The sequence below is a fragment of the Roseobacter sinensis genome (assembly GCF_025755255.1).
GTDB lineage: Bacteria > Pseudomonadota > Alphaproteobacteria > Rhodobacterales > Rhodobacteraceae > Roseobacter > Roseobacter sinensis.
Genome location: NZ_JALIEB010000013.1, coordinates 1 through 56,458 on the forward strand (window position 1 = coordinate 1; position 56,458 = coordinate 56,458).

The 56,458-nt window shown below is 58.6% G+C and carries 62 protein-coding genes and 1 pseudogene (1 of these 63 cut by a window edge); 48 read left to right on the top strand and 15 right to left on the bottom strand.

The annotated features are described in order from the left end of the window. Positions 1-174: 174 nt before the first annotated feature. The 15 genes from MUB52_RS17300 to MUB52_RS17370 all read left to right on the top strand — a co-directional run bounded on the left by MUB52_RS17300 (position 175) and on the right by MUB52_RS17370 (position 14,767). Entirely contained in the window at positions 175-888 is a 714-nt protein-coding gene (locus MUB52_RS17300) for a copper-binding protein (protein ID WP_013959903.1), read from the top strand. Then, positions 885-1,529: a cupredoxin domain-containing protein gene (locus MUB52_RS17305; RefSeq protein ID WP_220800855.1), complete on the top strand. Its 645-nt coding sequence runs from the start codon at positions 885-887 to the stop codon at positions 1,527-1,529. The genes MUB52_RS17300 and MUB52_RS17305 overlap by 4 nt, the downstream gene beginning before the upstream one ends. A 17-nt stretch (positions 1,530-1,546) precedes the next feature. Continuing rightward, positions 1,547-2,785: an ABC transporter transmembrane domain-containing protein gene (locus MUB52_RS17310; RefSeq protein ID WP_220800856.1), complete on the top strand. Its 1,239-nt coding sequence runs from the start codon at positions 1,547-1,549 to the stop codon at positions 2,783-2,785. Positions 2,786-3,089: 304 nt separating this feature from the next. Further along, on the top strand, positions 3,090-3,986 hold the full coding sequence (locus MUB52_RS17315; protein WP_220800857.1) for a DMT family transporter: 897 nt from the start codon (positions 3,090-3,092) through the stop codon (positions 3,984-3,986). 226 nt (positions 3,987-4,212) lie between these two features. After that, positions 4,213-4,839, top strand: coding sequence for an RNA polymerase sigma factor (locus MUB52_RS17320; RefSeq protein ID WP_220800858.1), 627 nt, complete (start codon positions 4,213-4,215; stop codon positions 4,837-4,839). A gap of 221 nt (positions 4,840-5,060) precedes the next feature. Beyond that, complete coding sequence (locus MUB52_RS17325; protein WP_259650580.1) at positions 5,061-5,264, top strand: hypothetical protein; 204 nt, start codon at positions 5,061-5,063, stop codon at positions 5,262-5,264. Next, positions 5,254-7,020, top strand: a complete 1,767-nt coding sequence (locus tag MUB52_RS17330) for a DUF3141 domain-containing protein (protein ID WP_263845500.1) — start codon at positions 5,254-5,256, stop codon at positions 7,018-7,020. Before MUB52_RS17325 ends, MUB52_RS17330 begins: the two co-directional genes overlap by 11 nt. Before the next feature lie 6 nt (positions 7,021-7,026). Beyond that, on the top strand, positions 7,027-7,206 hold the full coding sequence (locus MUB52_RS17335; RefSeq protein WP_013959896.1) for a hypothetical protein: 180 nt from the start codon (positions 7,027-7,029) through the stop codon (positions 7,204-7,206). Between the two features lie 112 nt (positions 7,207-7,318). After that, positions 7,319-8,014, top strand: coding sequence for a CBS domain-containing protein (locus MUB52_RS17340; protein ID WP_013959895.1), 696 nt, complete (start codon positions 7,319-7,321; stop codon positions 8,012-8,014). 606 nt (positions 8,015-8,620) lie between these two features. Next, a complete protein-coding gene (locus tag MUB52_RS17345) occupies positions 8,621-9,172 on the top strand; it encodes an EF-hand domain-containing protein (RefSeq protein WP_245538197.1) in 552 nt (183 codons plus the stop codon). An 84-nt stretch (positions 9,173-9,256) separates the two neighbouring features. Further along, positions 9,257-9,622: a hypothetical protein gene (locus MUB52_RS17350; RefSeq protein WP_220800860.1), complete on the top strand. Its 366-nt coding sequence runs from the start codon at positions 9,257-9,259 to the stop codon at positions 9,620-9,622. Positions 9,623-9,971: 349 nt separating this feature from the next. Continuing rightward, a complete protein-coding gene (locus tag MUB52_RS17355; RefSeq protein ID WP_374758661.1) occupies positions 9,972-12,299 on the top strand; it encodes a copper-transporting P-type ATPase in 2,328 nt (775 codons plus the stop codon). Positions 12,300-12,314: 15 nt separating this feature from the next. Beyond that, positions 12,315-12,578 carry a DUF2933 domain-containing protein gene (locus tag MUB52_RS17360; protein WP_220800862.1) on the top strand — a complete coding sequence of 88 codons (264 nt, stop codon included), beginning with the start codon at positions 12,315-12,317 and terminating at the stop codon, positions 12,576-12,578. Further along, the gene (locus MUB52_RS17365; RefSeq protein ID WP_259650582.1) at positions 12,575-13,243 is read left to right on the top strand and encodes a methyltransferase family protein; all 669 of its coding nucleotides are present in this window, start codon (positions 12,575-12,577) and stop codon (positions 13,241-13,243) included. The genes MUB52_RS17360 and MUB52_RS17365 overlap by 4 nt, the downstream gene beginning before the upstream one ends. 198 nt (positions 13,244-13,441) lie before the next feature. Next, positions 13,442-14,767: an APC family permease gene (locus MUB52_RS17370; protein ID WP_220800863.1), complete on the top strand. Its 1,326-nt coding sequence runs from the start codon at positions 13,442-13,444 to the stop codon at positions 14,765-14,767. A gap of 110 nt (positions 14,768-14,877) precedes the next feature. On the opposite strand, the gene MUB52_RS17375 is transcribed toward MUB52_RS17370, so the two are convergent. The 3 genes from MUB52_RS17375 to MUB52_RS17385 are packed head-to-tail and all read right to left on the bottom strand — an operon-like array spanning position 14,878 to position 18,306. Beyond that, on the bottom strand, positions 14,878-16,992 hold the full coding sequence (locus tag MUB52_RS17375; RefSeq protein ID WP_220800864.1) for a protein-disulfide reductase DsbD family protein: 2,115 nt from the start codon (positions 16,990-16,992) through the stop codon (positions 14,878-14,880). A gap of 16 nt (positions 16,993-17,008) precedes the next feature. Continuing rightward, positions 17,009-17,464 carry a rhodanese-like domain-containing protein gene (locus MUB52_RS17380; protein WP_013959886.1) on the bottom strand — a complete coding sequence of 152 codons (456 nt, stop codon included), beginning with the start codon at positions 17,462-17,464 and terminating at the stop codon, positions 17,009-17,011. 59 nt (positions 17,465-17,523) lie between these two features. Beyond that, complete coding sequence (locus MUB52_RS17385) at positions 17,524-18,306, bottom strand: DsbA family protein (protein ID WP_013959885.1); 783 nt, start codon at positions 18,304-18,306, stop codon at positions 17,524-17,526. A gap of 745 nt (positions 18,307-19,051) precedes the next feature. Here MUB52_RS17385 and MUB52_RS17390 point away from each other — a divergent pair. The 5 genes from MUB52_RS17390 to MUB52_RS17410 all read left to right on the top strand — a co-directional run bounded on the left by MUB52_RS17390 (position 19,052) and on the right by MUB52_RS17410 (position 26,354). Continuing rightward, a complete protein-coding gene (locus MUB52_RS17390) occupies positions 19,052-21,334 on the top strand; it encodes an efflux RND transporter periplasmic adaptor subunit (protein ID WP_263845501.1) in 2,283 nt (760 codons plus the stop codon). Beyond that, positions 21,331-24,513, top strand: coding sequence for an efflux RND transporter permease subunit (locus tag MUB52_RS17395; protein ID WP_013959882.1), 3,183 nt, complete (start codon positions 21,331-21,333; stop codon positions 24,511-24,513). The genes MUB52_RS17390 and MUB52_RS17395 overlap by 4 nt, the downstream gene beginning before the upstream one ends. A gap of 33 nt (positions 24,514-24,546) precedes the next feature. Next, entirely contained in the window at positions 24,547-24,888 is a 342-nt protein-coding gene (locus tag MUB52_RS17400) for a copper-binding protein (RefSeq protein ID WP_013959881.1), read from the top strand. A 101-nt stretch (positions 24,889-24,989) separates the two neighbouring features. Beyond that, the gene (locus MUB52_RS17405; RefSeq protein WP_013959880.1) at positions 24,990-25,505 is read left to right on the top strand and encodes a disulfide bond formation protein B; all 516 of its coding nucleotides are present in this window, start codon (positions 24,990-24,992) and stop codon (positions 25,503-25,505) included. A 207-nt stretch (positions 25,506-25,712) separates the two neighbouring features. Continuing rightward, positions 25,713-26,354, top strand: coding sequence for a L,D-transpeptidase (locus MUB52_RS17410; RefSeq protein WP_013959879.1), 642 nt, complete (start codon positions 25,713-25,715; stop codon positions 26,352-26,354). A gap of 19 nt (positions 26,355-26,373) precedes the next feature. Here the strand turns inward: MUB52_RS17410 and MUB52_RS17415 are convergent, their stop codons facing one another. Beyond that, positions 26,374-26,604 (bottom strand): hypothetical protein, encoded by a 231-nt coding sequence (locus tag MUB52_RS17415; protein WP_245538201.1) that lies wholly within the window; start codon positions 26,602-26,604, stop codon positions 26,374-26,376. Between the two features lie 219 nt (positions 26,605-26,823). Between MUB52_RS17415 and MUB52_RS17420 the strand changes: the two genes are divergently transcribed. Then, positions 26,824-29,190 carry a heavy metal translocating P-type ATPase gene (locus MUB52_RS17420; RefSeq protein ID WP_259650583.1) on the top strand — a complete coding sequence of 789 codons (2,367 nt, stop codon included), beginning with the start codon at positions 26,824-26,826 and terminating at the stop codon, positions 29,188-29,190. A 63-nt stretch (positions 29,191-29,253) separates the two neighbouring features. Further along, positions 29,254-29,766 carry a L,D-transpeptidase family protein gene (locus tag MUB52_RS17425; protein WP_220800866.1) on the top strand — a complete coding sequence of 171 codons (513 nt, stop codon included), beginning with the start codon at positions 29,254-29,256 and terminating at the stop codon, positions 29,764-29,766. On the opposite strand, the gene lnt is transcribed toward MUB52_RS17425, so the two are convergent. From lnt to MUB52_RS17475, 10 genes are read right to left on the bottom strand one after another with little or no spacing between them, the layout of a single operon-like run. Then, entirely contained in the window at positions 29,747-31,354 is a 1,608-nt protein-coding gene (gene lnt / locus MUB52_RS17430; RefSeq protein WP_263845502.1) for an apolipoprotein N-acyltransferase, read from the bottom strand. The genes MUB52_RS17425 and lnt overlap by 20 nt on opposite strands. Beyond that, on the bottom strand, positions 31,321-31,803 hold the full coding sequence (gene lspA, locus MUB52_RS17435) for a signal peptidase II (RefSeq protein WP_259650584.1): 483 nt from the start codon (positions 31,801-31,803) through the stop codon (positions 31,321-31,323). Before lspA ends, lnt begins: the two co-directional genes overlap by 34 nt. A gap of 4 nt (positions 31,804-31,807) precedes the next feature. Then, a complete protein-coding gene (locus MUB52_RS17440) occupies positions 31,808-32,590 on the bottom strand; it encodes a ZIP family metal transporter (RefSeq protein ID WP_220800869.1) in 783 nt (260 codons plus the stop codon). A gap of 12 nt (positions 32,591-32,602) precedes the next feature. After that, entirely contained in the window at positions 32,603-33,058 is a 456-nt protein-coding gene (locus MUB52_RS17445) for a DUF411 domain-containing protein (protein WP_013959872.1), read from the bottom strand. Between the two features lie 3 nt (positions 33,059-33,061). After that, positions 33,062-34,435, bottom strand: a complete 1,374-nt coding sequence (locus MUB52_RS17450; RefSeq protein WP_013959871.1) for a M23 family metallopeptidase — start codon at positions 34,433-34,435, stop codon at positions 33,062-33,064. Beyond that, positions 34,432-35,058 carry an SCO family protein gene (locus tag MUB52_RS17455; RefSeq protein ID WP_013959870.1) on the bottom strand — a complete coding sequence of 209 codons (627 nt, stop codon included), beginning with the start codon at positions 35,056-35,058 and terminating at the stop codon, positions 34,432-34,434. The genes MUB52_RS17450 and MUB52_RS17455 overlap by 4 nt, the downstream gene beginning before the upstream one ends. Beyond that, positions 35,058-35,525: a copper chaperone PCu(A)C gene (locus tag MUB52_RS17460; protein WP_013959869.1), complete on the bottom strand. Its 468-nt coding sequence runs from the start codon at positions 35,523-35,525 to the stop codon at positions 35,058-35,060. The genes MUB52_RS17455 and MUB52_RS17460 overlap by 1 nt, the downstream gene beginning before the upstream one ends. Before the next feature lie 23 nt (positions 35,526-35,548). Next, a complete protein-coding gene (locus MUB52_RS17465) occupies positions 35,549-36,208 on the bottom strand; it encodes a DsbA family protein (protein ID WP_263845503.1) in 660 nt (219 codons plus the stop codon). After that, the gene (locus MUB52_RS17470; protein ID WP_013959867.1) at positions 36,205-36,627 is read right to left on the bottom strand and encodes a disulfide bond formation protein B; all 423 of its coding nucleotides are present in this window, start codon (positions 36,625-36,627) and stop codon (positions 36,205-36,207) included. The genes MUB52_RS17465 and MUB52_RS17470 overlap by 4 nt, the downstream gene beginning before the upstream one ends. 5 nt (positions 36,628-36,632) lie before the next feature. Then, a complete protein-coding gene (locus MUB52_RS17475) occupies positions 36,633-37,199 on the bottom strand; it encodes an SCO family protein (RefSeq protein ID WP_220800908.1) in 567 nt (188 codons plus the stop codon). A 207-nt stretch (positions 37,200-37,406) separates the two neighbouring features. Here MUB52_RS17475 and MUB52_RS17480 point away from each other — a divergent pair, with 207 nt between their 5' ends. The 11 genes and pseudogenes from MUB52_RS17480 (at position 37,407) to MUB52_RS17525 (ending at position 44,298) form a co-directional block, all read left to right on the top strand. Further along, a complete protein-coding gene (locus MUB52_RS17480) occupies positions 37,407-37,835 on the top strand; it encodes a MerR family transcriptional regulator (protein WP_013959865.1) in 429 nt (142 codons plus the stop codon). A 103-nt stretch (positions 37,836-37,938) separates the two neighbouring features. Further along, on the top strand, positions 37,939-38,517 hold the full coding sequence (locus MUB52_RS17485) for a cation transporter (protein WP_220800909.1): 579 nt from the start codon (positions 37,939-37,941) through the stop codon (positions 38,515-38,517). A 95-nt stretch (positions 38,518-38,612) separates the two neighbouring features. Then, positions 38,613-39,368 carry a transglutaminase-like domain-containing protein gene (locus MUB52_RS17490; RefSeq protein ID WP_220800871.1) on the top strand — a complete coding sequence of 252 codons (756 nt, stop codon included), beginning with the start codon at positions 38,613-38,615 and terminating at the stop codon, positions 39,366-39,368. Then, positions 39,358-40,275 carry a cation diffusion facilitator family transporter gene (locus tag MUB52_RS17495; RefSeq protein ID WP_220800872.1) on the top strand — a complete coding sequence of 306 codons (918 nt, stop codon included), beginning with the start codon at positions 39,358-39,360 and terminating at the stop codon, positions 40,273-40,275. Before MUB52_RS17490 ends, MUB52_RS17495 begins: the two co-directional genes overlap by 11 nt. Further along, on the top strand, positions 40,272-40,829 hold the full coding sequence (locus tag MUB52_RS17500) for a methyltransferase family protein (RefSeq protein ID WP_263845504.1): 558 nt from the start codon (positions 40,272-40,274) through the stop codon (positions 40,827-40,829). Before MUB52_RS17495 ends, MUB52_RS17500 begins: the two co-directional genes overlap by 4 nt. Before the next feature lie 140 nt (positions 40,830-40,969). Next, positions 40,970-41,494 carry a L,D-transpeptidase gene (locus MUB52_RS17505; RefSeq protein WP_374758662.1) on the top strand — a complete coding sequence of 175 codons (525 nt, stop codon included), beginning with the start codon at positions 40,970-40,972 and terminating at the stop codon, positions 41,492-41,494. A gap of 134 nt (positions 41,495-41,628) precedes the next feature. Next, positions 41,629-41,835: pseudogene (locus MUB52_RS24105) on the top strand (helix-turn-helix domain-containing protein); the annotation flags it as partial. A gap of 214 nt (positions 41,836-42,049) precedes the next feature. Continuing rightward, the gene (locus MUB52_RS17510; RefSeq protein ID WP_263845505.1) at positions 42,050-42,265 is read left to right on the top strand and encodes a hypothetical protein; all 216 of its coding nucleotides are present in this window, start codon (positions 42,050-42,052) and stop codon (positions 42,263-42,265) included. 81 nt (positions 42,266-42,346) lie between these two features. After that, complete coding sequence (locus tag MUB52_RS17515; RefSeq protein WP_263845506.1) at positions 42,347-42,799, top strand: hypothetical protein; 453 nt, start codon at positions 42,347-42,349, stop codon at positions 42,797-42,799. A gap of 139 nt (positions 42,800-42,938) precedes the next feature. After that, entirely contained in the window at positions 42,939-43,253 is a 315-nt protein-coding gene (locus tag MUB52_RS17520; RefSeq protein WP_220800879.1) for a hypothetical protein, read from the top strand. A 220-nt stretch (positions 43,254-43,473) separates the two neighbouring features. After that, on the top strand, positions 43,474-44,298 hold the full coding sequence (locus MUB52_RS17525; protein ID WP_263845507.1) for a hypothetical protein: 825 nt from the start codon (positions 43,474-43,476) through the stop codon (positions 44,296-44,298). Positions 44,299-44,446: 148 nt separating this feature from the next. Here the strand turns inward: MUB52_RS17525 and MUB52_RS17530 are convergent, their stop codons facing one another. Next, positions 44,447-44,665 carry a hypothetical protein gene (locus tag MUB52_RS17530; RefSeq protein ID WP_263845519.1) on the bottom strand — a complete coding sequence of 73 codons (219 nt, stop codon included), beginning with the start codon at positions 44,663-44,665 and terminating at the stop codon, positions 44,447-44,449. A 239-nt stretch (positions 44,666-44,904) separates the two neighbouring features. Here MUB52_RS17530 and MUB52_RS17535 point away from each other — a divergent pair, with 239 nt between their 5' ends. The 15 genes in view from MUB52_RS17535 to MUB52_RS17605 are tightly spaced (at most 58 nt apart) and all read left to right on the top strand, a layout consistent with a single transcriptional unit that may run on beyond the window. After that, the gene (locus MUB52_RS17535; RefSeq protein WP_263845508.1) at positions 44,905-45,267 is read left to right on the top strand and encodes a hypothetical protein; all 363 of its coding nucleotides are present in this window, start codon (positions 44,905-44,907) and stop codon (positions 45,265-45,267) included. Positions 45,268-45,310: 43 nt separating this feature from the next. Then, complete coding sequence (locus MUB52_RS17540; protein WP_263845509.1) at positions 45,311-45,940, top strand: lytic transglycosylase domain-containing protein; 630 nt, start codon at positions 45,311-45,313, stop codon at positions 45,938-45,940. Beyond that, a complete protein-coding gene (locus MUB52_RS17545; RefSeq protein ID WP_220800881.1) occupies positions 45,937-46,221 on the top strand; it encodes a TrbC/VirB2 family protein in 285 nt (94 codons plus the stop codon). The genes MUB52_RS17540 and MUB52_RS17545 overlap by 4 nt, the downstream gene beginning before the upstream one ends. 11 nt (positions 46,222-46,232) lie before the next feature. Further along, the gene (locus tag MUB52_RS17550; protein WP_220800882.1) at positions 46,233-46,511 is read left to right on the top strand and encodes a type IV secretion system protein VirB3; all 279 of its coding nucleotides are present in this window, start codon (positions 46,233-46,235) and stop codon (positions 46,509-46,511) included. 40 nt (positions 46,512-46,551) lie between these two features. Further along, positions 46,552-48,882 carry a VirB4 family type IV secretion/conjugal transfer ATPase gene (locus tag MUB52_RS17555; protein WP_374758663.1) on the top strand — a complete coding sequence of 777 codons (2,331 nt, stop codon included), beginning with the start codon at positions 46,552-46,554 and terminating at the stop codon, positions 48,880-48,882. Next, entirely contained in the window at positions 48,879-49,046 is a 168-nt protein-coding gene (locus MUB52_RS17560) for a hypothetical protein (RefSeq protein ID WP_220800884.1), read from the top strand. The genes MUB52_RS17555 and MUB52_RS17560 overlap by 4 nt, the downstream gene beginning before the upstream one ends. Positions 49,047-49,104: 58 nt before the next feature. After that, on the top strand, positions 49,105-50,193 hold the full coding sequence (locus tag MUB52_RS17565) for a lytic transglycosylase domain-containing protein (protein ID WP_308443353.1): 1,089 nt from the start codon (positions 49,105-49,107) through the stop codon (positions 50,191-50,193). Next, positions 50,193-51,026, top strand: a complete 834-nt coding sequence (locus MUB52_RS17570; protein WP_259650588.1) for a type IV secretion system protein — start codon at positions 50,193-50,195, stop codon at positions 51,024-51,026. The genes MUB52_RS17565 and MUB52_RS17570 overlap by 1 nt, the downstream gene beginning before the upstream one ends. An 18-nt stretch (positions 51,027-51,044) precedes the next feature. Then, positions 51,045-51,698 (top strand): virB8 family protein, encoded by a 654-nt coding sequence (locus MUB52_RS17575; protein WP_220800886.1) that lies wholly within the window; start codon positions 51,045-51,047, stop codon positions 51,696-51,698. Position 51,699: 1 nt separating this feature from the next. Continuing rightward, entirely contained in the window at positions 51,700-52,392 is a 693-nt protein-coding gene (locus tag MUB52_RS17580; protein ID WP_220800887.1) for a TrbG/VirB9 family P-type conjugative transfer protein, read from the top strand. Next, positions 52,392-53,786, top strand: coding sequence for a TrbI/VirB10 family protein (locus MUB52_RS17585; protein WP_263845510.1), 1,395 nt, complete (start codon positions 52,392-52,394; stop codon positions 53,784-53,786). Before MUB52_RS17580 ends, MUB52_RS17585 begins: the two co-directional genes overlap by 1 nt. A 2-nt stretch (positions 53,787-53,788) precedes the next feature. Then, positions 53,789-54,778 (top strand): ATPase, T2SS/T4P/T4SS family, encoded by a 990-nt coding sequence (locus tag MUB52_RS17590; protein ID WP_263845511.1) that lies wholly within the window; start codon positions 53,789-53,791, stop codon positions 54,776-54,778. After that, the gene (locus MUB52_RS17595) at positions 54,775-54,987 is read left to right on the top strand and encodes a hypothetical protein (protein ID WP_220800890.1); all 213 of its coding nucleotides are present in this window, start codon (positions 54,775-54,777) and stop codon (positions 54,985-54,987) included. The genes MUB52_RS17590 and MUB52_RS17595 overlap by 4 nt, the downstream gene beginning before the upstream one ends. Further along, complete coding sequence (locus MUB52_RS17600) at positions 54,984-55,385, top strand: hypothetical protein (protein ID WP_220800891.1); 402 nt, start codon at positions 54,984-54,986, stop codon at positions 55,383-55,385. Before MUB52_RS17595 ends, MUB52_RS17600 begins: the two co-directional genes overlap by 4 nt. Positions 55,386-55,399: 14 nt before the next feature. Beyond that, positions 55,400-56,458, top strand: the 5' portion of a protein-coding gene (locus tag MUB52_RS17605; protein WP_220800892.1) for a type IV secretion system protein. The gene runs 27 nt beyond the window's last position; the window shows 1,059 of its 1,086 coding nt (coding positions 1-1,059); the start codon lies at positions 55,400-55,402; its stop codon lies beyond the right edge, outside the window.

Sequence of the window (56,458 nt, forward strand, 5' to 3'; positions counted from 1 at the left end):
CTCCGACCCCGGCTGGTACGAAAATCCTCCGGGCGAGATGGCCTACGAATGGACCGGCGAGTTGCCCGAGTTCGCCTCGAACAACAGCCCCAAGACCATTCTCACACCAAAACCAAACTCGAAGGGCTGACTAGCCTCTTCAAGTTCGACCCACCCAAAACCATAGGAAATCAAATGAAAAAACTACTTCTGAGCACAGCTATCACCATTATGTTCGCATCAGGCGCTTTCGCGGATGTCGGCCATGCAAAAAAAGAAACAACGGATGCATCGGAAATGATTGTCGGCATGCCGGGCCATTCGGAAAAAGTTGATCGCACCATTGATGTCATTCTGCTTGAGAACGATGACGGCGAAATGCTGATCCAGAGCGAAGAGATGAACATCAAACAGGGTGAGACCATACGCTTCAAGATCACGAACGAGGGTGAATTGGAGCACGAATTTGTCCTCGACACGGTTGAGCGCAATGCCGAGCACAAGATTGAAATGGCCAAGATGGACATGGAACACGACGACCCGAACCGCATCCGCCTCGATGCGGGCGCATCTGGTGAGGTCGTCTGGACTTTCGCAAATGCCGGTACGTTCGAGGCCGCGTGCCTGATCCCCGGCCACTACGAGTCTGGCATGCACCGTAAGGTTGCAGTTGGGGACCAGATGGCGCAAGCGGATGTGGACTACACGACCGGCAAGATCAAGAAGATCGACGCTAAGGCTGGCAAGGTGACGATCATCCACGGCCCTCTAGTCAATCTCGACATGCCCGCGATGACAATGGTGTTTCGCGCCGACGAGGCGATGATTGCCAAGATGTCCGAAGGTCAAGACATCGAATTCGTTGCCGACCGCGTAAAAGGCAAGTTGACTGTCACTCAACTCAAATGACCATAAAGGAGGCGATATTCTTTATCGTCTCCTTTCACCTCGCCTCGGATTTGATTGGAGTGAAAATGCTGAACTGTCTCGCGCTTCTGAAGCTTGGCCGTTGGATTAAGAAACCGAAGCAGTTGTTTATGGCAATCGCTATTGGTATTGTAGCCAGCCTGCCGCCAATGATAGCTGGCGCAGGTTCCGGGGTTGGCGCTCGACCTCATGAGAATGCATATGAACAACCTGGGCATACCTCAATCGGAAGACCGGCCGCCGGCGCGGATATCACCCGAACAATTGAAGTGAACATAAAGGAAACTGAGAGCGGCTATATGCTGTTTGAACCGGATGTGATCAATATCGAGCACGGATCGGTGGTGCGGTTCGTAGTAGATAACTCAGGTTCAATCGACCATGAGTTCTTTTTGGGTTCCTTTGATGAGATAGCCAAACATCAACAATGGATGCAGAAGCACCCTGATATGGAGCATAGTGAAAAGAACTCAGTTAAAATTCCAAGCGCAAAGACTGCGACGTTGGATTGGGAGTTTTCGAACATAACCAATCTGGAGTTTGTGTGTCTGATCCCGGGTCACCGTGAGGCAGGCATGTTCGGTGTGATCATTGTGCATGATCATTTCCGCTCAAGACCATAAGCTCGAGAATCAAACGCATGTCTCTGTTGGATCGTTATCACGACGTCTTTCACAAAATATCCGCCACATTTGGATATCACTATCACGAGTCAACTCCAGATTGGGTTCACCCATTTTTACACCTGATCTTGGTGCTTGCGCCAGCACTTCTCACTGCTGTTACTGGTTTTCTCACAATTCGATTTATCCTCAAACAGTGGCGTCGCCCAAGAGTTGTAACGCCGCAGCGAGATTGGATTCGCGGGTTGGACCCTCGCCTATTCAACGCTGTCCTGCGGCATTCGCGAAAACAACAGGCTTTGATGATCATGTTAAGCCTTATCGCCATGCCCATCTTATATCTGACACTCGAGTTGCCGAAGCAAATCGTGAACAATGCATTGGACTCTGATCGGTTCCCAGTCCGTTTTTGGGACTATGAATTTGACCAGGTGGCGTTCCTCCTTGTTTTGTGTGGCCTCTACTTGTTTGCCATCATACTTAGCGGACTGAACAAATACATCCTGAACGTCTTCAAGGGCTATGTTGCCGAGAGGTTCCTGCGTCGCTTCAGATTATTGGTTTTCCGTCAGTGGCGCAGTGATCCGGATTCCAAGAACCAGAGTGAGATTGTTCCCATACTCGCACAGGAGGTTGAGCCAATCGGTGGCTTCGCGGCCGACGTGCTTACGCTACCCATCATGCAGGGGGGAACCCTTGCGACCATTCTCTTGTTCATGTTCATGCAAGACCCGGTTTTGGGTGCCGCTGCGCTGACTGTCTTGCCGATACAACTTATCCTGCTTCCAAAACTGCAAAGACGGGTGAATATCCTTTCTAGAAAGCGAATTTCCGAGGTTCGCCAACTGGGCAGGCTTCTGAGCGACCAATTACGAGGAGAGGCAGCCGGGTCCCAGCCTCTTTTACGGACAAGCACCAGCTTTCGTGAGCTTGAGCAAGTAAGACGTCGCATTTTCCATTTGAAATTCTTTATCAAGTCCCTGAACAACTTTTTGACCGCGCTGACGCCATTCCTGTTCTACTCCCTAGGAGGGTACTTCGTTATCGAAGGACGCATCAGCCTTGGTGCGCTAGTTGCTGTGCTGGCGGCACACAAAGATTTTTCAGCGCCTCTGAAAGAACTGTTTCGCTATTATCAGACTCTGGAAGACACCCGGATTAGATATCACGAGATAACCACATTCTTCTCAAAGGTTGAGGCAAACCGAAAGGAAGTGCCAAGGCATGATTTTGCTTTGGAGGTAGTACATGCGTGACTTTTGTTCTTCTTCCGGCGGGTGATTATGAGAAGTCTGCCGAAGTGTGTCGGCGATACCTAAACCGACCAAACATCGAAGGAATAACAATAATGAGATTGGCGGCCCTATTCTTTGCCTTAGTCGCGTTGGCGGCAGGTGTTTGGTATGTTTGGTAGGCGTCTTGTATGATCAATTGGATTGTCGCCAGGGCTGCGTTTTGAATCCATTACGTGTGCAATTTTGGTATTGCCCTCGATCGACAAGTACCAACCGGATGATTTCCGGAAATTTCCGCTGCTGTTGACATGAAAAAGGAAATCCAGTGTCGCTGACGACAACAACCAAGATCGTTATGGCCATGCTTTTGTGGGCCCTGTGCTTTCCGCTGATCACGGCGGGACTGCAGTATTCGCCACATCTGACGTTTGCGACACTGCGTGCGGTTCTGGCCGGTGTCGCATTGGTGCTTATTGCAATATTTTTGCGTCGGCCGATTCCGCATGGCCGTCGCACATGGCTGACGCTCTGTGTTGTTGGCGTTGGCGCGACAAGTCTGGGTTTCGTGGGAATGTTTCATGCGGCAGAATTCGTATCTCCCGGGCTCGCTACAGTTGTCGCCAATGCTCAGCCGCTACTTGCCGCGATGCTCGGTGTCGCATGGCTTGGCGAGCGACTGGCGAAGGTCGGGTGGGGCGGGCTCTTGATAGGTTTCGCTGGGATACTTGTGATCGCACTGCCGCAATTGGCAAACGAAGTGCAGGATGGAACGGCCATCGGCTTTGCGTACATCGTTCTAGCAGCCGTTGGAGTGACCATCAGCAACGTGGCTATCAAATCTATCGCAGGTGAGGTTGATGGTCTGTTTGCAATGGGATTTCAGATGCTGATCGGTAGCGTGCCTCTTGCCGTGGCGGCACTACTCCTTGAAGATCAATCTGCCATCCAATGGACATCGGTTTTCGTAGTGTCACTGTTGGGTCTGGCCTTGTTTGGCTCTGCATTGGTTTACTGGCTCTGGTTTTCTGTGCTGGAGGTCGTGGAACTAAACCGGGCGATCGTGTTCAGCTTCTTAGTGCCGATTTTCGGCCTCACAATTGGTGCACTGTTCTTTGGCGAGCGTCTTTCAGCTGTCCAACTCTTCGGCATCTTATTGGTCATTGTGGGCATTTCGTTCGTCAATCTTAAGGGTAGGCTGCAGGATCAGCTTAGCAAAATCTAGAAAGGAAAAAATCAATTCAATGAGTTAAGGCGCTCCGGTTATCGTGGTTGTCGTCGTCGAATGACTTCTCAGCAAAACGGAAGAGTCTTCATGGAATTCGGCGCGGTGAAACGAAAGGAGGATGGATAGTTCATGTTAGCGTCTCCAAGCATTGAATGTGAAAAAAGGCGATGATCTCGTTGTTGATCGCTTAAATCTCTGAAAACTTGGAAAGGACAGGAACGTTATGGCACTGCAAGATACCGGAAAAGCGAAGGTGCCGGACACGTCGCCGGAACGTGCGTTGCTGGATGGACGGACCGCGTTTCTGGGGTTTCTGATCAAACGGCTTGGAAATCGGGCGGATGCAGAGGATGTCCTGCAAGACTTCTGCATTCGCGTGCTGGGACGCAAGGATCAGCTCAGAGACGTCGAACGGATGGATGCCTGGCTCTATGCGATCCTGAGGTCCACTTTGAATGACTTCTACCGCAAGGGCATGCGGCGTGGTCGATTGGATGCGGCAGTGGCGCGCGAACCGGAGGAATGGATCGCCGATGCGCCGACTCAGATGGCGCGGTTGTGCACCTGTCATCGTGGACTAATCTCCGAACTGCGCCCGGCGGATTCGGAACTACTCCGGCGCATCGACTTCGGCGAAGAGGACCGCGAGCACGTGGCGCGCGACCTTGGACTGACCCGCAACGCCCTTGGCGTTCGGCTACACCGGGCGCGCACGGCTCTGCGCGAGGCGCTGACAAATCATTGCGGCGCTTGCTGCCAGGATGACCGTGACGATTGCTATTGTCGGCCTGAGGGTTGCAAGAACGCCGAGTACGAAACTGATTGCGAAGCAGAGCAGCAGAGTTCCTGATCGAAACGCGGTCGGTTCTGTAACGTTTTCCGTCCACCGACGTCTTCTTCTGTGACTGCGCCTTATAGCAGCACAGCAGGAGGAACCGGAACATGCCACGGGCCAGGACGAATTGTCCTTCCGACGTAACGGAGTCGTGGTCACGCGATTCCGACGTTCCGGTCTTCTTGTCTGGGATGATCTGTGCCTGTGCAGAGTCTCCCGCGCATTCAGACGCTCCGATGGCTCTGGCGTTGTTCCAGCGCGTGGAAATCTCAAAGCACCCCCCGGAACTAGCGGCGCGCGCACTGGGCCTAAATCCCGGTGATGCGGCCTACCTGCTGACCGGTCTGCGCAAGGAGGTCGCCAAGGAACTCGCACTTGCGCTTCTTGCAGGTCGGCCATCCAGAGAAATCAATGATCAGAAGGGAACTGATGATGAATAAAAGCTTGCGCCTTGCAACTGTGACAACGGAGCAAACTACGGAACCCGAGTCTCAACAGCCCTCGGCTGACGCCCATGTCCCCTACGCCCAGGACGCCTTCGAACGCTGGCTGCTGTTCCTCGATACCTTGCGGGAACGCGCCGACAACATGATAGCGCATGAACGGCAGGGCATGCCGCCGCTTCTGGATTTCGATTACGAGCTCTTGATGGATGCCCGCACTTTCGACCGGCCCGCCAATTATGCGCTGCTCAGGATCACGCGAGTCGGAGACGATTGCTGGGAGGATTGCGTGGACGAGGCGAAACCGCCAGTCATCGTCATTGATCCGCGCGCGGGTCATGGGCCGGGCATCGGCGGCTTCAAGCACGACAGCGAGGTCGGCATGGCTATGCACGAGGGCCATCCGGTCTATTTCGTGATCTTCTTTCTAGAGCCGGTGCCAGGACAGACGCTGGCCGACGTACACTATGCCCTGCGTAACTTCGTCACCGAAGTTGCCCGCCGTCACCCGGACAAAGCACCTGTACTCTACGGAAATTGCCAGGCTGGTTGGGCCGCCGCGCTGCTGGCTGCCGATTGCGACGGTCTAACCGGACCCATCGTCCTGAATGGCTCGCCGCTCAGCTACTGGTCGGGCGAGGCGGCCAGCAGCCCGATGCGGATGCTCGGCGCGCTCTCGGGCGGGTCGTGGGCGGCGCACATGATTGCCGATCTGGGCGACGGGCGGTTCGACGGCGCGTGGCTGGCGCAAAACTTCGAAACACTGCAACCCGAAAAGGCGATCTGGGAGAAATACGTCAACCTCTTTTCCCATGCCGATACCGAACGTGAACGGTTCCTCGACTTCGAACGCTTGTGGAATGGCTACTATACGCTGAGCCGCGAGGAAATTCTCGGCATCACGCAGAACCTTTTTATCGGCAATCGGCTGGAGCAGGGCGAAATGCAACTGGACGCGCATTGCACCATCGATCTGAAACGGATCCGCAACCCGATCATCGTCTTTGCCTCGGAGGGCGACAACATCACCCCACCGCAGCAGGCGTTGGGCTGGATTGCCAAGTTGTATCCTGACACCGAAGCGCTCAAGGCCGCAGGACAGCGCATCGTCTACATGACGCACGAGACTGTCGGGCATCTGGGTATCTTCGTCTCCGGGTCTGTCGCGCGGCTTCAGCATCGGACGATCCTGGAAAGCCTGGAGGCGGTCGAGGCGCTGGCGCCCGGGCTTTATGAGATGGTATTCGATATTCCTTCGGGCGGCGCAAAGCGCAAAACCAGCGACTACGACGTGCGTTTTGTGAAGCGCGACGTCGAAGATCTCGGTTTTGGGTCAGACCATGGAGCGCTGGCGCAGGTCGCGCAGATATCACGGATCAACGAGGCGGCTTATTCGACATTCGTCAGCCCTTGGATCAAGGCCGCGACGTCCCCGGCCAGTGCCGAGATGCTGCGCGCCCTGCATCCGATGCGATGGACCAGAACGATGTTTTCCGAACGTGTGAACCCATGGATGGCGCTGGTGAAATCCACAGCCGACTCCGTGCGCGAGACGCGCGATCCCCTGCCGAAAGACCATCCTGCCATCCTTGCCGAACGCGCGCTGTTGGCGCGTACCGGCGAAAGCCTGGCGTCATTGCGCAAAGCGCGCGACGCATGGCTCACACATGTCTTCGGCGCGATGTACGGCAGTTTTCCTTTCGCCACCACCACGCAAACGGGCCAGCCGCCCGACACATCAAACAAGGAGTGAACAACCATGGAATGGATTATCGAAAACTGGATTCTGGTCCTCGTGATCGGCGGAATGGCTGTGATGCATCTCTTCGGGCATGGACACGGCGGGCATAAGCACGGCAAGACCGCGAAGCGTCAAACTGCACAGAAGAAGGTGCTAGACGCACCCGCCGATACCCGGGTTCAACCGGAAGATGCCTGACTTCCCCGAATGCTGCGATCCCATGGAACTCTTGGACCTGTCCGGTCGCAAGGGCCTGGTCATCGGCAACTGATCGACGCGTCAACACAGTATTTGAGAAGGAGACAACGACATGCAAGCCAAGGATATCATGACGACGTCCGTGATCTCCGTCCCGCAGGACGGAAAAATCGAGGACGCCGTGCGCCTGATGCTCGACCATCACGTCAGCGCGCTACCCGTCGTAGACGTGGACGGCGCCCTGAAGGGACTGGTCAGCGAAGGAGACCTGATGCGGCGCGTCCGCGACACCGACGGCCCGCGCCGATCCTGGTGGCTCGAACTGCTGAGCGGGTCGGGCAATTCTGCCCAGGAATTCGTCAAGCTCAACAGCCACCATATCGCGGACGTGATGACCCGCGATGTCGTTTCGGTCGAGGAAGACGCACCGGTTGCCGAGATCGCGCGCCTTCTGGAAAAGCACCGGATCAAACGGGTGCCGGTGCTGCGAGAGGGGCCCGTCGTTGGAATTGTCAGTCGTGCGAACCTGCTCCATGCTTTGTCGGCACTCCCGGACGGGGCACTGGGGGAACCATCGGAAGATGATAGGGTGCTGCGCTCGAAGATAGATGAAGCCCTGAAAGAGGTTCCCGGTGCGACAGTCAATTTGATCAACTACACCGTGGACAAGGGCAATGTCGCGATCTGGGGCGTTGCAGACAGCGATTTCGAAGAGAACGCCATTCGGGTCGCCGTGGAAAACGTGTCCGGTGTCCATAGTGTTGACATCCACATGGGCCGACTGGCGGCATGGGCCTACGGCATTTGAGAGCGCATGCCCAAACAGATACCGGCGATTGGAAGTCGGCACAGCATTTGCGTGGGGATGATCGACCATCGCGGGAGCGGAGACAGAGCTCCAAAAAATATCGACGGACACGATTTGTCGGGTCCAATTCGAACTGACCAACGAGTGAGAGGACAAGCAGGACCACTTTCAAGGGGGTCTATGGACCCGTGTGTCGCTATTCCAGAAAACGATTGCCAAGGCATTAATATCCGGTCGTTTTTTATCAACGCGGCTGCCGGATCTCATCCCCAAAATCATGATACTTTTCTTTTTCTGTAACGTTTTTCGACGGTGAGCGTCTACTGAATGAACGCAAAAACCCGAGGAGGTTCAGATGGACAATCGTTCCGATACCCCGGCCCAAGACATTAACACTGGGTCGTCGAAAGAATGCTGCGGAAGCGTGACTCAAACCGAGGCCGTTGCCGAGACAGAATCGCGACCAACGGAAGACAGCAAGCCGGAAAAGGCGGGCAAAGGGGGCTGCTGTTGCAGCAGCAACTGACGCACTGGCGTCTCTGATTCAGACGGTCGCAAGGCCGTTTCTGCTAAACATGATCAACTGAAACAAGAAAGAAATACATAATGCAAACTCTTAAGATACTCGCGACCTCCGCCACGCTGTTGCTGGCTGCTACGGGTGTGGTTTTTGCCCAGGCCGGTCACGGTCATGGTGCTCAGCAGCCTGGTGTGGCCACGGGAACAAGCGATAGCGAGTCTGGTCCCATGACTGGTGATCAGACCGACATGATGCAAAAGATGATGCCCATGATGATGGGCATGCACGCCCGGATGATGGATCATGGCGACAGACCGGGCATGGCTATGATGGATCGGGGCATGATGCAGATGATGATGGGCCCTGGAATGATGGGAGTACCCTCGGTCGAGGAGGCTACCGCGGCGATGCAAGCGCGGTTGAGCGAGTTTGACGCGGATGGCGATGGCAGCCTGTCCCTGAGCGAATTTGAAACCCTGCACAGCGCAATGATCCGCGAGTCCATGGTTGACCGGTTCCAGCATCTGGATGCCGACGGAGATGGCACAGTGAGCCCCTCGGAGATGGTTGCTCCGGCCGGTCGGATGAGCATGCGCGAGAGGATGGGCGCTATGTCGACGGATAATTCCGACAACTAGGATATAATGCCGGGTAAGCCGGCTTGCCCGGCATTTTGCGGGGTCTCTTCGTTCTCAATCTGACCGACAAAAAAGGAGCGAACCATGCTGCCAATTATCTATTTCACTGCGATAGCGGCGATCCTTTTTCTGGCCTTGCGCATGACCTGCGGGGCCTGTGTCATGGGCGCAAATACTGGGGCAGGGCGTGCAGGTTTGCCGCTTATTCCGCTGGGCTGGGCACTAAGCCTGTTTTTGGCAGTGACATTCGTTGTCTTCGTCGCGTTCGACATGATTTTCCCCGACTACGCGATGTATGAAACCTGGGCTGGCCTGCTGCCTGGGTTCGTCTGGCTGACCCCGATGAGCTTCATTATCGGTCTGGCCGAAAGCTTTCTTTATGGCTGGTATGCAGCGCTGATCTTCGGCGGGCTCTTCAACGCCATGGCCAATAAGGGGGTAAAGTTATGACGCCAACTCCCCAACCGATCAGTGGCACGCGTGTCGAATGATATCGACACATCACCCGTCGTCGCCGAAATCTGCCCCATGGTGATAAGAGGTGTTGACCTTCCAGCTACTGGACGAAGTACAGCAATATGTATCGAAACATCGGGATTTTGCCGATGAGCAAGGAATCGAACGCGGTGTCTAGCGACCCATGCGGTGCGGACCCTGCGTAGTCGGCCGCCGACCTAGGCTCGACACGCTGTCCTGACACCCACAACGACTTGAGAAACCCGAATACGTTTGAGGCGGACACATGAACCAAAGACCCAATCCTGACCCGACGCAAGAGAGTGTGATCTATACTTGTCCGATGCATCACGAAGTGCGCAAGACCGAACCTGGAGATTGCCCGAAATGCGGCATGCATCTTGTGCCTGAAGGCGAGGTTGCGGCTCCACAACATGATCACGCCGGACACGGTGCCGCGGACGGGCACGGCCACCACGCCCATGGGCATTCCGCCACCACGACTGGTGAAAAGGGAGGCAGATACGACACCGTGCCCGCCGGTTATCAAGGCGCAGTCTACACCTGTCCAATGCATGCCGAAGTCCGCAAGACCGATCCGGGATCCTGTCCAATCTGCGGCATGGGGCTGGAGCTCGAAAGCGCCACGATGGTCGAGGACGGACCGAACCACGAGCTGGTGGATTTTACGCGCCGGTTTTGGGTCGGCGCAGTGCTGACCCTGCCGCTACTGGTTCTGACGATGGGCCCTTATCTAGGTTTTGGGGGCGTCCGCGACATATTCGGCGAACGCACGACCTTGTGGATCGAACTTGTACTGGGCACACCCGTCGTCCTCTGGAGCGGCTGGCCGTTCATGGTGCGCGGCTGGAATTCATTCCGGACGATGAACCTCAATATGTTTTCGCTCATAAGCATGGGCGTGATGGCGGCCTGGCTTTTCAGCATCGTGGCCGTTCTTGCACCTGACATCTTTCCCGATGGCTTCCGCGATCCCGAAGGCCATGTTGGCGTCTATTTTGAAGCTGCGGCGGTGATCGTTACCCTTGTCCTGCTAGGGCAGGTGATGGAATTGCGCGCCCGTGAAGGCACCGGCAAAGCGATCCGCGCGCTGCTGGACATGGCAGCCAAGACTGCGCGCGTGATCCGCGAAGACGGGAGCGAAGAGGAAATTCCGCTGGAAGAGGTGGAAGTCGGTGACCATCTACGTGTTCGTCCCGGTGATAAGGTACCGGTCGATGGCACCGTGGTCGATGGACGCTCTTCGGTGGATGAAAGCATGATTTCGGGGGAGCCGGTTCCGGTCGAGAAAACCGAAGGTGACGTGCTGACGGGGGCTACGATCAACGGCACCGGCAGCCTGGTGATGGAGGCGACGAGAGTAGGAGCCGACACGATGCTGGCGCAGATTGTCGAAATGGTGGCGAATGCCCAGCGGTCGCGCGCGCCGATCCAGAAATACGCCGACAAAGTCGCGGGGTTCTTCGTGCCTGTAGTGATTGTGGTCGCCATCTTGTCGTTCATCGCGTGGGCGATCTGGGGACCAGCGCCCGCCCTTTCTTATGCCCTCATCTCTGCAGTGGCGGTCCTCATCATCGCCTGTCCCTGCGCGCTGGGTCTGGCGACGCCAATGTCGATCATGACGGCCACAGGGCGCGGTGCCCAGGCGGGCGTTCTGATCAAGAACGCCGAAGCGCTGGAGCGGTTCGAGAAGGTAGACACTCTAATCGTAGACAAGACCGGCACTCTCACAGAAGGCAAGCCCCGGCTGATCGCAGTCCTGCCCGAACCGGGGCATGACGAGGCCGAGGTGCTGCGACTGGCCGCTTCGCTGGAACGCGGATCGGAACATCCGCTGGCCGAAGCCATCGTGCGTGGTGCTGAAGACCGCGGCGTGGATATGGCGAACGCCAGCGATTTCGAGGCGGTGACCGGCAAGGGCGTCAAGGGTGTGGTCGACGGCCACGCGGTGGCTCTGGGAAATCTCGCATTGATTTCGGATATGGGTCTAGAGGCCGGTGCGCTGACCGCAAAGGCTAACGCGCGGCGTGACGAAGGCGAAACGGTGATGTTTGTCGTACTGGAAGGCACGATTGCCGGGCTGGTCAGCGTCGCCGACCCGGTGAAGGAAACGACGCCAGCTGCGCTAAAGGCGCTGCATGATCTGGGCTTTCGGATCATCATGGCCACAGGTGACAACGAACGCACCGCAAAGGCCATTGGCGCACGGCTGGGAATCGACGAGATCCGCGCCGATGTTCTGCCTGAGGACAAGGCACGGATCATCCGCGAGTTGCAGGAAGCCGGTCGCAAGGTCGCCATGGCGGGCGACGGCGTCAACGATGCGCCCGCGTTAGCGCAGGCGGATGTCGGCATCGCCATGGGCACCGGTGCGGATGTCGCTATCGAAAGCGCGGGCTTCACGCTGATCAAAGGCAACCTTGACGGGATCGTGCGCGCTCGGCGTCTATCGCGCGCTACGATGCGCAACATCCGACAGAACCTGTTCTTTGCACTGATCTACAATGCTTCGGGCGTGCCAGTAGCCGCGGGTGTGCTGTATCCGTTCCTGGGCGTCCTGATCAGCCCGATGTTCGCCGCCTTTGCGATGAGCGCTTCGTCCATCTCAGTTGTTTTAAACGCGTTGCGACTGCGCGGCGCGAAAATCTGACAAAGGAAAAGTGACATGGAAAAACCTTCGACACACGGCGATTATCACCCGCAGGACAATCCGCCGAGGCCGCCCTCGTTCTGGAAATCACGCGCGGGCATCTACCTGATCTTCGCGCTTGTCCTTGGCGGACTTCTGCTGGGTTACGAGCATCGGGTGCACATTCTGGGCAGCGGGTTGCTGATCTGGCTGCCGTTGCTGCTCTGTGTTGGCATGCACTTCTTCATGCATGGCGGGCATGGAGGCCACGGCGGACATGGCAAGGGAGATGATCAATGATGACTGATGCAGGTGCATCGTATGGCCTTTGGCTTCTGGTCTTCATCAACTCGGCTGTCTTCATCATTTTTGCCTTCAGCTTTTTCAAGCCGCAAACGTCCCGAGACTGGCGGAGCTTCGGTGCATTCAGCACCTTTGTCTTGGCGCTGTTCACCGAAATGTACGGGTTCCCGTTGACGATCTTTGTGTTGTCCGGCTGGTTGCAATCCACTTGGCCGGACATCGACTGGCTCGCCCACGATAGCGGACATCTGCCCGAAATGATGTTCGGCTGGAAGTCGAACCCGCATTTCGGACCGTTCCACCTGTTGAGCTTCGCCCTGATCGGAGGAGGGTTCTGGCTGATCTCGGTGGCATGGCACCATCTGTGGAATGCACAGCGGCAGGGCCGGTTGGCCGTCACCGGGCCCTATGCGAGGATCAGACATCCCCAATACGTGGGGTTCATTCTGGTCATGCTCGGATTTCTCGTTCAATGGCCGACCATTCTGACACTGGCGATGTTCCCGGTACTGGTCTGGATGTACGTCCGATTGGCACGCAGCGAGGAGGCCGACACCAGCGCCCGTTTCGGACAGGGCTATGAGCAATACGCGCAATCAGTGCCAGCGTTTATTCCAAGGTTTGCGGGGGCGGGCAATAAACACGACAGCCGCGAAGTCTGAGAATATGTGGAAATGAGGCCCGTACCTAGCATTGCTAGTTGTCCCCATCGTTGACTGCATTTTCGGGCCTTTTGCCAGCGAGAGCTGAAGGCCAGTAGGGTTCGTTCGGGTGCGATAATGGAACTGCAGAAATAGGCTCTGGCCAGAACAGCGATGCGCCAAATGAAACGAGAAATCTGAAAGCAGGCAAGAACCAGTATGCAGCATAACCAGAAGAGCAGCGACTATAACGAAGGATCAATAAGCCTTGGCGGTGCCGTAGCCATGGGCACGGGCGTTATGATCGGGGCGGGAATTTTTGCGCTGACCGGGCAGATCGCCCAACTGGCCGGACCACTTTTCCCGCTGGCCTTCATCGCCGGTGCCATCGTCACCAGCTTCAGCGCTTACAGCTATATCAAGATGTCGAACGCCTGGCCCTCGGCGGGCGGGATCGCGATGATCCTGCAGAAATGCTATGGATCAGGCGCAGTCGCGGCGGGAGCAGCGCTTCTGATGGCGCTGAGCATGGTGATTGCAGAAAGCCTCGTGGCAAGGACATTTGCCACCTACGTCCTGCGCCCCTTCGACATCACCGGCGGGCCCCTCGTCCCCATTCTGGCGGTTGCAGTGATCGTTTTCGCGTTTCTCGTCAATATCGCAGGCAACCGCTCCGTCGGGCTGTTTTCGCTGATCATGGCGGCAATCAAGATCGGCGGCATCGCTCTCTTCGGTATTGCCGCTCTGTGGTCGAGCGGATTTCAGTTCGCCGCCGCATCGCCGACGGCCGAGCCATCGGGGATCGTGGGGTTCATTGCCTCCGTTGCGCTGGCCATCCTTGCGTTCAAGGGTTTCACAACCATTACCAACAGCGGCGGAGAGATCACTGATCCCCATCGCAACGTGGGCCGCACGATCATGATCTCCATCGCGATCTGCGTGGTTGTCTACCTGCTTGTGGCGTTCGGCGTGGGCGCCAGCCTGACACTCGACGAGATCATTGCCGCACGTGATTATTCTCTGGCAGAAGCGGCAGCCCCCGCGCTAGGGAAGGTCGGGTTCTATCTTACTATCTTGCTGGCGGCCGTGGCTACCGCATCAGGCGTTCTTGCCAGTGTGTTCGCCGTGTCTCGGATGCTCGCAATGCTGACCGACATGAAGATGATCCCCCACAGTCACTTTGGCATGTCTGGCACGATCCAGCGCCACATGCTGATCTACACGGTGGTGATTGCCTCGACACTGGCTGTGTTCTTCGATCTGGGCCGGATCGCCTCATTGGGCGCGTTTTTTTATCTCATCATGGATATGGTCGTGCATTGGGGCGTCTTCCGCTTCCGCCGGAAGGAGATCGGAGCGGCGGCTTCTGTGTTGCTCCTGACACTCGCATTAGATGCGGTTGTGCTGGCAGCCTTCACTGCGATGAAACTGCAAAGTGACCCGGCCATCGTGCTTTATGCCGCCGTCGGAATTGCCGCGGTCTTTATACTTGAACGACTGTATCTATCGCGCTGGCTCGCACCGCAGGGTGCTCACGAAAACTGATGCTAGAGTTTATTCGGACTTTCGCATGGGATACGACGCAAAGGTATCAGACAACGGGGAAATCATATGTGGAAGTAGTCAACTCGATCAAACACGCGCAAGTTGGCGTATCACTCTGACACGAGACTGCGCACAGAAGCGGTGTCGAGCGCGTCGAGCACTGCCTGTGGCGTTAGAATCTCCGGGAGAGCGATGCCGGAAGGCGACCCTGGCCCAAAGACAATATTGAACGGAATGCCGTAGCGGTCATATCGCTCGAGAAACCGCGCGATGTTATCATCCGGGCGGGTCCAATCCGCTTGCATTGCGATTACGGAACCGCCGCGCAACCGCGCACGCACTGGATCCCTGTCGAGCACGAGAGACTTGTTGGCTTTGCAGGTCAGACACCAATCCGCAGTCACATCGACGAACACCGTCTCGCCTTCAGAGACGCGGCGCGCGATGCCGAGGGGTTCGAAATCCTGCCAATGGGACGTCGCATCAACCCCCGGAGTGGTGCGGTCAGGGGTTGAGGTGAGACCTGCCCCGAAAATCGCCAGAAAAACACAGGCGCTGAGAACCGCACGCCGTACCCATTGGTTTGCCTGTGGGATTGATGCGGCGACGATGAACACAGCTGTGAGTGACGTGATAAAGGCAGCTGCCCGCCCACCCGCCACGCCGACAAGAACGAACAAGAGCCATGCGGCCGTTGCCAGCAACAGACCGCCAAGAAGGATCCTGACCAGAAGCATCCATCGCCCGGGCCGGGGCAGTCGCGTGACCAACTCGGGACGTGCGGCAATGACGAGGTAGGGGAGGGCCAGTCCAAGACCGAGTGCCGTGAATATCACTATCACGTCCAGTGATGTACCAGCGAGCGCAAAGGTGATCGCGGTGCCGAGGAACGGGGCGGAACACGGTGTAGCGAGGATGGCCGCAAGCAATCCGGTGCCAAAGTCTGAGATGTACCCGGCTCTGGCATTGCTGGCACCCAGGCGGTCTTGAAGGGCCGCGGGCAGGGTTATCTCGAATGCCCCAAAGAGATTGGCCGCAAAGACAGTGATGACCATGAACATCAGCGTCACGAAGACCGGGTTTTGGAACTGCATGCCCCAGCCGACGGATACACCGATCCATTGGAGAAACAGCAAAACAGCCGCAAGCGCCCAGACAAAAGCCAGTACCCCCAAAGCTGAAAACAGGAATCCGTTGCGCGTCATCTGCCGGGTTTGACCGGTTGCCTTCAAAACAGATGTGAGCTTGATCGATAGAACGGGTAACACGCAGGGCATGACATTGAGGATCAGACCACCGAGAAAGGCGATGGCGGCCACCGCCACGACCTTCAGCAGACTCGTTCGAGGGTTTGCGCTTGAAAACGGTGGGGCAGGGGGATCTGAGGTAAGCGTGATCGGCGCCGTGATTGCACGTGCGGTGTCTGCGATCGTCACCGAAGGCTCTGCGTGCTCTTCGGTCCAGGCGTTGATCGGTATTTGTGCCCAGAGTTCCGTTTTATCCCGATCCAATCGGATATCTGGTTTGCCAAAGGTCACAAGGGGTCCGAATTCCGGGAACACGTCGACCTCATCGAACGGTGTGTCGCTCGTTGCCACAACGATGAGAGCCGAGTCGCGCGCATCGAGGGCCGTGACCGATATTCTGATGTCGCTGTTCTCGGGTACCGCGGGAACGCGATCGGCATAAGTGGCAATCTGGCGAGCCGAGTTTGTATCGATCCCGACGCCTTGTGGCAGGGCGAGTGAAAGTTCGAAGTCATGGGGCACACAGACAGTCGAACATGTCAGCAAGGACACGCGGGCACGCAGTTCCAGAGGCTGGCCGGCGTCCTCAAGTCTCGCGCGGATCGGCAAGACAACCTGACCTGAATAGCCGAAGTTCTCGATCCCGAAGGCCTCGAACCGTTCCGGCGCGGGCCAGAGGAGCTCGGCGGATTTCAGATTGGTTGAACCCGACCAGTTGATCTCGGGTGCCAAGCCAACCTCGCCGGGCGTACGCCAGTATCCTTTCCAGCCCTCGCCGTACTCCAAGGCCAATCCAAGGGAAACGGAGGCGGCATCCGGCGCAATCCCGTTTTCGGCCGAGATCAGACGTGCCGTGACCGCAGGATTTGAAACAGACTCGGATTCCGCGGCATCGGCGCCAGCGGCGGCAAGGATGATTACGCAACCCAAAACAATCGACAGCAACCCAGCCCAGATTTGAGAAACCGCTCCCTTCATGGACGCGGACCCACGATCAACGGAGAACGTCCGGCAGATTGGCCAAGGCCGCCTCCAGATCCATCACAGGCAAACCGTGTGCGATCCAGCCTGGCCCTTTCAGTGATCCCAACATGCCTTCTGAGACATCGATGAAGCCCGGGTATCCCGCTCGATTTAGAGCGCTCAAGAGACGGCCACTCCGCCCTCCGGTGGCACAGATCAAGGCGATTGGTTTTTCGCCAGACAGATCGCGTGCAGCGAACAACCTCTGCTCAAACCTCGGTTCATGCATACTGATCGGCCAGGCGTCTTTCGCCACGGCTGTGTCCCTCCACTCAACGCGTGAACGAATATCAATCAGAGAAATCTCGCCCTGCGCCAACGCGGCCGAGGCTTCGACGGCTGACCAGACTTTGCGCGTGGCGGCCGTCACAGAATAGGGGACCATGACCAACGCAGAAGCTAGTAGGATGAAGTGCCGTCTATCCATTCCGTCTCCAATTTCGATAGAAGAGTAAGGCGGAGAGAACAGCAGACAGCATAGGTTTGTCAGGCCGACACACAGGCAAGGTCCCAGCCCTCCTCACGCTCAAGGTCAATGATCTTTCGTATCATTCTGTCGCTGACCTGACCTTGGACAACTGTACGACCGATGACGAGGGCAGGCGTGCCAACAAAGGCAAAAACCTGCGCGAGAGCCGCGCTATTTTCCAGCTCGCGCGCGACTTCGGGGCTCTCCATGTCAGCGACCAATTGTTCGCCATCAACGCCCAGATCTTCAGAGAGACGGGCAAGGTATTCCGGTGTGGCTTGAAATGGCGAGGTCATCAAACGTTCCTGGAATGCGACGTAGGCACCTTGACGCTTGGCGGCCAAGGCCGCCTTTGCTGCCAGATTAGAGCTGTCGCCCAGCAGAGGAAGCTCGTGCCATGCTATTGCAACCTGATCTGGCATTTTGCTTGTCATATCGGCGAAGCTCTTGGTTTGTACTCTGCAAAAAGGACAATAATAGTCAGAAAATGATGCCAGAGGGATACGTGCATTGCTCATGTCGAGGTCTCCGTAGAGAGCGCCGCAAATATCTGCTGAGACTCGCTCGATAGCCGCCGCCTTCCGTGCTGCCACATCCACACTGTCCGGACTGTCCAAGCCGACGAACGCGTCAAACGATCCGGATGTCTCACCAGCGATAAATCTCCGGAAGCCTTTCGGACGATCGAGTGCTTCAAGTTCAAGTTTTTCCGGCAGCAAAGAGGGCACGGTTCGAAGCGCCGCATAGCCTGCAATGACCGCACCGATCGTCAAGAGTGTTGATCGTTTCTTGGAATCCATCTGACGCCTGATCTGATTATGCCACCGTTGGAGTCGTACTGGCACAACTTGGAAAAGGTCAACTTTACAAAATGATACAATCTTTCAGCCCCGCTTCAATTGCTGCAACTTCTGAAGAGCGCTACTTCACGCGTATGGTTTGGAATGCGTTCTCTTTCCTGCGATCGGCATGTCTTGCCTTTGTGTGTCTGACGATTACCGTCGTCGGAACGCAGGCAATGCCGTTTGAAGGAGAGATGAGCAGCGCGGAGTGCGGTCCGCAAATCCCCGCTGTCGCTTCTGCGGGAGAAGTGCCCAACCACGTCCACGCGCACCACCCCGAAAACAATGGCGAGCGGCAAGCGGACGCTCACGCAGGACACGGCGACGGGTGTCACAACGGTCTTTGCTGTGTCATGGACTACCAGCAACATCTAGATCATCGGTCTGAAGAAACCGCGTGTACGGCGCCAACACGGGCCGCATTCTCCAGGGCTCATGTATCCCGTGAGCCCCTAGTGCCCGATCGCCCGCCCCGACACTCCTGACATTTCGGTGCCCGCATATGCGGGCTGTTTGACCAATCGATCGCTGCATCCAATTCAGCCGTCAGGAGACGATGTTTATGCGTGGAAGATACGCGGCACTTTCAGTTCTTGCCTTGGCAGCCGGCCTTGGCGGTGGGGTTTACGTTGAGCGGTTGTACCTGAACCCAGCGGTGCAAGGCGGATCTGAAGGCCCCGAGATTCTCTATTGGGTTGCGCCCATGGATCCGAATTTCCGTCAACCAGGACCCGGAAAGTCGCCCATGGGGATGGATCTTATTGCCGTCTATGCCGGACAGGAGCCATCTGGTGACCCTGCCGAGGTCACACTGAACGCGGCCGAAATCAACGCAATCGGCGTACGCACGGCGGTCGCCCGCATGAGTGAAGTGCGACCCCAGATCGAGACTGTGGGTTTCGTGGGGTATGACGAGCATCTGACCAGTCATGTGCATACGCGAGCTGAGGGATGGATCGAGAAGCTCGAAGTACGAGCAGTCGGCGATCGGGTCAGCCAAGAACAGGTACTTTTTGAGCTTTTTTCGCCGCTCATCGCGACGGCGACCGGGGACCTTGTGCGCGCAGTCGAGGCTGGTGACCCCCGCATTCTGGATGCGGCGCGCAGCAAGCTGATGAGCCATGGCATGTCCGCCCGCCAGATTGCGGAGATCGAGGCGGGCGGCGAAATGGTTCGCAACATCGAGATCGAAGCACCACAGAACGGCGTGGTCATCGCCCTGAATGCGGCCGATGGCATGTATCTGCAACCTGGAACGCTTGCCTTCTCCGTCGCTGACTTGTCGAAGGTCTGGCTCATTGTAGATGTCTTTGAACGTGATATTGCCCGGCTGTCTGAGGATATGCGGGCCATCGCTCGGTTCGAACACTTGCCAGGGCGCGTGTTTGAAGGCGACATCGACTACATCTATCCCGAACTCGATCCCCAAACACGAACGCTTCCTGTTCGACTGAGGTTTGACAATTCCGATGGCGTGCTCCGCCCCGGAATGTTCGGAAGTGTCAGTCTCACACCCAACGAAAGCCGGACGGTCCTGACAGTGCCATCTGAGGCCGTAATACGCACAGGGTCGGCTGAGCGCGTCATCCTGAAAACAGGGGAGGGGACCTTCCGACCGAGATTGGTGACTGCCGGTCTCCGGGACAGTTTCGGAGAAGGCGGGCGGACAGAAATTCTTCAGGGCCTGGGTCCGGGTGAAGAGGTCGTTGCCTCCGCACAGTTCCTGATCGACAGCGAAAGCGCTTTGAGCGCAGGCTTCACGCGCATGGCGCCAACGGATGCCGACCCGGCGCGGGGCAGCGGTGTTCTCGTTGCTCTCGATCCTGAGAGTCGGGTGGCAACCGTGCAGCATGACGCCCTGGAAAGCCTGGACTGGCCAGCGATGACATCCGACTTCCCGGTGAGAGCCGATGTTCCCCTGGATCGGCTAAAGGAGGGGGAGGCAGTCGCGTTTCTCGTGGCCCGTGGCGCAGATGGACTCCTGAGCCTCACCGAACTTGCGCCAGATGATGGAATTGCCGGTACCGGCACTGGGATTGCACGCGCGGTGACGTCGGATGGCAAGCTAACGCTGGAGCATGGCCCGATCCCAGAGCTTGGCTGGCCCGCAATGACGATGGACCTGCCGGTGTTGGGGGTTGATCTTGAGGCCGTGCCTCTCGATGCGCCGATCGAATTCGATCTCACGGCAGGTGATGGCGGCCTTTTCTCCGTAGTCGCGGTCCGCGCCGAGGGCACCGATCCCGAAGAGGTGGAAGCGGCTGAAACAAATGCCGCAGCGCCGATCATGGTGTCCGGCACCATCGACGACCTGGATCTGAATTCCGAAACCGCAACGATCACCCACGGGCCCATGGCTGAGATCGGAATGCCAGGCATGACCATGGATTTCCCTATCGATCCGGGCTTGGACATGGCATCGCTGAAAACCGGCGTCCAAATGACCCTCAAATTTGCACGGCCGGATGGCTTAAACATGATCTTGTCTGATGTCGAGCTTGAGGCAGCTGCGGCACCGCCCATCGTGGTCTCAGGCACGATCGATAGTGTCGATACAAACGCCTCAAAGGCCACGATCACCCATGGACCGATGACCGATATCGGCATGCCTGGCATGACCATGGCCTTTGATATTGATCCGTCACTCGACGCTGCCGCTTTGATGACAGATGTGGAGATGGTGCTCACTTTCGCGCGCCCGGACGGCATGAATATGGTGCTGGCGGCGGCCGAACCTGTGGCACCGCCCATGCAGGTTTCAGGTCAAATCAACTCCATCGATGCTCAATCACGGACGGCGAACATCACCCATGGGCCGATGACCGATATCGGCATGCCCGGAATGACAATGGATTTTCCCTTGGCTGAGGAACTCGAGATTTCCCAACTCACAGTGGGAACGGACGTCACGCTCATCCTGCGGCGCAACCCGGATTTCTCGATGACATTGATCGATGTTGTCCGTGACGGGAGGGTTACCCAGTGATCCCGGCGATCATCCGCGCCTCGCTGGCCAATAGGTTTGTTATTCTGGTCCTTGCCGTCATGATGGGTGTCGCAGGCATCTGGGCCATCCGCGAGACACCGGTCGATGCGATACCGGACCTGTCCGATGTGCAGGTGATCGTCCGCACCCCTTATCCGGGGCAGGCGCCGCAAGTGGTCGAAAACCAGATCACTTATCCGCTCGCCACATCGTTGCTGGCGGTACCTGGCGCACAGGATGTACGCGGCTTTTCCTTCTTTGGTGACAGTTTTGTCTATGTCGTTTTCGAAGATGGCACGGACCTGTATTGGGCAAGATCCCGCGTCCTCGAATATCTTGGGCAGATCACCGGGAGCCTGCCGGACGGAGTGTCCCCTCAGCTTGGCCCGGATGCCACCGGGGTCGGATGGATCTACCAATATGCGTTGATCGACAGAACCGGCACACACGATCTCGCGCAACTGAGAACGCTGCAGGACTGGTTTCTGAAATACGAACTGCAGGCTGTCGACGGTGTGTCTGAAGTCGCAACGATTGGCGGCATGGTCAAACAGTATCAGGTCGTCGTCGATCCGAACAAATTGCGGGCCTACGATATCACACTGACACAACTCAGGAACGCGATACAGGCGGCCAATCGAGAGACCGGCGGAAGCGTGATCGAGATGGGCGAAGCAGAATTCATGATCCGCTCGTCCGGATACATCGATGAGCTTTCTGATCTATCCAGCGCCCCCCTAATGATCAACGAGCGTGGAGCCGCTCTGACCCTCGGCGACGTTGCTGACATTCGCCTAGGACCGGAATTGCGCCGCGGAGTCGGAGAGTTTGACGGGCAGGGCGATGCCGTTGGCGGCGTGGTCATCATGCGATGGGGTGGCAATGCCCTTGCGACCATCAAAGCGGTGGAGGCCCGCATCGAAGAGTTGCGGCCGAACCTGCCGGAAGGTGTCGAGATTATCACGACCTATGACCGGTCCGGCGTGATCGAACGCGCAATCGACAATCTCAAGAAGAAGCTGACTCAGGAATTCGTTGTCGTCGTCCTCGTCTGTGCGGCCTTTCTGCTGCATCTGCGCTCATCACTGGTGATCCTGCTGTCGTTGCCCCTCGGCATCTTCGCTGCCTTCATTCTGATGAAAGCGCAGGGTGTGAATGCGAACATCATGTCGCTTGGTGGCATCGCGATTGCCATTGGGGCCATGGTCGATGCGTCGATCGTGATGATCGAGGCGATGCACAGGCGGCTGGAGAAGGAAAAGCTGACCGCAGAAAACAGGTGGAGGATCGTGCAGGAATGCGCCTCTGAGGTCGGTCCGGCCCTCTTTTACTCCTTGGCAATCATCACGGTCAGCTTTCTGCCTGTCTTTGTGCTGGAAAATCAGGAGGGCAGGCTTTTTGCCCCGCTGGCCTATACAAAGACCTATGCGATGGCCGCCGCCGCGATCCTATCAATCACACTGGTTCCGGTCTTGATGGGATACTTTGTCCGGGGCCGGATTTTGCCCGAGCGCAAAAACCCACTGAACCGATTGGTGGTCTTCCTGTATCGTCCCTTTCTGGATGCAGCCATCGCTTGGCCGTGGGCGACAACCTTGCTTGCCGGCGCCCTCGTGGCTTCAATGTGGTATCCGTACCAACGGCTCGGGTCCGAGTTCATGCCCGAGCTGAATGAGGGCGACTTCCTCTATATGCCAAGCTTCTACCCGGGAGTGTCGATCGGTAAGGCGCGCGAGGTCCTGCAGCAGACCAATCGTCTGATCGCTACAATCCCAGAGGTTGAAACTGTGCACGGCAAAGTGGGGCGCGCAGAGACAGCGACCGATCCTGCACCACTCACGATGGTGGAAACTACGATCCAACTCAAACCAGAAGCTGAGTGGCGCCCTGGCATGACCATGGGAAAAATTCGCGATGAGCTTGATCGGACTGTGCAGATCCCAGGCGTGACCAATGTCTGGATCCAGCCGATCAAGAACCGGATCGACATGCTTGCCACCGGGATACGAACGCCGGTTGGTGTCAAGATCTCGGGTGCTGATCTGAACGTCATCACAGACATCGGGATCGAAGTGGAACGAGCCGTGTCGGATATCGAGGGAACTGCCTCCGCCTATGCGGAGCGCCCGGTAGGCGGGCGCTTCATAGAAATCGACGTCAAGCGCGACGCCGCAGCGCGATACATGATGAGCGTGCGGGATGTTCAGGATGTGGTGCAAACTGCCATCGGTGGGATGCAAGTGTCGGAATCCGTTGAAGGGCTGGAGCGCTTTCCGATTAACCTGCGCTATCCGCAGGCGTGGCGCGATAGCCCCGAACGCCTCGAAAACTTGCCCGTTGTCACCCCATCGGGGGCTCATGTGCCGCTGACCGCCTTGGCCGATGTCCGAATTGTGGATGGTCCGGGCATGATCCGATCAGAGAACGCTCGGCGCACGGGGTTCGTGTTTATCGATATCGCAGGACGAGACCTCGGCGGATATGTCGCCGAGGCGCAGAGGGTCGTGGCCGATCAGGTGCGCCTGCCGCCCGGATATTCTCTGACATGGTCCGGGCAGTATGAGTACATCGAGCGGATGCAGGACCGGCTGGCGATCGTCGCCCCCGCCACGCTTATGATCATCACGCTGATGTTGTTCATGGCGTTCAATAGGGTGATCGAAGTTGGCATCATTCTCGCCGCGCTTCCTGTCGCGTTGGCAGGCGGTGTCTGGTTTCTGTGGTATCTCAGCTTCGACATTTCGATCGCCGTCCTTGTCGGCTTCATTGCCCTGGCCGGCGTGGCCGTCGAAACAGCCATCGTCATGCTGCTTTATCTCAATCTCGCATGGGAAAAGCGACGCAAACTCGGTCAATCCGAAGGCCGCAAGCTGACACAAGACGATATCGAGGAGGCCGTCTTTGAGGGAGCTGTTCTTCGGGTGAGACCCAAAGTCATGACCGTGGCCACCATCTTCGCGGCGCTGATCCCGATCATGTATGGCACCGGCACCGGCTCGGAGATCATGCAACGCATCGCTGCACCGATGATCGGCGGTATGGTGACAGCGACCCTGCTGACGCTTTTTGTCATTCCTTCCACATTCGTGATTTGGAAACGGCTCGCGCTGAAACGCGTAAACCGCGAAATCACGTCCCCAATTCAGCAGCCCGTCGATGCAGCACTGCCTGCCGAATAATCGAACGCACAAACCTCAAGAATGGAGCTTCTCATGAAGATACTGACTGCAAGTCTCGCACTTCTGACCCTGTCCGCGACAGGGGCTATCGCACAAATGAACCACAATATGGATCATTCGGACATGCCGATGTCCGCCGAACAAATGGAGGGCGCAGTTCACGCGAAGGCCGTGATCAATTCGATCGGCGACGGCACTGCAAATGTGAGCCATGACCCAATTCCCGAGATCGGCTGGCCTGCAATGACGATGGATATGACGGTTCTGGAAAACGCGCAGATGATGGGAGAGGTGACCGATGGTGACGAGGTGACCCTGATGCTCGTCAAGGGCGAGGATGGCATGTACGCAATCGGGGCCATAATGCCGAACTGATCACGAATGCGCAGTTGCCGAGAAATCGGCAACTGCGGCGCGTGCTTGGAGAGGTACACCGAATTCGACCGCCGAGCTGCATGTAGGCGAAAGGAAAGTGAATGCCGCTGTCTTCGAAACAACTTGGTTTGATCGCTGCCGGCGGATCGGCCGTTCTTTTGCTGGCTGCCTTCTTGTTTCAGGCAGCGGGCTACGCACCATGCGCGATGTGCATTTGGCAGCGATACCCTCACGCGATCGCCATCGCTATTGGCGCGCTCCTCATGGTTGGTTTGCCCATCTTACTGCTACTGATGGCAGGCGCTGTCGCTGCGTCCGTGACAGCAGGCATCGGGATGTTTCATACCGGCGTCGAACGAGGTTGGTGGGAAGGTCCGACATCTTGCACAGGCTCTGGTCTTGATATGTCAAACTTGTCAGCTGCGGACCTTCTGCCCTCTGCATCATCCACAGCATCGGCCTTGGTCATGTGCGACGAAGTCGCCTGGGAGTTCCTCAGCCTGTCTATGGCGAGTTGGAACGCCGTGCTTAGTCTTATGCTTGCAGTGGTTTGGGCCTACGCCGCTTACAAGCATTCATTCACGCAACCCAAAATCGCGCAACAGGAACCGTTGTGACGCGTTACTCGCATTCAGGGAATTCGGTGGGATATGACATGTGAATGGCCAAATTCGGCTGTTTCATCAGCCCCATTACTCAAGAAAACTTGACCAGAAAACTGAGATGGACACTTGAACCTATAGTTGCTTGAGGTTGTATCACCACGATAAAACCCGATGACAAACGCCACAAGACTGTTGGAATTAGAAGCCGGAGTACGATTAATGCTGACACGACGTCATTTCATTTCAACGAGCGCTGCATTGTTCTCGGCACCGTTGGCAAGCCCCGTGTTGGCAAAAAGCTGGCCGACAAATAGCGAGAAGGCCGCCTGGGATGCGCAAGTTACTCCGGTAGGGTACGATCCGGCGACGTCAAACCCATGGGGGCTGCAGTCTCGGTTTCTACCGCAGCGAGTGACTGCGAACGATGGGCTGAAACCGGGGGACATTCACGTCGATGCAGTTGCGCGCTATCTCTACCACATCGAGGATGGCGGCACAGCGATGCGCTATGGTGTGGCCATTGCGAGGGGTAATCTCTACGAGCCGGGAACCTACACAATAAAGCGCAAGGTTGAATGGCCGCATTGGACGCCAACGGCCTCCATGATCGAGCGGAACCCCGAATACGCTCAATGGGCAGATGGGCAGGAACCGGGGCCGAGTAATCCGCTTGGATCCCGTGCGCTTTACCTCTTTGTTGGCAATCGAGACACCTATCTAAGAATACACGGATCGCCTGAGGCGCGATCTATCGGTGGTCGGGCCAGTTCAGGCTGCGTCCGTATGGTGATGGCGCATATCAACGATCTCTACCCAAATGTACAGATTGGCTCGACAGCACACCTTTACGCTGCCGAATGACCTCTTCCACGAGCAACGGTCAGGCTTCTTTGGCCACGCAAATCGGGTTGCCGCGCGCCGTGCGCAACGGCAACAGCGTGGTTTCGACAGGGCCACTGTGTTCGTACCAGTAGCAACCGTCTTCTGGGCGAAGGCGGGCTGTAGCCAGATTCTGACCAGGCCCGGCCAACTCAACCACGGCTTCCGGGACGTTCCCGATATCGGATGGCCCGTTTGGAGGCGTCGTAGCTGAACACGCGCTCAATAAAATAGCGCCTACCAATAGTGTTCCTGATCCAATTCGCACGACAACCCCCTGCCAGTTCACACAATTTGCATTTCTACGGATATCAATCGCATTCTCTGCGCCATGTTGCAACGACCTCAGTTGTGCCGTTTGGAAATCTACAACGACATTGGAGTTAGGTCTTGAACCTAAAGCCACTGGAGACATTAGAGTCGTTTCAACATATGATTCTGGAGAGATCAAATGGCGGCAAATTCCGAGACCGAGCAACACGACGTCTCTCACGCACATGACCATTCAACGAATGGTTCTGGTGAGGCAACCTGCTGCGGTGGCGGCACGGGATCTGCGGGCGCAATCCCTTCAACGCCGCCCGAGCATGGCCGAAGCTTTCAGGTGAGTGGCCTCGACTGCGCCGAAGAGGTCTCCATCCTCTCCAAAGTCGTCGGTCCGAAACTCGGCGGGGCAGAGCACCTGGCTTTTGATGTGATCAACGGTCGGATGACCGTGCTGGAAAGCGCTGACCAGATTTCGGACAGCCAGATCTTGGACTTGGTTGCCAGCACGGGGATGACGGCCCGTGCGTGGGACGCGGACAATGCCAGCGCCGATCAGGCGTCGCATCTCGCCAAACAGAAATGGTTCACGATTCTGAGCGGCGGCTTCTGGGCCGCGGGATTTCTGTGGCACATCATCGAGACCGGCATGGGGGGGGCACTCGGCCTCTTCGCGGGGCACGGCGAAGCGCCGATGCCACTGGTCGAGGCAGGGCTATTCGCGGTTGCGATCCTGTTCGGTGTCTGGCTCGTGGCACCCAAGGCATGGTCGTCCGCACGGCGGCTGTCGCCCGACATGAATCTGCTGATGGTCGTCGCAGTCGCGGGTGCAATTGGCCTTGGCGAATTTTTCGAGGCGGCAACGGTCGCGTTCTTCTTCTCGCTCTCGCTTTTCCTCGAAAGCTGGAGCGTCGGGCGTGCGAGGAATGCGATTTCAGCTCTGCTCGACCTCGCGCCGCCGACGGCAAGAGTTCTTAATGATGACGGCACGGAAGCGGACGTTCCGGCTTCCGCGGTTGCTATCAACGCACGTTTCATCGTGCGGGGCGGCGACCGCATCCCATTGGATGGTGAGGTTGTCGATGGGGCAGGGGCCGTCGATCAGGCGCCAATCACCGGAGAGAGTGCGCTGGTCCCGAAGGAACGGGGCGACGAAGTCTACGCCGGTACGATCAACGGCGAAGGCACACTGACGGTGCGCGCCACGAAGGCCGCCTCGGATACCGTGTTGGCCAAGATCATCCGCATGGTCGGTGACGCCCATGCCCGCCGCGCGCCGGTGGAGCAGTGGGTGGCGAAGTTCGCCCGCATCTACACGCCTATCGTCATGGCTCTCGCCATCGCAATTGCCCTGCTGCCGCCGCTCATTTTCGGGGGGGCCTGGGATTATTGGTTCTACAATGCACTCGTGCTGCTGGTGATCGCTTGCCCATGCGCTCTGGTCATCTCGACACCGGTCTCCATCGTCGCTGCACTCACCGCCTCAGCGCGGGCCGGGGTGCTGATCAAGGGCGGCGCATATGTTGAGGCACCGGGCAAGACGACTGCACTGGCCATGGACAAGACCGGCACGATCACCATGGGCGAGCCCGAGGTGGCGGCGGTGCATCTGCTGGGCAAAGCATCGGCGCAAGATCTGATGACCCTCGCCGCTGGACTGGAGGCACGTTCCTCGCATCCCTTGGCGCGCGCCATTCTCGCGCGGGCAGAAGCCGACGGGATCAATGTGTCCGCCGCGCAAGATACCCGAACCGTTCCCGGTAGGGGACTTGAAGGACGCACAGACGGCCGGTCGATCTGGCTAGGGTCCGACCGGTTTGCCGAGGATAAGGGTTTCGGCGACGCCATTCCGAAGGATTTGCGCGACCGCATCGAAGGCGCCGGCAGCACCCTTGTTGCCGTGGGCGACGACACCGGCGTGACGGGCATTCTGGAATTGCGCGACCGTATCCGCCCCGACGCCAAGGGCATCGTGGCACGGCTCCACGCGCAAGGCGTGAAGACCATCGTCATGCTGACGGGCGACAACGAGCGGACAGCGCGCGCCGTTGCCGCCGAGGTCGGCATCGACGAGGTCCGCGCCGAGCTTCTGCCCGAAGACAAGGTGACTGCCATCGAAGAACTGGTCGAAACGCATGACATGGTGGCCATGATCGGCGACGGGGTGAACGACGCCCCCGCCATGGCACGTGCGCATTACGCCATCGCGATGGGTGCTGTTGGTTCGGACGCGGCAATCGAGACGGCGGATATTGCCCTGATGACCGACGACCTCGGCAAGGTGCCTTGGCTGATCGGTCATTCGCGCCGGACAATGTCGATTATCCATCAGAACATCGGTATTTCCTTGGCGACCAAGGGTGTTTTCGTCGTCGCTACTGCGTTCGGAGTGGCATCGATGTGGGGCGCTATTGCAGCCGACGTAGGAGTGTCATTGCTGGTGGTGGCCAACGCCCTGCGCCTGCTTAACAGCCAAGAGGCCAAGGCGCCGCCGTCCGGCGGTGATCAGGTTGGTCCACAGATAACAAAAGCCGCGCTTGCCCACGGACATTGATCACTCAGCATTTGCAAGGTAACGTAATGTCAATATCAGACCTCACGAAAGAGGCATCGAGCAGTGAAAACCATCCGATTTCCCCGCCGCGCCGTCCTGTTGGGCGGGTTGGCAGCGTTTTTGTCCGGCTGTGCTAGCAAGTTCCGCAGCTATGGCGGACCCGAGGTGACCCGTGTTCGGCTTTATAAGGGGCAGCGCTTGCTTGTTCTCGACGGAGCCGATCGCGTATTGCAAACCTATCCGGTCGGGCTGGGTTTCGCTCCTGTGGGTCACAAGCAATTCGAGGGAGACGGCCGGACCCCGGAGGGCACCTACATAGTAGATAAGCGCAACCCTGAAAGTACGTATCATCTTTCAGTTGGTATCTCTTATCCGAACGAGGCCGACATCGCCTTTGCCGAAGCGCAGGGCCTTTCCCCCGGCGGCGACATCTTCATCCATGGTGGTCCACGCCCGGGCATCGACCCGACAAATGTCCGCGATTGGACAGCTGGCTGCATCGCGGTCACAGATCGGCAGATCGAGGACATCTATGCAATGGTGAAGGACGGAACACCTATCCACATCTTTGCATGACGGTCCTTCTCATGCGGCGGTAGTGAGCCGTCGCATTGGCCGCCATTGCCCAGCTCCACGAAGCCAAGATGAGCGCCAACAGCATCCAGTCCCCGAAGCTCGCGTAGAGTGTCGGCGGTCGCGCGGAGGGCAGGCTAGCGTCGATGATGCCCGTTTCGCCGGTATCGAGCCGCGCAACGATCTCTCCGCTCGCGTCGATGACCGCAGAGATGCCCGTATTCGCGGCTCGAATTACAGGAAGGCCTTCCTCTATGGCGCGCATACGTGCGGAAGCCAGATGCTGCTCAGGTCCGATGCTGGTGCCAAACCAGGCGTCGTTGGTGGCGTTGAAGATCCAGTCTGGCCTGAACAGGTCGTCGACCACATGGCTTGGGAAGATGATCTCATAGCAGATCGCCACGGCGACCAGCGGCACACCCGGAAGCGCAAGCGTTCGCGGGCCCGGTCCGGGCGTAAAATCGCCCAGACCCGCCGTGAGCCGCTCGATGGGCAACCAGCCACGGAATGGCACATATTCGCCGAAGGGTACGAGATGGTGTTTCGCGTATCCGGTCAGGATTCCGCCGGTCGCGCCAAAAGCCTGGACCGTGTTGAAATATCGGGTGCCATCCTCGCTCGGTACCCGGTCCGGCACCCCGGTGAGCAGCACGCTGCCTTCTGGTAGCGCGGCGGCAATGCGGGTCTGCGCCTCCGTATCCTCATCGAGGAAACCCGGAAAGGCGGTTTCCGGCCAGAGAAGAACGTCGAAATCGCCGCGCCGGGTTGAAAGCTCAAGATAGCGCGCGAATGTCGCCTCGCGGTTCTCGGGCGCCCATTTCTCCTCTTGTGGAATGTTGCCTTGGACAATGCGCAGGTCGACACCGGATGGCTGTTGTGCATCCGACTGGAGGCGAAGCGTGCCGACAGCCCACATCGTCGCTATGCCGGCCAGCGCCATGAGCGAGATGGTCAATCGTTGCCGCCCGGACGCCATGGCAGCCGCGCCGGGGAGTACCGCAACGAACACGGTGAGAAAGCTTAACCCATAGCTTCCGACCCAGGCGGCGGGCTGGCGAAAAGCGGCGTAATCGACCATAGCGTAGCTGGCGAGGTTCCACGGAAATCCTGTCAAAACGTGACCTCGCAACCACTCGGCAGCGGTCCAGGAGGTCGCGAACAGGAGGCAGGCCAAGAGACTGCCCATGGCTCCGCGCCGCGCGATTTCGGCAAAAAGCGCGGCGGCAATGGCTGGGAAAATCGCGAGACCTGCGGACAATCCCGCGACCGCCGGGATCGCCATCGTCCCAAACCGCTCGGCCTCGACGTAGAAACTCTCTGCAATCCACGAAATCCCGAAACCGAACTGGCCAAGACCAAACGCCCAGCCGACGAGGAAAGCGCGCCCGAAGGAGAGATCGCGAAGACCGACAAACAACGCGGAATAGGCAATGGGAACAAGCAAGAGAAGCGAGAAAGGCGGGAAAGTCAGAACGGTCAGCGCCCCGGCGACGAAACCAAGCGTCATCCGCGAAAGAAAACGGTGGCGCAGAGCGATGCGGTTCAGAATTTCCGGCTTCACGACTTGATCGAACGCCGCGCGCTGATCCATGGCGCGGCGAGCAAGAGCCCCACGCCACTGACGACAAATACATCGGCCAAGTTGAAGGCAGGCCAATGTGTTGTGCCAATGTAGAAATCGAGAAAGTCTGTTACAGCCCGATACCGCACACGATCGATGACATTGCCCAGGGCTCCGCCAATCATCGCGCCATAGGCAAGCGTTTCGACCGCATTGTCGGCGCGAAACAGCATAATCCCCAGCCAAACACAGATGACAAGAGCGAGAGCGATGAGGCTCCACCACGGCGCGCCGCCCAGCATCCCGAAAGTCACGCCGTCATTACGATAAAAGACGAGGTTGAATCGCGGAAACACGGAAATCCCGGCGCTTAAAGTGGCGGCATTCGCAACGACAATGGCTTTGGTGATCTGATCAATCGCGAACGCAGCAAGCGCCGCGAAGACGCCGATAACCGGAGATACCTTGTTTAGTGACATTGCCTCATCCCAACCAGACATCAAGGAACAGCATCAGAACGAGCCCGACTGCCAGCCCGAGCGTTGCCCTGTTCTGATGGCCGCTGCGATGGGTTTCAGGGATGATTTCGTGGCTGATGACGTAGAGCATCGCTCCCGCGGCAAAGGCCAGACCCCAAGGCAGCAGCGGTTCCGACAGTGTGATGATCCCGGCCCCGAGCAGGCCGCCAATCGGCTCGACCATGCCCGTCAGCGCCGCGATGCCCCAGGCGCGCAGCTTCGGATATCCCTCGCCCAGCAGAGATACAGCGACGGCCAATCCTTCGGGCGCATTCTGAAGCCCGATGCCGATGGCGAGCGGCAGACCGCCCTCCATACCTCCGGATCCGAAGCCGACCCCGACCGCGAGGCCTTCGGGGAAGTTGTGGATCGTGATCGCGATGATGAACAGCCAGACCCGCCGCAAAGACGCCGCTTCGGGCCCTTCGCGTCCCGTCTTGAAGTGCTCGTGCGGCAGCTTCTCGTTCATCAGCGCGACAGCCCCCATGCCCAGAAGGATCGAGACGCATACGATGGCCGCAGGCATCGCGTCGTTTTCGAACATTGGCTCTGCCGCATCCAATGCCGGGATGATCAGCGAAAAGAACGAGGCTGACAGCATGACACCGGCAGCGAAGCCGAGCGACAGATCGCGCGTGGCCCGGGACGGGATGCGCCCGAACAGCACGGGAGCTGCCCCGACTGCCGTGAGCGAACCGGCAGCGAGACTTCCGAGAAAGCCGAGCATTATCGGAGACAGATTTTCCATGGGCGGGCCAGATTATCCTTCGGCGTAGCTCGAAAAGACTTCCGTCGACCCGTCCTTGCGGATGAGGAAGACATCATAGGCCTCGCGGTCGTCTTCTGGCCCCATGCCGGGCGAGCCATAGGGCATCCCCGGAACGGCGAGGCCGACGGCGTCCGGGCGCTCCTCGAGAAGGCGGCGGATGTCAGCGGCTGGGACATGGCCTTCGATCACGTAGCCATCAATGAGCGCGGTGTGGCAGGAGACCATGCGCTGCGGCACGCCGTTGTCGAGCTTGAAGCGAACCAACGACCCACCGAACATGTTCTCGCCCGTCGGCGCAAACCCGTTTTCTTCGAGATGGTTCATCCACGAGAGGCAGCAGCCGCAACCGTTCGTCTTGCGGACGTCGATCGCCGTTGCCTCTGCGAGGGCCTGTGCCGCCGGGAACAGGGCGAGCGTGATGGCAAGAGCTTGGGTCATACGTTTCATGGGTCAGAGCCTTTCGGTTGTCGTTTCGGCAATCTCGCTGCCGAGGTTTTGATTCAGAAGTGCGCGCGCCTCGGCCAGACGCGAGAGCGCGGCGGTATCATCCGCTTCGCTCTCGGCTGCTTCGGCGAGCCGGTCGTCAGCGAGGGGGTCAGTCGGGCGCCCATCCACGAGGACTTCGTAGTGCAGGTTCGGACCTGTCGCCGTACCAGTCGCGCCGACGCGGCCGATCACATCTCCCGCCGCAACGCGTTGGCCTTGTGCCAGGTCTTCCGGCACGGCGCTCAGATGCGCGTAGCGCGTCATGGTGTCGGAGCCGTGGGCGATTTCGACCACTCGACCATAGCCGCCCCGCCAGCCGATGAAACTGACCCGCCCCGGTGCCGTCGATTGAACCGGTGTCCCACGTGCCGCTGCGAAATCGACGCCGGTGTGCATCCGGACGTTGCCAAAGACCGGATGCGTACGGCGTCCGAACACCGAGCTTAGGCGCGCACCCTCGACCGGCTGTGCGAAGACGCGCAGCACCTCGCCATCGACGTAGATCGTCGCCTGACCGCTGCCGTCGTTTGGCCATACGATCTCGTAAAGCGAACCGCCGATCTCCAATGCGGCGAAGGCGAGCTCGGGCTGTCCGATCCTGTCCTCGCCCACACGCGCCTCGCGCCAGAGAAGCCTTAGTGTCTCGCCACCGGCCAACTCGCGGCGGAAGTCCACGGTCCCACCCAGCATCTGCGCAAGGTCCACGGAAAAACGGGCGGGTATGCCGGCTTCGTCGAGTGCCGCGAAGATCGAGCTGTAGATCACCGCTTCGCCGGCAAGGGTTACGATCTCCGGATCCGGAGCCACGACCTGCGTGGACAACTTCTCGCCGAAAACCACCTCGATCCGAACCCCGTCCTCGACGGCGAGTGAGACGGTGCGGGGGCTGCCGTCCACGGTCGAAGCGACAGTGACCGAGTGCCCCGGCCGCAGCCGTCGCAGATCGTATTCCGCGCCAAGCGCGAGGGCAACTTCGGCTCTGTCAGGTGCCGCAAGTCCAGCTTCGGACAGCAAGAAATCGAGCGTCTCGCCAGGTGCAATGTCGCGCGACCACGTCGACAGCGGTGGCTCGATCGCCCTTACCGGCCTGTCGGCAAACGCGACCTGCAGAAGGGGTAGGGGGCCGAGGTCGGGTGCATCCTCTGCCCATGCCGTCGCGGGCAGCGTCACGAGGATTTCAACGTTTCTAGGGGCTTCAGGACCTTGGGGCATCCAGCTACCTGCCTGGGCAAGTTCCGGCGGCACGGGTTCTTTCGACATGAAATCAGAGATGGCGATAGCCGCTCCCGAAACCGTCCCCGCAATTGCGACACCCGCCGCCAAAGTTCTGAGCCTCATGTCGCCCCCTCCATTTCTTCTGCTAGCGCGCGGCGAATTTTCGGCACCGCGAATTCTCTGGGTTCGTGATAGTCGATCATGGTGACGAACCGCCCAGAGGCTGCGAACAGGAAGACGCTCGCGGTGTGGTTCATCGTGTAATCGCCGCTTTCCGTCGGCACCCGCTCGTAGGTGGCGCGGAAGCCGTCCGCGACGCGCGCGATCTGCTCTTCCGGTCCCGTCCAGCCACGTATCCCAGGATGGAAGTAGCCGACATATTCGGCCATCGTTTCGACAGTGTCGCGCTCGGGATCGACCGTGATGAAAACCACGTTCATTTCGTCGGCCTCGTCTCCCAGATCGTCGAGCCATCCCGAAATGTCCGAGAGCGTGGTCGGGCAGACATCGGGACAGTAGGTAAAGCCGAAGAACGCCATCGTCGGGCGACCGATAAGGGTTTCTGGCCCGACCGCGTTGCCCTCATGATCCGTCAGACGGAAATCCATCTCGGTCAGGGCCACAGGCCGCTGCCCGACAGGTTCGGGTCCACCGGGTCCATCGACCTGCCACCAACCGACGAAGAGCATCAGGGCGACCGCCCCGACACCAGCCGCCCCGTACCCCAGGATCGCCCGTCGCCGCATCAGTCCTCTGGCCCCCGCGCGGCGATTCCAAGGATCGGCACCTCGACCGTCACTTCGCCTCCGTCGTCGAAAAGCAGGGTCAGCGGAAAGGTGTCCCCTTCCGTCATCGGTTCTTGTAGCCGCATCAGCATTGCGTGCAGGCCCCCCGGTTCGAGCGCGACGCTCTCGCCCGGGGCGATCGCGATCTCCCCCGCCGGGCTCATGGAACTCACACCTTCGGCATTTGTCTTCGTCTCGTGAATTTCGGGCATCATCGCGAGCGGTGTTGTAAGGCCGATCAGCGTCACTGGCTCGTCGCCAGTGTTGCGGATCGTCATGTAAGCGGCCCCGGGACGGTTCATCCCGATGGAGGCGCGGGACCACGCGTTCTCGACGACAACATACTCGAGTCCGGCCAGCGCGGGCGCTGAGAACCCTCCAAGGGTCAAAAGCGCCGCCAGTGTGCTGGTCAAAATATACTTTTTCATCGTTCTGATCCTGCCCTTTCCATTCAGCTTTGCACAGCAGCGACTTCGGCAGCCACCAGACGACGCAATTCTGCCTCTCCGAATGGATCGAGCGGCTTGCCGTTCACGAAGAATGTGGGCGTCTGGCGAATTCCCACGGTCTCGACGTCAGCACGATCCTGGTTCAGGATCGCCACGACATCGGGTGCCAGCATTTGCGTGCGCGCGGCCTCGGCATCGAGTCCGGCCGTGGCGGCGATCTGAAGGATCAGGCCAGGCGCCGGGGCACCGTGCGACGCCCATCTCGGCTGTTCCCGCAGAACGGCCTCAAGCACCGGCACGTAAACGTCCTGCATGCGCGCCGCCTCGAGCACGCGGATCGCTTCCTCGGATGCCGCGCCGTGGAAGGGCGTGTAGCGGATCACGACGCGGACAGCATCCCCATGCTCGGCCATGATGTCCTTCACGATGGGATGAAAGGCGCGACAGGCCTCGCAGGCCGGATCGAAGAATTCGACGATCGTGACGGGCGCTTCCGCAGGCCCGAGGATGGGCGAGTAGGGGCGGATCATCGCGTCCGCGAGTTCCGGCGCAACAGGCTCCGCTTCGGCCACCGGGCCGGGGCGGGTTGCAAACCAGGTGGCTCCGCCGAAGCCGGCGACGCCGAGGGCGAGAACGGACAGGATCAGGCCGCGTCGGTTCATGTTCGTGTGTCCTTCAATGAAAGGGCCGACAGCGCCCCGATCAGCGCGAAGGCGGCGAGCGCCATCAGCGGGATCGGGATGCCGAAGACCAGTTGGTTGTCATCGGTGCAAGAGGGGCCGGTGGCCGTGCAGGGCTGGATGCGTTCGGGAACAAGACCGACGTACAGCCCCATGTGCCAGAGGGCGATTGCGCCGCCGCCAAGCGCCAATGCGATGCCGTAGCGCCCCACGCGGCCGTCCCGCCACCAAAGGCCGAGCCCGAGGACAATGGCCAAGGGAAACATGAAGGCGCGCTGGAACCAGCACAGCAAACAGGGCGTCTGCCCCAGCACCTCGCCGATGAAAAGCACGGCAAGCGAGGCGACGAGTGCGATGATCCACGCCAGCCCGAGGGCTGTTTCTCCGGATATGCGGTTCATTTCGGTCAGATCCTCTCTTCCAGATCGGCGAGGATCTTTTCGGCGGAGGTGCCGTAGGGCCACGAGTCGGCGAAGCCCGCGTCGGGATCGAAGAGGAACAGATGCGACGTGTGGCCCATCGTGTAACCATCCGGCGCTGCGGCCTCTTCGACGCGCTCAAAGAAGATTGGAAACGTCTCGGACGTGGCGGCGATCTGTTCCGGCGTGCCCGTCAGCCCGATGATGCCCGCATCGAACAGCGGGACGTATTCGGCGAGTGCTGCGGGCGTGTCTCGTTCAGGGTCGATTGTTATGAAAATCGGCTGGACCTTGGCGGCATCGTCGCCCAGACCCTCCATCACCGCCGCGACCTCAGATAGGGTCGTCGGGCAGACGTCGGGGCAGTTGGTAAAGCCGAAAAAAACAAGCATCCAGCGCCCCGCAAAGTCCTCCTCGGTTTGAACCATACCCTGGTGGTCCGTCAGTTCGAACTCAGCGAAAAAAGGCGGCTCGGCGTCAGTTCGGGCGCTATCGGCACGATAATCGGACCATAGCAAGAGCCATACGAAGGCAAGCGCTGCCACGCCTGCCAAAACCCAAAGAAACTTCTGTGCCGATGTAAGGGACAATCCTGTTCGCCTGTTTTTGATTCTTATTGCATGTGCGGATACATCCTCTAGCCGCTAGAGGTTCAAGCACGAAATCATGGTATAGCTTGAACTCACGCGTCTGTGAATCCGACACTTGTTTATTCCGACGGCAAAACCTACACAAACTGTATCTTTTTCATGGAGGCGAAAATGCTCACGATCGGTACTCTGTCAAAGAAGACTGGCACAAAAGTGCAGACTATCCGGTACTACGAACAGATCGGACTCATGCCCGAACCTGGCAGGACCGAAGGCGGACAGAGGCGCTACGACAATGCACAGCTCGACCGACTGTCCTTCATCCGCCATTCGCGGCAACTCGGTTTCTCGCTCGATGCGATCCGCGAGCTGCTCGACCTCAGCGACCATCCCAACCGCCCCTGCGACGAGGCAGATGCCATCGCGCGTCGCCAGCTCAAACAGGTGGAGCAGCGCATGGCCCGCCTGAAGGCGCTGCGCACGGAACTGAAACGCATGGTTCACGAATGCAGCGGCGGGCGGACCGGAGACTGCAAGGTGCTTGAGGTGTTGCGGGACCATTCGGAATGCCTGACCGAGCACGAGGAAATCGGGGCCTGAAGGAAGTCAGCCAACATTCCGGCTGGAACGCAGATCAGCCGCAGAAGTTAATGTGTCGTACAACACAAGCTGGAACCACAAAATGGCCGCTAGACAAGATTCAATGGAGAGACGGACGCTTTGGATCGTTCTGGCGCTTAATATCGGCTTGGCCGTGGCCTTTTTCGCAACAGGCGCCTTCGGCGACTCAAGTGCCCTGATCGCCAACGGGCTCGATAACCTCTCCGACAGCTTCGTCTACGCGATCAGCCTTTTCGCTTTGTCCCGATCCGACAAATGGAAACGCGGGGCGGCGAACATCTCCGGTGGGCTGCTGATCCTGTTCGCTGCAGGCATCCTCTACGATGCGTGGCGCCGCTACATCGGCGGGTCAGATCCGCTCGGGACGATCATGATCGCCATGGCCCTGATGGCGGCGGCCATCAACGCAGTCTGCGTCTGGCTGCTCGCTAAGCTTAAAGATCCGGACGTCAACATCCGCGCGGCCAACACCTTCAGTTACAACGATTTCGCCGCGAACCTCGGAATCGTCGTGGCTGGCGGCCTCGTCGCCTGGCTGGGAACAAACTGGCCGGACCTCGTCGTCGGCGTGATTGTCGCCGGGATCGCGGCCTGGGGAGGTATCGACATTCTGCGCGACGCACACGGCGAACACCACAAAGCAGTTCATACGGGCAAATAGTTGCGGGAGATTCTTTCTGAAAGAAAGGATTGAAGCTACAGTGACTATAGCAATTAGTCTTGTTCCAAGACGATTCGAGGAGCGACCCGTTGCATATGACCGACCCCCTACTTGTACCCACCAAACTACTGGATTTTGATGCCGCGCCTCTTGCGCATCTAATTGAGACCCGCGGCTGGCGCGGCTTATCCGAATACGATCGGATCGGAGCTACCTATGATTTCGTTCGGAATGAAATCGCGTTCGGATACAATCGAGCCGACGACATCCCCGCCTCGGATGTGCTTTCCGACGGCTATGGGCAGTGCAATACCAAAGGGACGCTCTTGATGGCGCTGCTGCGTGGTGTCGGCATTCGTTGCCGGTTGCATGGGTTTACGATCCACAAAGGCTTGCAGCGCGGTGTTGTCCCAGAGTTGGTGTATCCGCTTGCTCCTCAGGAAATTCTCCACTCATGGGTTGAGATCGAATATCAAGGTGCTTGGATCAATTTCGAAGGCTTCATCCTGGATGACGCTTTCCTCAAAGTCCTGCAAACGTCTTTCTCGGACACGGACAGTCTCTGCGGTTATGGCGCGGGCACGGATTGTCTTGGCGCGCCTCCCGTCGCCTGGAACGGAGAAGATACCTACATTCAGAAAACCGGCATCGTGCAAGATTTCGGCGTGTTTGATACGCCGGACGCCTTCTATTTGTCCCATGAGCAATCCTTTGGATGGCTGCGTGGTGCCCTTTACCGTCATATCATCCGCCACTGGATGAATGCGCGCGTACGTGGTTTCCGCAGCGGCCGCCTCAAGACTGACGGACGCGCGACACACGCGCATAAGGAGCCTGCCAATGCCGCATGATCATGGGCACGCGCATATTGATCCGGATACTGGCGATCGGCGGGTTGCCATCGCGATCTGGGCGAACGGGCTTCTTACCGTTGCGCAGATCGTCGGGGGCATATTCTCGGGTAGTCTGGCACTGATCGCCGATGCGCTGCACAACTTTTCCGATATGGCTTCGCTTGTCATTGCCTTTGCCGCGCGCAGGATCGCGCGCCGCCCGGCCGATGAGCGCATGACCTTCGGATATGGCCGGGTCGAAATCGTCGCAGCCCTGATTAACTACACCACCCTGATCGTGATCGGCTTCTACCTGATCTACGAGGGTAGCATGCGCATGATCGATCCGCCCGAAGTCATGGGGTGGACCGTCGTCATTCTCGGTGGAATCGCGCTTGTGGTCGACACGCTGACCGCAATGCTGACCTATTCGATGCAGAAGGGGAGCGTGAACATCCGTGCGCTTTTTCTCCACAACCTTTCGGATGCGTTGGCTTCAGTGGCCGTCATAGTCGGCGGGACGCTCATTATACTTTATGATATGCGTTGGGTTGATCCGGCCATCACCATCGGCATCGCGCTCTACATCCTGTATCTGTCCTTCACCGAAATAGGGGGCCCAATTCGAACCCTGATGCTCGGAAGCCCGCCAGATATTGATGGAAATGACGTGGTCAGAGCGATCCAGAGTGTCGATGGCGTTGTGGACGTGCATCATGTCCACCTGTGGCAAATGCAGGAGCACGCTGCGGCATTGGACTGCCATATTGTCGTCGAACGCGAACGGATGGGTGAGGCCGACAAGATTAAAGAAAACGTCAAATCGGTGCTGCATGAACGTTTCTCAATCGAGCATTCCACGCTTGAATTCGAAGCGAGCGACAATGCGCATCAGGAGGCGCAGGTGTTCGGACACCGCTCATGACGATTGCCCAAGGCATACTAGTGGTCGTTGGCCTGCTGTCCGGTCTGGTTTTGATTGGTGCGCTCCTTTGGTCGATCGCCCGCCCGTCCAAGCGCATCTGGCCTCCAAACAGAGAGCATTCAGTCATACCAAACACTGCATGGGGACTCACATTGGCCGTGTTTGGGGCGGTGATCGGTTTGGGCATTTTGGATTGGAAATCCGCTTCTATGACCAACGCGCTCCGTTGGGCGGTCGGGCCGTTCTTGATCGCAACCGGAAATCTGATTGTCTGGTGGGGGGCATTCAGCATTGGACTGAAAGCCACCAGCGGTGCGAAAGACGAGCTGATCACTTCGGGTCTCTACCGTTTCTCTCGGCATCCGCAATACCTTGCCGACATGGCCATCCTGATAGGCTTTGGTCTTCTCTTCGCGTCACCTTGGGTTTGGGCTATCGTCATCGTTGGAGTTGCCGCGCTGGCCCTTGCCCCGCTCGCAGAAGAGCCGTGGCTGAATGAACAATACGGCTCCAAGTATCGCGATTATTGCGCTGAAACGCGTCGTTACCTGTAAACTCGCGACCTCACGAGAACGTCATCGTTTTTCAGTTGAACCTCTAGCTACTAGAGGTCGTATCCGTCAGCCAACAAAAGAATGAGGCGAGGCATATGACAAAAACACTGAAAACACGACGCCAGTTCGTTTCGACAACTATGATCGGACTTCTGGTAGCACCTTCCCTTCTCCGTGCTCAGGAGCAGGAGCCCTCGGCGGTACGCAGAAATATTTCGTCCTTTAGTGCGGATCCCTGGCAAGACCACTTCGATAACCTTCAGCACGGTGCAATTTTGTGCGACATCGACTCGCGTGCAGTCCAGTATTGGTCGGAAGACGAAAGTGTCTACAAACTCTACCCGTCGAGTGTCCCTGCCTCGGAAGAGTTGACCCGCAGGGGATATACAAAGGTTATAAGGAAGGTGGAGGGGCCGAGTTGGCGGCCCACTCCATCAATGAAAGAGCGTAACCCCGAATGGCCTGACTATTGGCCGCCGGGTCCTGACAACCCGCTTGGAACACACGCACTTTATCTGTCGTGGCAGTATTACCGGGTGCACGGAACCGGTGACACGCGCAAAATCGGTCGGCAATCATCAAACGGCTGTATTGGACTGTACAACGAGCACATTGCTGAACTTTTTGCTCTGGCAGAAGTGGGAACCCAGGTCAGGATTTTCTGAAAGCCAAGGAAAGCTGGCTAATACCTCCATTCTTAACATAAACTTCATTACGAGTTAAAATCTGCGGCCCGGGGCACATTCTACCCTGAATTACGAATAACACTATAAAACAATGAGTTACCTTACAGGAGAACATCGTATGGGGAGCCGTGTACTCGCAACTATCCCTTCATGAACGCCGTAAGATCGCGAACTGGTGGCACGCAAGAGTGCCCGTCCGAGAGATGGCGCGGGTTCTGAAGCGCCACAAATCGGCGATCTCTCCCGAGATCCAACGCAATTTCTAGGCCGACGACAGGTTTCCAAAGAAATACGCAGTCTACTTCAATCATCCGGCTCAATAGCAGACGGACAAGCGTCGATCTGTGCAGCGCAAGCTGATCTGGCATCCGGGCGCGACGGTCGTTGATGTTTCTGGGCAGTGACGTCCGGAGCAGCGTTAACCATCCGGCAAAGTTCTCGTCAAATCCAACAATACATTGGGATACACTGAGATCCGTTCTGTAATCAGATCGGAGAGCCGGTCGGTAGCTTGTCGTGAGTTGGTTGGTTCCTGTGGCAAATTCTCCTCAGACGTGGAAGCGCGCGGTTCCGGTGCGCGAAGGTGTTGGATATGTCGATGGGGCGCGCGTGATCGCCTGGCGCGAGTACCGTTGGAATACAGGAGAGATATCCCGGATCTGGTTCCTGGACGCCACCGATCTCGACCACAGGATGATCGACATCGTGGAGATCGCGACCCACCCGGGAAGTGACGATACGGGTTTGTGACGGCTGGTCCAGCGATTCCGTTGAGGATACTGGGGCAACCATAGCTCGAGCAGTTCGGAAATATTCCCGCTAGGCTAGAATTTGCCGGAAGATCCGTTTTATATATTTCTCTGTTTTCGTACATATCGGCACTATGCTTATGTTTTCTGGAAAGTAGATTCTGTAGAAGGCCTGTCAGGGGGACAGGCCGTGCCGATTGCGAGACATCTCAGTCTGATCACGCTGGATGGCGTAAAGGACCTCATCGCACGGAATGTCGCGTTTCGCTGTCGGTACGAGTTGGTTGGAGGCACCGGTGACGGGAAACCACGCTATAGGTGTATTTATTCCGTGGGTGACGAGGAGCTTGTCCTGGTGGTGTCAAAGGTGCGCAAACACGGGCCTGAGATTAAGCTGTTCGCCCTCTGGCCGGGCCTCGTCAACCATCATGTGGCCTATGGGGACGGCCAGCCGGTCAGGATCGACCTTGACGTTCGCCATGCGCCAAAAACTGAAGCGCGCGAAACGGGTCGGCGAAGAGCTGCGAAGGATTGAGCACTCGGGTCTTCTTTCTAGCGACTTACGACCTGCGTCCCGCGGGCTCCGTAAGCCCGGACACCGCCGCGACCTGACATGTTGGAGTCCCTGAAACTCACCTATCCGCTTCGTGAAAGCGCAGTCCGAAGCGGAACAGGTGAAGCGGTCGTTCGGGCCTGCTGAGACGATCAAGTCTATTGAACTTCGACTGGAGGTCGAGGCTGTGCATACTTTCAGAATCGAAGCCTCCGCCGTGGCGAGGCTTTATGGCGAAGATCCGGCGGTGGTCGTCGGCTGGCTCTATGTCTGGAACACCCAAGAACTCGCCATCAGATGCAGCGACGAGAGCATAGTATTTCGTTTTGTCGATCCGCCGATCGATCTCGACCGGTATTCCCCTAGGTTTCAGGCCAACAAGAGTGTCCACGCGCGGCTTGCATCCACCAGGCCGCTGCCCTCGCAAACAGCCTAGGCGACATTTCAGTCCGTCGCGCCGTTTGTATCGCGAGGGACCATCATATTCGACATCCGGCAAATGAGGGGCGACAACCCGCCTGAGCGCGATCTCTTTCGCAGCCATTCAGCGGGAACCCGCATATCTCCACAAGAAGAGATGCATCAAAACACTATTATATGATACACGAATACCGTTTTGATTCCTCAATCCGTAGCGCGGAGGCGAAGGAGTATTCATGCTGAAACTGCTGCAAAACACTTCCCTTTGGATCGGCGGGCTGTTGGCCGTAACGGCGGCTGGATCGCCGCAATCTGCTTACTCCCAAAGCTACCAGATCGACTGCGCCATCCTTTTGTGTCTCTCAGGAGGCTGGCCGACCTCGGGCCCCTGCGCGCGCGCGCGCGCCGAGTTTATCCGGCGGATCACGCCCTGGCCCGTCGAGCCACCCCTGCAAATCTGGCGGTGTCCGATGGGCGCGGCCAATACGGTCGATCCGGAAGCTGTGACCGACGAACGGATCTACGAAACTCTCTTCGAGCTCGATCAGACAACGCCGCTTCAGTCTTTTCCCGTTGATGAGGTCGGCAAATCCGTCACAGGTGTCGCCAGAACGCCTGCGAGCGCGCTTCCCCCCACTTTGCAAGCGCCACCACACGCGGCCCCTTCCACGCTGCAACCTGACGTGCTCCGCTTGAGAGGCGATGATGCGGCTCCTTTGCCGAAGGGGTTTACGTTCCTCCTTGCTCAGGGTCGGGCCGACATCGATATCAGCGGCCCCGAGTTCAACTTCGTACGCTCCATCCGCGTCTTCCAGACCGAGGCCCGCCAATGGGAATCCGGACGGGAAGGCGAATGCAACAGCCACGCCAGCGTCAGATTGGGAATCTACGGCACGCAAGGCGATTTTCGGTGGAGACAAAGCGGCGTCGGCGCTCTACCGGAGGCGCATGTTGGCCTTGAACAATATGGCGATCATTGCCCGAGGATCTCGCATCGGTCCGTGTTCGTGGAATGGCGCGACTACGAAGGGAACTACGGATACGAGCAAGTGAACTACTAGAGAAGTTTGCTTTAAACTTGGATCGTCCAACGCTGCCTGATGTCTCAAATCAAACGCGGTAAGCTGTAAACAGGAAGATAGACGGGGACCTTTATTGGTGCGTGTTTAGTAGGGTCGCAGTCCGTCGTTTCATGCGGGTGTCTGGCCGTCACTCACCCACAACCTGCAAGAACTGTCCATAGTCTGCGCTGACCGCGCGCGCCTCCTCAAAAGCCCGTGTACGTTCTTGTTCGAGGCAGCGAAAATACGCCTGAATATCCTCGATATAGAGCTCGAAGTCAGACCGAATCAGGTCCGCATACGCGCGAATGTCCTGTGGATCGGACGGCACGAAAGGCCGTTCCGGCGCGTAGCAAGTCTGTGCCATCGCAACCTCGGGAAGCCAGAAAGACAATAATACAGCCGTATAGCAGATACTGGTGATCTGTTTGCGCATGGGATTAGGCCCTCGATGCTTGAGGAAAGCGGCTCGCCATGCGTAATACTGGCGTCGAGCGAAAGCTTGCGCAAGACACAACTGCATCTTGCATACGAAACAGTATTATTGTTATCATGGCTCATCGGAACCAATTGCTCCGGTGCGCCCAAGGACAGGAAGAGCGCGCCGTGGCGATAGATTTACAAAAAGAAGCGCCGAATGTGGTTACAGAAGCGGGATTCAAGATGCTCGTTGAATCCGGATACAGTGTCGAAGTCGTGTGCAAGCAGGATGCCTACCGGAAGAACTCCGTCTGGCATGGCATCTGGCTCTTGCGCGCCGTCAACGAAGATGGGGTCGAGAAGGAACTCGTCACCGCCCGGGCGCGCCCCAATGGCGATTTCATCCAGCTCAGGGTCTTCAAGACCGTCACTGGCCTCACCTCCTTCCTTATTGATCTCGGTTTCTCAGTGGTGGCCTTCCCGGTCTACGAAGGACAGCGCTGGACATATACCCTGGCGGACATGCCCGACGACGACAGCGACGGCTAGCGCCGTCCTTCTGCTGCTCGCGGCACATGCCGTATCGGCGCAAATGATCTTTACGATGGAAAGCGACGGCTCGCTTTCCCCGTCAAACTCCCAAGACAGTTTTGCCCGCAATTACAACGACGGCGTCGGCCAAGGCGATCCCGACGCGCCGCTGCATATCTTTGGAGACAGCGCCGAGACCAAGCTTGAGCCGGACAACGGCACCTTCCGCATCGCAGCGATCGCCCCGCGTATCGCGGTCCCGCGCCCGGACATCCTCGCCGCCATAGACAAGACGGCGCTTCGCTATGCCAGCCACCGGGGTTTGCGCGCGGCGGGTCTCACCGTAACTGAGTGGCGGCTGCTTTTCCGCGCCAACATCGAAATCGAAAGTGCCTACAATCTGAACGCCCGGTCTCGGGTCGGCGCTATCGGCCTGGGCCAACTCATACCGGAAACCGCAGAGATGCTCGGCGTAGATCCCTCTGACTGGCGGGCCAACCTCGATGGCTCGGCACGCTATCTCGCCGCACAGCTCGAGACCTTCCGGAACACGCGACTGGCGCTGGCGGCCTACAACGCTGGTCCCGACGCCGTCCGCGCACATGATGGCATTCCCCCCTACCCCGAAACGCAAAACCACGTTCAGCGGGTGCTGGCCGTGTTCAACAGGCTGGAAGGAGAAACCCCATGAGGCCGTTACCCCTACTTCTGACCGTGCTGATAGTCTTCGTCGTGCCGGCTGAGCCCGCCATGGCGCAATCGATTGACCTGTCGCCGATCCAGGATCTTCTGCAAGGTATTGTCGATGCACTCACCGGCCCGCTCGGCGTCGTCATCGCCACGCTCGCTGTGATCGGCGTGTTCCTGAGCTGGTTCTTTAACATCATCGATCTGCGCCAGGCCCTTTGGGTTCTGGTCGGCATCGCCGGTGTCGCCGCTGCGCCCACGATCGTGGCAGCGGTCTTCAGCTGAGGGAGGTTGGCGTGGCGGAACGGTCCCCCCTCTTCCTTGGCCTTGTGCGCCCGCCGAAACTCTTCGGTCTGCCGATCATCTATGCCGTGGTCTGGCTCTTCGGTTCCGTCCTGCTCTTCGTCTGGATTCAGAGCTTCGTCGTTCTCGGCATCGCGGCCGTTCTCTATCCCCTCCTCTGGAAGGCCGCGGACTGGGATCCGCGCTTCATCGATGTCGCGATAACCACGCTGCAGGAAACCCCGCCCACCCGAAACCGCAAAATCCATGGGGGAGATAGCTATGCCCCGTGATGACGTCAGCGGACTCAGCGAACGTGATGAGCGCACGCTGATGCCGAAATGGTTTCAGCATGAGAAGCACCTGGCCCACATGCTGCCCTATGTCAGTCTGGTCGATGATCGCACGGTCCGCACGCGGATGAACGAGCTCTTCCAATGCGTCCGGATCACAGGCGTCAACAGCTACACCACAGACGACGACTATCTCGACAAGGTCCGCGCGCTCTTCGCCCGGATCGTGGCACAGCTCGGCGAAGAGTTTTCCTATTACGTCCACAAGGTCTCGAAGGGCATTCATGTCGATCTTGAGCCGCTTGAGGGCGACACATTCTCCGCGATCGTCGATGCGCAGTGGCGCAAAAAGATGGAAGACAGCGGGCTTCGGGATAAGACCCTCACGCTGACCGTCATCCACCGCCCGCCGAACAAAAGCTTCCTCAGCTTCATGCGAAGCCGCTCCCCTGGACGGCTCAAAGACGAGACGGCGAAGCGGCTGCGGCGGTTGAATGAAGCCGTCGGGATCTTCACCTCTGGTCTATCGGAGCTGAAGCCGTCCGTGCTCTCGGCCGAGACCGGGGACCTGGTCGGCTTCCTGGGTGCGCTGAACACCGGCCAGGAACGCCCGCTCTACCATAGCTCGCAGTTCGGCTTCCTGGCCTCCTCCGCCGCGAACACCCGCGTTACATTTCATGGGGATCATTTCGAGTTAAGCGAGGGCGTGGCAGGCCGTCGGTATGGCAAGAGCTACTCCATCAAGGATTACTCCGAGCAGACCCGCTGCACGATGTTCGACACGCTCAACCTGCCGGTCGACATGATCGTTACGCATTCCTTCACACCCGTGAACACGAACATGACGATCTCGCGGATCAAGCGGCAGATGAAACAGATGCAGGCCGCCGATGATGCCGCTGTCTCGCTCCACGACAACCTCTCCTTTCTCGCTGATGATCTCGAAGCCAAACGTGCCAGCATGGGCGATCACCATATGGTGGTCACGGTCTTTACTGAGTCGCTCGACGCGCTGGAAACCCTCGGCGCCGAGATCGTGAATGCTGCGGCTGCCGAAGGCGTCACGATGGTGAGTGACCGCTTCGGGGCCAACACACATTACTTCAGCCAACATCCGGGCAATCAACCGAAACGGCTCCGCCCCAGCACGATCACCAATCGCAACTTCGCGGATTTTGCAGCCTTCCACCGGACGCAACTTGGAAAGCAAAGCGATGAGGTGCCGTGGGGCAAGGTGATCTCCCTCTTCCCTACCCCGGAAAAGAGCGCCTACCGCTTCTCTTTTCACGAGGCCGGGTCACCGGAGAAAGAACCCACCAGCGGCCATACTCTGATCATGGGCCGCCCGGGTTCAGGCAAGTCTGTCTTAGCCGCCTTCCTGATGACACAAGCCAAGCGCGCCGGGGCGCGGGTCTTCGTCTTCGACTATCGCCTAGGCATGGAGATGGCGGTGCGCGCCAACGGCGGGCGCTACACCGCCATCCAGGGCGGCATGCCGACGGGGCTTAATCCGCTCTGGACCGAGACCGACAACCGTGGGATTGCCTGGCTCACGGACTGGTTCGGCACGCTCCTCCACCGCGAAGACAAGCCGCTGACACCGGCGCAGACCAACCGGATCATGGAATGCGTACGCCAAAACGCACAGGCCACCGATCCCGGGCTTCGCGACTGGCAGAACTTCGCCTCGCTCTTCATGTCCATGGATGATGAGGGGGATCTGAACCAGCGCGTCCTCGAATGGGCCGAGAAAGGCCGCTTCGGCTGGATCTTCGGCCATAGTCTCGAAGACACCTTCTCGCTCGATGGCGACATGGTCGGCTTCGATCTCACGGGCATCCTCGACAGTGAAAGCGACAAGGAACGGATGGCAGTCTTGAGCTATCTCTTCCGCCGGATCGAACGGAAGATCGAAGACCGCCGCCCGACGCTCATCATCATCGATGAGGCCTGGAAGGCCCTCGACAACACGTATTTCGCCGAGCGGCTATCGCAGTGGCTCGTCACCGCGCGAAAACAGAACACCGTCGCCGTGATGATGACCCAATATGCCAGCCAGCTCGAACGCACGCGCACGGGCAAGACCATTGTCGAGGCCGTGCCAACCCAAGTGCTGCTGCCGAACATACGGGCCAATGCGTCGGACTATCAGATGCTCAATCTCTACCAGAAAGAGCTCGATACGCTGCTGAACACCGGCACGCATTCCCGTCTTGCGCTCATCCGCGATGATCAGGGCTCGGTCGTCGTCGATGCTGATTTGAGCGCCCTCGGGCCCAACCTCACGATCCTTGGCGGCATGGAAGCCGGCGAAAAACTCGTCGGCACCGATTACCGCGACCGACCTGATTTTTGGAGGCTCCAGCCATGAAGACATTCTCCCTTGTCCTGCTCATTTGCACACTGGCTGCCTGTTCCAACTACCGTGAACCGGAGGCGAACTGCTTCAGCTTCGTCTCACGTGGCCCTGCCCCGCTCGACTGTAACTTCGAAGCGCTTGGCGGTGCCGAACTTGAGTACATTGCCAATGAGTAAGCGCGCCGTTGCCACGCTCCTGCTGATCGGCGCGGCGTCTGCAGCGCTGGCCCAGGGTGTGCCGGTCAATGACAGCGGCTTAACCGCACGCGATCTAGTTGAGACGGCGGACCGCGAAGCTGATCTGGCGGTGCAGCGCGAGACGCTGACGGTCCAGGAACAGATCACGGCGATCGAACGCGAACAGCTTGCGGTGCTCGATGCCATCCTCGACGCGCAAACGAGTTTCGATAGCGCCTCAATCACGGGCATGGTCACGGACCTCGAAAGCGGAAGTGGAGATGCCGACCGCTCGGCCGCAGCTGTCTACGGGACGTCCGAGATCGACCCCAATCCCGCCGGTGATCAGATGTTCGGCGACGCCGCCGAAAACATCGAAGAGTTGATCATCCGCGTTGCCCAGGAAACCCACGGGCGGCCCGGGGTCTCTGCCGCTGGTCTCTCGGTCGTGCAATGGCGGGCGCTTCTCCAGGCCCTGATCTGGCAGGAGAGCCGCTTCGTGATCCGCGCTGAAAGCCCCGTCGGCGCATACGGGCTCACACAAATCATGCCCGGGACCGCCAGCGATCTCGGGATCAACCCGGAATATCGCACGAGCCCCTATCTGCAGGTCGACGGCGGTGCGCGGTATCTCTCAGACCAGCTCGCGCGCTTCGATGGTAACATCATCTTCGGGCTAGCGGCCTATAATGCAGGCCCGGGTCGCGTGATCGAATATGGCGGCGTGCCACCGTTCCGGGAAACCCAGCACTACGTTACCGTCATCCCGCAGCAATACAACGCCTATCTGGCTCGCATCGGGGGGATCGAGGCGCTCGGAACCATCGACCCGGCCCTGCTCGCCAACTCGAACCTCTCCCTGACCGGTGCAGGTGCCGCCTTCTACGGCAGCAATTCTCCGACCGCCATCCGGCAAGCGGCCCTCCGCATACGCGATATCGTGACCCGCATCGGCACAACGGCAGACGTGCAGGAATCGATGGCGCTCAACACATACGCGCGCGCCGAACTGGTCCGGCTGATCGCCGCCATGACACGCCTTCAGGCCGCGCGCACGCAACCGTTTAGCGCCGAGCAGATGCGCCTCGCCGCCGCCCGCATGCAGGAACAAGACTTCATGACCTTCATCATAGAGGAGCTGGACTGATGCCCGCCCGACCACTTCGCAAAACACTTCGCACCCTCACCTTGACGGCCCTTCTGCCGCTCAGCGTCATCGCCCTTCCGGCGATCTTTCTCCCGGTTTCTGCTACCGCCCAAGGCGTCCCGGTCGTCGACACCCAAAACATCGCCCAGAATATCCAGCAACTGCGCCAGATGATCGAGGACGAACTCTTGCAGAACGAGCAGCTCCTGCAGCTGCGCGAACAACTCACCACGCTCACGGACCAGCTCGCAGAGTTGCAGCGGACCTATGAGGCGCTGACCCGCCTCGCAGAACTCCCCGAAGTCATCGCCACTGAAATGGAAGCTGAGCTCAATGGCATCCTCGATCAGGAGTTCGGCGATATCCAGGCAACGATCCAGGCAATTCGCACAGGCGACTTCTCGGGGCTCAGTGGCTCAGGCGCGGCCGAGATCGAAACCCAGATGGACCGCGTGCTGTCCGAGCTTGGTTTCGACGACGATACGCTCCGGGAGATGGCCACCAGCGGCAACGCAGGCGCAGAGCGCATCGCGACGCAAGCCACCACAGGCGCGCTCGTCTCCGCCGCGGCCCAAAACAGCTATGACGACGCAGGCCAATCGCTCGAACGTGTGGAGCGTCTCGTCGGCCTGATCGATGACATGGACGAACTCAAGGAAAGCGTCGATCTCAACACCCGCGTCACTGCCGAACTCGCCATAGCGCTTGTCGCCATGTGGCAGCTCGAGGCCGTGCAGACCGTGGGCGACGGTACGGGCGGCGTCATCGATGCCGCCACCATCGCCGAAGAGCAGAATTTCATGGAATTCACCATTCCGGATTTGGGCGACTAACCATCGAGGCACGAGACGTTGAACAGCGAACGCGAGATCATCGAAGAAGAACTGGTTTACGGTGCCCTGCGCCGGGAACGGCTCTGGCAGCGCCTTGGCCTGCTTGGGATCATCTTCGGGATCATCGGCTGCATGGGGGCCGTGTTGGTCGCTGCTTTGGATGTCGATCCGCCCCCGGTTGTTGTGCCCTATGATCCCGAGACGGGCTTTGCCCTGCCTGAGGCCTCGGTCGGGGCCACCCAAGTGACTGGCAACCAGGCGGTGATCGAGGCGGAGATCTTCCGCTATGTGACCGACCGGGAGGCCTACAACCAGCTCGACAATGATCTGCGGATCCGCAGTGTTCTGCAGCGCTCCGATGGCCGGGCAGAAGCCTCTGTCCGGGCGCAATGGAACAGCACAAACCAGCAATATCCACCTACGGTCTACGGCGAGGATTCCACCCTCGATGTCGAAGTTCTGAGCATCAACCTGATCGGGGAGAACCGCGCGACCGTGCGTCTGCGCAAACGGCTTACCTCAATACAAGGCATCCAGGCAGGGCTCTTCACCGCAACGCTCCTCTTCGAATTCCGACCCGAGACCGCACGCACGATCGATCACGTCTGGACCAACCCCTTCGGCTTCACGGTGATCGAGTACGCCATCCGGTCCGACAGATTGGAGAACTGACATGGCACGCGTTGGACTTGGCATCTTGACATTGATCTTCACTGCCTCCACCGCACTTGCCGAGGCGACTCCGCGGCGCGGCCCCAATGACGCACGGGTCCGGATCGCCACCTATCAGGAAGGCCAGGTCTTTCGCCTGAACGTCTCGCTCACCCATGTGACCACCATCGAGTTCGGCGAGGGGGAAACCATCCGCTCGATTCTTGCGGGCGACACCGAAGGCTTCGAGCTCGACGGCGTCCCCGGCGGCCAGGCCTTCGCGATCAAGCCGCTGGCCCGCGGCGTCCATACCAACGTCACCGTCTATACCAACCGGCGCAGCTACTATTTCAACGTCCAGGAGGTCTCGACACCCACATTCTACGTGGTGCAGTTCCACTATCCGAATGAAGACCGGCGCCCGAAAAATGCCGTCGCGGCTCAGGCCCCAAACTACAACTATGGGGCCAGCGACCGCACGGAAATCACGCCCGCGCGCGTTTGGGATGACGGCACATTCACCTACTTCCAGTTTGCGCGCAACGCACCTGTCCCGGCGATCTTCCGCTATTCAAACGGGCGCGAGCGCACCGTCAATACGCAAGCCACTGAACCGGGGGTGATCCGCGTCTCGGGCGTGAATACCCAGTGGGTGTTACGCCTCGGCGATACCGTCGTCTGTATTCAGTCCAATGCGCTGACGGGAGGCACGTGATGAGTGACAAGCCGAACCAACCTGACATGTCCGAACGCCTCGCCCGGCTCGAGGCGAGCGCCTCGGGCAGCCCAAGGACGACAACCCGCCGCTCGCCTCTGACGGCCCTTCTTGTCGTCGCGCTCGTCGGTCTCGGCGGGACCGTCCTTTACCTGCTGAACCAGTCCGAAGAGGAAGTAGCCCTGCCCACGGCCACACCAGACGAGTTCCAGCCGGAAGGCGATGGCTTCGGGACCATCGAGACACTTGTGCCCCCTGCCCCGCCGGAACCGGAAGTGGTGGAGGTCCCCGCCCCGGCACCGGAACCGAATGCCGAACTGCTCTCCCAGATCGCGGCGCTCCAAGCGCAAATCGAAGCCATTCAGAACGCCCCGGACCCGGTGGTCGAAGAAGACACGGCGGCGGCGGAGGCTATTAACGCGTTGACCGCCCAGCTCACCGAGTTGCAAGCGGCCTCCGAAGCCGCGCAACAGCAATTTGCCGAAGAACTGCAAGCCCGCGACCGCGAGTTGCAACAACTGCGCATGGACCTCGATCTCGCCCGCCTTGAAGCGCAACAGCCGACCCCTGCCCCGTCTGGTCCCACGGAGGAAGAACTCAGGCTTCGCGAAGAGCAGCGGTTGCGGCAAGAGGAAGAAGCGCGCCGTCTTGCCGAGCTCCAACGCCGATCCGAGAAAGAGCGCGCTTTCCAGGAGCGCCGGATCCTGTCGCCCGTCATCGCCTTTGGCGGCGCGACCGGCGGCACAGATAATACCGAACTGGCAGAACGTACCTTCGGCGAAGCCACCGACTTCGTCCTGAACGGGGCCTTCCCGAGCCCTGTCACCCAATCTGAAATCATCGCGAACCCCGCCAACACCGTCATCCAGGGAACGGTGATCCAGGCCGCTCTGGAAACCGCGATCACAAGTGAATTGGCCGGGCAGGTCCGCGCCATCACCTCCGAGCATGTCTACAGCTATGACGGCACCCGCCTTCTCATCCCGGCCGGATCCAGGCTGATCGGGCGCTATCGCTCCGGCGCGGATATCGCCCAACGGCGGCTGACCATCGCCTGGGATCGGATCATCATGCCCAACGATCAGACCATCCGGATCAGCGCCTTCGGGGCAGACGAGCTTGGCCGCTCCGGCACCACAGGCTTTGTTGATACGCGATTTGCCGAACGCTTCGGCTCGGCCGCGCTGATCTCGTTGATTTCCGCCGCACCCACCGTTGCGGCCAATGAGACGGAAGATGAACTCGCCGAAGACGTCCTCGAAGACATTGGCGACGATCTGGCCGACGCAACCGACAGCGTGATCGGCGAGTACCTTTCCATCGGTCCCGTGATCTACGTCGATCAGGGCGCACGGATCACCGTCATGGTGGACCGGGATCTGGAGATCTTCTGACGATGTCACTCAGCTATCTCCAGGCCTCCATCGACAAGCTGGAAGGTGCCAAACGCGAGGATGTCATCGAGATCTGCATCAACCCGGATGGGTCCTGCTGGGGCGAGTTCCAGGGCGATCATTTCATGCATCGCCTGAAACATACGCTGGACGAGGATGCGGTGAAAGACCTCGGAAACCAGATCGCGTCGGATGCTGCCACGCCCCTCTCCAAGGACCGGCCTATCGTCTCGGTCTCGATCAGCTATCGCGATCGTCCAATTCGTGCTCAGGTCATTACACCGCCTGCGGTCAGCCATGGCATGTCGATCAGCCTGCGATTCTTCTCGCGTCTGCCGCTTGAGACCATCGAACTGGGGTTCCTTTACGGCAAAGAGCGGAAGTTGGAGGAGCTGCGTCAGGAGAAGAACCGCCAACTCCGCGAGGTGGTCGTCAGCGGTAATATCGATGCGGCGATCCGGCATTGCGTCGAGAACAAGCTCAACATGATCGTCTCGGGCGGCACATCCACCGGCAAAACCGTCGCTGCGCGGAAGATCCTGTCTTATGTTGATGATGACGAGCGGATCGTGACGATCGAAGAAGCCGCCGAGCTTCTGCCGAAACAACCGAATGCCGTGACATTGATCTCGAACAGGGACGCCATGAACCAGACGGCTGACGTGTTGCTCACCGCCACCCTCCGCATGCGCCCTGACCGCATCATTCTGGGCGAGGTCCGCGGGAAAGAGGCGATGACCTTTCTGGAAGCCATCAACACAGGCCATGGCGGCTCAATGACAACGCTCCACGCCGAAACCCCCCAATTGGCGGTTCAACGCCTAGCGATCGCAGCCCTCAAGACCGAGGTCCCGATCCCTTATCGCGACATGATAGACTACATCGAAAGATCCATCGATGTGATTATTCAAGCCGGACGTGAAGACGGAAAACGGGGGATCACGGAGTTCTATTTGCCCGGAATCGAATTGGAAAAGGAGGCCTATACATGAAAAGCTACACGCCAAAGATCCTGACGTTCACCGGTGGTAAAAAATTCAGCTACCAGCAGATGGAAGACGAGATCGCGAAATACACGCTGAACGGTTGGAAAATTGTTTCAATGACGCAATTTCAGAGCCATCAGCCGATGTATACAGTTCTCTTGCAGTATGAATTCTCCGAAGAGGAAATGCAGCCAAAAGTGGAGAAGCGGGCATGAAGATCTGCAACCTACTCCTATTCGCGGCGATTAGTCTTTCCTCGGCGACCGCCTTTGCGCAGGGCTTGGTGCCCGCAATGGACAGCGAGTATGAGTTCTGTCAGAAGCGCCCGCCCGAGCCTGAGTGGGTACAAAATCTGCACGTGCGAGAGAGCTACAAACGGCTTCTTATCCAGTCGATCTACCGTCTTGAAGGGTACCAGCGTGTCGCTGCTTTTGGTGATTGCAGGTGCGACACCTTGTTTCCGCCATGGTCCAGTGCTGTCCAGCAATACAACGACAACTTCCTCCATCTCGAACAGTTCGAGGCGATGCAAACCCGCCGTGCTTTTCAAGATCAAGGCTCCGCCGTGCGTCGCTCCGTCCAGAAACTCTGTGAAGCAGAAGGCAACTGGTAATTTAGGAGAAAGTCATGAGCGTCGTTTCATACCTTGTTGATACCGCCCAAGGCTTCTTGGATGACTCAGCAGAGACACAATTTGGAGCGGTGGCCGCAACAGTTGGAACGATAACGACTGTGGCCGTCAGTCTCGTCGTCATCCTCGTTTGCATTAACATGGTATTCCAATATCGCGCCATGGATGGACGGACGGCATTTTGGCTTGGTGTCAAAATAATTTTGATAGGGATATTTGCACAGAACTGGACCCAGTTTAATGCGCTCACTTCAGCTATTTTGAACGGCATCGACAGCATAGCCGGATCACTCATCGCCGCTGTTGGCGGAGGCACACCCGGTCCGTCTGGTACCTATGCAGAGCAGTTTGACGAGATGATTGCTGACTTCGGCAACTATCTTAACGCCGCAGGTGAAGAACTGAACTGGATGGCCGGTGCGATCCTATCCAACCTCGGAGTCTTACTTCTTTCATTACTCGGGGCACTTGCCGCGTTTTTAATGGTCGCGTCGCGCTTGATGATTGCGCTACTTCTCGGTTTGGCGCCGATCATGATCTTCCTCACGCTCTTCGATGTGACAAAGGACTACTTCGCGCGATGGCTCTCAGCCGTGGTTTCGTTTGCGATGTATCCCATCATCATTGCCGGAGTGTTCTCCACCATAACTGGCGTCTCCGCGTCGCTATTGGGGGAACTGGGTGATCCAACAGCTGCTCCCAACATTGGCGCGCTTGTCCCGTTCTTCATGATGGTCTTGATGGCAAAGGGATTCATTATCGCAACGCCGTTCATCGTTCGGGCTGTATCAGGTAACATCATGATGCCGGCGATTTCAGGTGGGCTTGGAGGTAGCTATGCGTTTAGCCGGGCTGCCCTGGGATCGCAGCAAGCAATCAACCGTTATCTAGTGGGCAACGCAAGCGGGTCGGAAGTGGCAGCCTTGCGCTTGCGCGCCGCTCTTGGAGTGTCAGGCATGCCCGAGCGCAGCTACGGAACAAGACCACCATCAAACTCCCAAGCAGGTACACGCAACCCAAATGCCGGCACAGCACCAGACTATCAAGCGCAAATA

Coding starts and splice junctions, on each gene's coding strand:
- MUB52_RS17445 (WP_013959872.1), bottom strand. CDS start 33,058: ATGAAACGTATGACCCAAGCTCTTGCCATCACGCTCGCCCTGTTCCCG.
- MUB52_RS17455 (WP_013959870.1), bottom strand. CDS start 35,058: ATGCGGCGACGGGCGATCCTGGGGTACGGGGCGGCTGGTGTCGGGGCG.
- MUB52_RS17570 (WP_259650588.1), top strand. CDS start 50,193: ATGCCCGCCCGACCACTTCGCAAAACACTTCGCACCCTCACCTTGACG.
- MUB52_RS17460 (WP_013959869.1), bottom strand. CDS start 35,525: ATGAAAAAGTATATTTTGACCAGCACACTGGCGGCGCTTTTGACCCTT.
- MUB52_RS17310 (WP_220800856.1), top strand. CDS start 1,547: ATGTCTCTGTTGGATCGTTATCACGACGTCTTTCACAAAATATCCGCC.
- MUB52_RS17350 (WP_220800860.1), top strand. CDS start 9,257: ATGCTGCCAATTATCTATTTCACTGCGATAGCGGCGATCCTTTTTCTG.
- MUB52_RS17370 (WP_220800863.1), top strand. CDS start 13,442: ATGCAGCATAACCAGAAGAGCAGCGACTATAACGAAGGATCAATAAGC.
- MUB52_RS17600 (WP_220800891.1), top strand. CDS start 54,984: ATGAAGATCTGCAACCTACTCCTATTCGCGGCGATTAGTCTTTCCTCG.
- MUB52_RS17485 (WP_220800909.1), top strand. CDS start 37,939: ATGGAGAGACGGACGCTTTGGATCGTTCTGGCGCTTAATATCGGCTTG.
- MUB52_RS17500 (WP_263845504.1), top strand. CDS start 40,272: ATGACGATTGCCCAAGGCATACTAGTGGTCGTTGGCCTGCTGTCCGGT.
- MUB52_RS17595 (WP_220800890.1), top strand. CDS start 54,775: ATGAAAAGCTACACGCCAAAGATCCTGACGTTCACCGGTGGTAAAAAA.
- MUB52_RS17400 (WP_013959881.1), top strand. CDS start 24,547: ATGAAGATACTGACTGCAAGTCTCGCACTTCTGACCCTGTCCGCGACA.
- MUB52_RS17560 (WP_220800884.1), top strand. CDS start 48,879: ATGAAGACATTCTCCCTTGTCCTGCTCATTTGCACACTGGCTGCCTGT.
- MUB52_RS17355 (WP_374758661.1), top strand. CDS start 9,972: ATGCATCACGAAGTGCGCAAGACCGAACCTGGAGATTGCCCGAAATGC.
- MUB52_RS17465 (WP_263845503.1), bottom strand. CDS start 36,208: ATGAACCGACGCGGCCTGATCCTGTCCGTTCTCGCCCTCGGCGTCGCC.
- MUB52_RS17440 (WP_220800869.1), bottom strand. CDS start 32,590: ATGGAAAATCTGTCTCCGATAATGCTCGGCTTTCTCGGAAGTCTCGCT.
- MUB52_RS17450 (WP_013959871.1), bottom strand. CDS start 34,435: ATGAGGCTCAGAACTTTGGCGGCGGGTGTCGCAATTGCGGGGACGGTT.
- MUB52_RS17490 (WP_220800871.1), top strand. CDS start 38,613: ATGACCGACCCCCTACTTGTACCCACCAAACTACTGGATTTTGATGCC.
- MUB52_RS17540 (WP_263845509.1), top strand. CDS start 45,311: ATGATCTTTACGATGGAAAGCGACGGCTCGCTTTCCCCGTCAAACTCC.
- MUB52_RS17385 (WP_013959885.1), bottom strand. CDS start 18,306: ATGGATTCCAAGAAACGATCAACACTCTTGACGATCGGTGCGGTCATT.
- MUB52_RS17305 (WP_220800855.1), top strand. CDS start 885: ATGACCATAAAGGAGGCGATATTCTTTATCGTCTCCTTTCACCTCGCC.
- MUB52_RS17580 (WP_220800887.1), top strand. CDS start 51,700: ATGGCACGCGTTGGACTTGGCATCTTGACATTGATCTTCACTGCCTCC.
- MUB52_RS17505 (WP_374758662.1), top strand. CDS start 40,970: ATGATCGGACTTCTGGTAGCACCTTCCCTTCTCCGTGCTCAGGAGCAG.
- MUB52_RS17405 (WP_013959880.1), top strand. CDS start 24,990: ATGCCGCTGTCTTCGAAACAACTTGGTTTGATCGCTGCCGGCGGATCG.
- MUB52_RS17375 (WP_220800864.1), bottom strand. CDS start 16,992: ATGAAGGGAGCGGTTTCTCAAATCTGGGCTGGGTTGCTGTCGATTGTT.
- MUB52_RS17325 (WP_259650580.1), top strand. CDS start 5,061: ATGGCTCTGGCGTTGTTCCAGCGCGTGGAAATCTCAAAGCACCCCCCG.
- MUB52_RS17590 (WP_263845511.1), top strand. CDS start 53,789: ATGTCACTCAGCTATCTCCAGGCCTCCATCGACAAGCTGGAAGGTGCC.
- MUB52_RS17470 (WP_013959867.1), bottom strand. CDS start 36,627: ATGAACCGCATATCCGGAGAAACAGCCCTCGGGCTGGCGTGGATCATC.
- MUB52_RS17530 (WP_263845519.1), bottom strand. CDS start 44,665: ATGGCACAGACTTGCTACGCGCCGGAACGGCCTTTCGTGCCGTCCGAT.
- MUB52_RS17525 (WP_263845507.1), top strand. CDS start 43,474: ATGCTGAAACTGCTGCAAAACACTTCCCTTTGGATCGGCGGGCTGTTG.
- MUB52_RS17300 (WP_013959903.1), top strand. CDS start 175: ATGAAAAAACTACTTCTGAGCACAGCTATCACCATTATGTTCGCATCA.
- MUB52_RS17360 (WP_220800862.1), top strand. CDS start 12,315: ATGGAAAAACCTTCGACACACGGCGATTATCACCCGCAGGACAATCCG.
- MUB52_RS17480 (WP_013959865.1), top strand. CDS start 37,407: ATGCTCACGATCGGTACTCTGTCAAAGAAGACTGGCACAAAAGTGCAG.
- MUB52_RS17380 (WP_013959886.1), bottom strand. CDS start 17,464: ATGGATAGACGGCACTTCATCCTACTAGCTTCTGCGTTGGTCATGGTC.
- MUB52_RS17555 (WP_374758663.1), top strand. CDS start 46,552: ATGCCGAAATGGTTTCAGCATGAGAAGCACCTGGCCCACATGCTGCCC.
- MUB52_RS17585 (WP_263845510.1), top strand. CDS start 52,392: ATGAGTGACAAGCCGAACCAACCTGACATGTCCGAACGCCTCGCCCGG.
- MUB52_RS17410 (WP_013959879.1), top strand. CDS start 25,713: ATGCTGACACGACGTCATTTCATTTCAACGAGCGCTGCATTGTTCTCG.
- MUB52_RS17335 (WP_013959896.1), top strand. CDS start 7,027: ATGGAATGGATTATCGAAAACTGGATTCTGGTCCTCGTGATCGGCGGA.
- MUB52_RS17320 (WP_220800858.1), top strand. CDS start 4,213: ATGGCACTGCAAGATACCGGAAAAGCGAAGGTGCCGGACACGTCGCCG.
- MUB52_RS17340 (WP_013959895.1), top strand. CDS start 7,319: ATGCAAGCCAAGGATATCATGACGACGTCCGTGATCTCCGTCCCGCAG.
- lnt (WP_263845502.1), bottom strand. CDS start 31,354: ATGGATCAGCGCGCGGCGTTCGATCAAGTCGTGAAGCCGGAAATTCTG.
- MUB52_RS17390 (WP_263845501.1), top strand. CDS start 19,052: ATGGATCCGAATTTCCGTCAACCAGGACCCGGAAAGTCGCCCATGGGG.
- MUB52_RS17345 (WP_245538197.1), top strand. CDS start 8,621: ATGCAAACTCTTAAGATACTCGCGACCTCCGCCACGCTGTTGCTGGCT.
- MUB52_RS17365 (WP_259650582.1), top strand. CDS start 12,575: ATGATGACTGATGCAGGTGCATCGTATGGCCTTTGGCTTCTGGTCTTC.
- MUB52_RS17545 (WP_220800881.1), top strand. CDS start 45,937: ATGAGGCCGTTACCCCTACTTCTGACCGTGCTGATAGTCTTCGTCGTG.
- MUB52_RS17330 (WP_263845500.1), top strand. CDS start 5,254: ATGATGAATAAAAGCTTGCGCCTTGCAACTGTGACAACGGAGCAAACT.
- lspA (WP_259650584.1), bottom strand. CDS start 31,803: ATGTCACTAAACAAGGTATCTCCGGTTATCGGCGTCTTCGCGGCGCTT.
- MUB52_RS17495 (WP_220800872.1), top strand. CDS start 39,358: ATGCCGCATGATCATGGGCACGCGCATATTGATCCGGATACTGGCGAT.
- MUB52_RS17420 (WP_259650583.1), top strand. CDS start 26,824: ATGGCGGCAAATTCCGAGACCGAGCAACACGACGTCTCTCACGCACAT.